Source organism: Halomonas elongata (genome assembly GCF_029081005.1).
GTDB classification, from domain to species: domain Bacteria; phylum Pseudomonadota; class Gammaproteobacteria; order Pseudomonadales; family Halomonadaceae; genus Halomonas; species Halomonas elongata_B.
This window is the reverse complement of the sequence record NZ_JAJQTQ010000023.1, coordinates 1-55,287: the sequence shown is the minus strand read 5'-3', so window position 1 is coordinate 55,287 and position 55,287 is coordinate 1. Positions and strand designations below refer to the sequence as shown.

Here is a 55,287-nt window from a genome sequence, read left to right as displayed (position 1 = left end):
GCTTCGAGCTTCGAGCTTCGAGCTTCGAGCTTCGAGCTTCGAGCTTCGAGCTTCGAGCTTCGAGCTTCGAGCTTAGAAGGGTATATGCACCGAGGCGGTGACGAGGTTGAGGTGCGAGAGCGTGGGGTCGTCGAAGCGTTCGTATTCGAGTTGGCTGATCAGGCGGGAGAACTGCCAGCGGGCGCCGAAGCCTTCGACGCGCGTGGTGCCACCGTCGGGGGCGGCGGCGTTGCCGGTGACCGCTTCGCCTTCCCAGCCCGCCAGGCCGGATTTGGCGTAGAGGCCGACATCGCCGAGGCGTATGCCGGCGATCAAGCTGCCGCCCAGGCTGGCGGTGTCGATGAGCATCTGCTGATCGCCGGTGAGGGGGACATCGTCGCTTTCGCGATAGCTGAGCTCGGCGCCGAGGTCCAGCGCGGGCAGGCCGGGGGGAGTGAAGCCGGCGGTGAGGCGGAAACCCGAAGTGTATCGGTCGGGGCTGTGAACGTCGCCACCCTGAATCAGCAGGCCATTGTCGAGCTGCGTGAGTTCGGTGGACTGGCCCGTATAGGAAGGCGCCGGGGAGTCGGACGCAACCGTCAATGAGGCATAGGCGCCGGCAATGAGCAATACCAGCGTTGTCGCTACCCCTCTGTCAGCGCGAAACGTCATGTCCCCTGATCCTGGTATGGCCGCGTTGCGACCGCGTTCTTGTCGAACTCTTTTCTCTTGTCAGTACAAACGTAGCACCTGGTGTCAGGCCTTGCCAGAGGGTTGCCGCGTGTCGAGCCGCCGATGAAGCGCCGACAGCTGCGGTGTCTCCAGTCCGTTCTCACGCGCCGCTCGCAGAAGGGGCAGCAGGATGGCGTCGTGTTCGGTGGGTCGACCGGCCAGGGTATCCTGCAGCATCGAGGCGCGGTTCTCGGCGGTGGCGGCGATGACCTCCCAGATCATCGTCGAGAACCCGTGTGGCGGTGGCGGGATGGCCTCGGCGGCCATGATGCTTGCCACCTCCTCGATGATGGCGTCGACCATGGGACGAAAACGCGGCTCGCGCAACTGGCCGTTTCGGAGGCGAAAGCGTGCCACCAGGGGGTTGATGGCCGCATTGACGGCCAGCTTGTGCCACAGGCGGACGCGAATGTCGTCGACCGCCAGGGCGGGGATGCCGGTGGCCGTCAGGGTGGCGGCGAGGCCGGCAGCCAGCTCGGGATGCCGGCCGTCGAGATGGCCGATCCAGGTCTGGCCGTGTCCGGCATGCACGACGCCTTCATCGCCGTAGGAATAGGCCCCCTCGGTCGTGGTGGCGCATAGGGTAGGGCCCTGCCGATGCCGGGTCAGGCGCGGTTGACTATCGAAGCCGTTCTGCCACAGGACCAGCGGGGTGTCGCTCGGCAGGCGCGGGGCGACCGTTGCCAGGGCCGCATCGGCGGCGTAGGCCTTGGTCACCAGGTGCACGGCGGCCAGGCGAGACGTATCGAGCCTCTCCAGTGAGTCTGGCGTCAGGCACTCGAGCGAGCGGTGACGACACTCGCCCTCGGGCGTCGTCAATGTCTGGCAGCGAGGCAGGGAACGGCGGCCGAGCAGTGTCACCGGGTGTCGCTCGGCCAGGTGAAGGGCCAACAGGCGGCCCATGGCGCCCGGTCCGACGATAAGGTGCTGCGTCATTGCCGCTTGCCTCCCGACGAGCGTCGCGTGCCCTTGCCTTGCCGACGCTGGCCGCCACGCTTCGTGCCTCGCCCTCGGGCGGGCTTGCGTGCCTTGGCCTCCGGCCCCCTGGCTTCGCCCAGGGCGTGTCGCATCCGCTCGGCGTCGGCGTGGCCCAGCAGGCCACGCAGGTCATCGATCAACCCGTCCAGGAAGGGGGCCGGCGCATCGTCCCGTTCGGCGATGTTCGCCAGACGCTGTTCCCATTGGGCGGTGCGTTCCGGCCGGCCCGCGGCGTCCGGCAGCGAGGCGATCAGGGCGCTGCCGAGCCGGGTGGCCTTGAGGCTCTTGCCTTCGCGCACCAGGTAGCCGCGTTCCAGCAGTGTCTCGATGATGCCGGCACGGGTCGCCTCGGTGCCGAGGCCATCGGAGTCACGCAGGGTGCGACGGATCGCCGGGTCATCCACGTAGCGAGCGATGTTCATCATCGCCTTGATCAGGCTGGCGTCGGTGAAGTGTTCGGGGGGCCGGGTTTCCTTGTCTTCCACGCCGGCCTGTTCGACACGACAGGATTCGCCCTCTGTGAGTGGCGGCAGGGGCGGTGCCTCGTCACGCGTGGTGAACAGGGGCTTCCAGCCGGGCTCGAGGATCTCCTGGCCCCGGGCGCGGAAACGTTCGCCGGCGATCAGGAACTCGGCCTTGACCTCTCGGGTCTGCAGGGCCGGATAGAACTGGGCCAGCACGTTTCGGGCGATCAGCCGGAAGACATCGGCTTCCTGGCGCGACAGCCGGCCGAGGTCGGCGGGTTTGCCGGTGGGGGCCAGGGCATGGTGGGCGCCGACCTTCTTGTCGTCCCAGGCCTTGGAGCGTCGGGAAAAATCGGCGCCGGCCAGCCAGCGGTTCAGGGTCTCGTCGCTGCGGCATGCACCGTTCAGGGTGCGTTGCGCGTTGGCGAAGTGTTCCTCGGGCAGGTAGCGGCAGTCCGATCGCGGGTAGGTGATCAACTGGTGGCGTTCGTAGAGGCGCTGGCAGACGTCCAGCACTGCCTTGGCCGAGAGGCCGTGGCGGCGCGCGGCATCGACCTGCAGGGCCGACAGCGAGTAGGGCAGCGGCGCCGCCTGGCGCTTGTCGCGACTGGCCAGGCTGTCCAGGCGGCCTTCGGCACCGGGCAGGCGGTCGGCCAGTTCGGCGGCGGGGGCACGGTCGAGCAGGCGCCCCTGGTCGTCCAGCCGGTGGGTCTCGCCCGGTACCCACCAGGCGCGCAGCTGCCCTCGGGATACCGCCAGGTCGGCCCAGAGCACGAAGAAGGGGCGTGGTTCGAAGTCACGGATCTCGGCATCGCGCCGGACCACCAGGCCGAGCACCGGCGTCTGCACCCGGCCCACCGACAGCACGCCGTCGTGGCCGGCCTGGCGTCCGATCAGCGTCCAGGCTCGAGTCAGGTTGATGCCATACAGCCAGTCCGCCCTGGCGCGCGCCTGGGCGGCACGATAGAGCGGCGCATAGCGGCGGTTGTCCTCGAGACGTTCCAGGGCCCGCTTGACTGCCGGCGGATTGAGGTCGCTGACCAGCAGGCGCGCCACGTCGCGCTTCCAGCCGAGGTGCTCGATCACCTCCTGGACCAGCAACTGTCCCTCGCGGTCCGGGTCGCCGGCATGAACCACCTGGTCGGCGCTCTTCAACAGGCGGCGGATCACCGCCAACTGGCCGCGTGCCTTGGGACGAGGCATGAGCTTCCAGTGATCCGGCAGGATCGGCAGGCTATCGAGCCGCCAGGTCTTGAGGGCCGGGTCGTAGGCATCCGGCGGCGCCTGCTCCAGCAGGTGGCCGAGGCACCAGGTGACGACGGTATCCCCGGCCACCAGGGCGCCTTCCTCCCGGCGCGGCGAGGTGGGCAGGGCGCTGGCGATGGCGCGGGCCAGGCTGGGCTTCTCGGCGATGATCAGGCGCATGGCATCTCGTGCGTCAATGAGAGAACATGGGGATTCTTACAGTATTTCTCGATATCCGCCAGAGGGCGGGCTGGTGGGCTTGTTATTAACCTGGCGATCAAATAGATCGTCCTGATCTATTTGATTGTCGCCCGCACCACACTGGCGCAGATGCGTGGCTCTTCTGGTGTGGCGCGGGCTCGCGCCGGCCTGACGGCCGGCGGCGGCACTTCCCTGTGCCGCGATTAACCCGACATAAAAGCTTGCCGGGTTAATACTAGGTATCGGGGGAAGCGCGAAAGGGGGATCATATGCGAGAACGGGGTCGCCGTCGGCGTCTGTTGGGGCTGGGATCGCGTACCGGCGGAGCGGTGCTCAAGCATCGGCTCGGGGGGCAGACCGACTGGCGGGCGCTCGGCGAGTCGCTGTTCGAGGGACTGTCGGAGCTCAAGGGGCCGGCCATGAAGCTGGCCCAGATCATGGCCCAGTGGGACGATCTGCTGCCCGCGGACCTGGCCGACGAGCTGGCCCGCTTGCAGCGCCAGGCCGAGCCCATGCCCTGGGAGGACATCCGGCGCACCCTGGACGCCTGCTACGGCGACACCTCGACGTACTTCACCTCCATCGAGCCCCGGCCCTTCGCCAGCGCCTCCATGGGGCAGGTGCACCGGGCCTGGACGCATACGGGCGAGACGGTGGTCCTCAAGGTGCAGTACCCGGGGCTTGCCGAGGTGCTCGAGGACGATCTGCGTCAGGTACGGCGCCTGATGCGCCTGGGCCGCTGGCTGCGCATGCCGCAGGCGCGTCTGGACGCGTTGTTCGAGGAACTGGCGGCCAGCCTGCGGGGAGAACTGGACTATCGCGCCGAAGCCGAGGCACTGGCTCGCTACCGGGCCCGTTACGCACAACGCGACGACCTGGTGATTCCCGAGCCCTTGCCGGCATTGTGCGGGCCCGGTGTGCTGGCCATGCGCCATGTGGCCGGTACGCCGCTGCGCGAGCTGGAAGGCGCCGATGACGCCACGCGACAGCGCCTCGGCACGACGCTGGCCGATTGGCTCACCGAGGAACTCTTCACTCACGGGGAGCTGCATGCCGACCCCCACGCCGGCAATTTCGCCGCCGATGCCGAGGGGCGGCTGGTGATCTACGACCTGGGCGCGGTGATCGAGGTGCCGGCGTCGCGGCTGAAAGCCATGATGCGCCTGCTCGAGGCGACACTCGCCGGCGACCCCATGGCCATGGACGAGGCCGTGATGGCGCTCGGCGGCCGGCAGGGGCAGGGAGCGCCCCTGGCGCTCTACCGCGAATCCGCCGAGGCGGTGGCGCCACTGTTCCAACCCGGCCCACAGGATTTCGGCGATGTTCGGGTGCACCGACGCCTGCGAGATCTGAGTCCCAGGGTATGGGCGGCCATGGATCGGCTCCAGCCACCGGCGGATACGCTGTTGCTGTCGCGTACCCTGAATGGCCACTACTGGAACCTGGTGCGTCTCGGCGCCCGCCTCGACATGGCGGAACGGGTACGGCCTCTTCTCTCGTGGGCATCACGGTGAGCGGCTGCCAGCCCGGCACTCTACTGATAGACTATGCGGTTTTCCGATAGCGGTGGAGACGTCGATGCTGGCGGTATGGGTGGAACAGTTGCTGGGGTTCGCGTCCGGAGCGCTCTCGGCGATTCGCGAGGATGAGCGCTATCCGACGCTGATGGCATGGGCGCGTCGCGAGGGACCCGAGCTGGTCGATGGCGACCTCTCGCTGGCCCAGGCGCTGGCGCCGGAACTATGGTCGCAGACGCCTCTGGAGCGGCTGGATTTCGCCTGTGAACCCTTGGCCCGTCCGGGGCGCAACGAACCCTGCTGGTGCGATTCGGGCCGCAAGACCAAGCATTGCTGTGGTGCCATCTCGCTGCCCGGCCATGTACCCACTCATCTGATGTGGATGCTCTCCCTGCGTGAATGGAAGGGCGATACCCTCAAGGCCGCCTTGGCCAGTGGTCGTGCGCCGGCCCAGTCATTGCTCGAGGCCGGCCTGATCGCCGCCGAGTCCGGCCAGCGAGGCCGCGCCCAGCAGATCCTCGAGTCCCTGTTCGAGAATGCCGACTGGTCGCGGTTGCCCGAGCAGGCCGAGCCAGCCTTCGAGATCCTCGTCGATCTCTACCAGGAACGCGGTTTCCACCGCAAGCGCGAAGCCCTGCTCGACGCGGTGCTCGATCGCGGCCCCTTGTTCCTGCGCGGCGTCGCTCTGGAGCGGTTGTGCCTGCTGCACCTCGACAACGACGATCTGGACAGCGCCCGGGCGGCCTTCGTGCGTGCCCAGCAGACCCTGCCCGATTCGCCGACCCTGGCCTATATCGAGGCCATGCTGCTGCTGCACGAAGGCCACGAGGAAGAGGCCGCCGAGCGTTCCCGCTTCTGGTACCGCCGCCTGGCCCGCCAGGGAGACCTCGAACCCGAGCAGCTACAGTTCCTCGCCGACCTGGCGGAGAATCCCGGCGCCACCCTGGCCGAGCAGTTGCTCAATGCCGAGGCGGACCTGGCCGAGCCCCTGGTGTCGCTGCAGGCGTTGCTCGAGGCGCTGCCCGAAGCGCCGCGACTGGATATTCGTCACGAGGGCGAGTCCCTGACCTATCACAGCAGTGCCCGTGAGGACACTCTGTTCGCCGCTTTCCAGGCCGTCTTTCAGTCCCAGGTCGAGGGCGAGACGCTGATGGGCTTCGACGCCGATCCCTGGCCCCAGGCGGGCGATTGGCTACCGGCTCTGTGCGCTCATCCCGAATGGCTGGATTCGCCGGCCGTCGTGCAATCCCTGGCGCTGGCGCTGACCAGTCGCTTCGGGAGCTTGCCGTGGATGGCGCCCAGCCTGTTCGAGCCCTTGGCACGTCGCCTGGAACGCTGGCTGGCGCAGGTCGCCGAGGCCGGCGAGGCTCCCCTGATCTGGGAAGCCGCCGACAACGCCGCTCTGCTGCGCGCCGGGCTGGCGCTGGTGGTAGGCATGGAGCGCGGCGCTCGCCAGCATTCGAGGGAACTCGCCGAGACGCTGTTGACGCTGGATGACCAGGACAGTCTGGGACTGCGCGAGCTGGTGCTCGATCAATTGCTGCGGGAAGGCCGTGACGACGAGGCCCTGGCATTGAGCGAACGCGCGGTGGAAGAGGATCAGGACGATACCAGCTCGCTGCTGGGCATGCTGATGGGGCGCGTTCTGGCGCTTTATCGGCTCGCTCGTCGCGACGAGGCAGGCCAGGCGCTGACCCAGGCCCACCGGCACAACCCCTTCGTGCTGAATCTACTGTGCACCGAATCGCCGCGGCCGGCCCCGTCCGCCAATGGCGAAGCGGCCCCCGGCTCGCGTGCCGAAGCCTGGCAGTACCGCACCCTGATGCGGGATCAATGGCGGGTCACCCCGGGAGCGCTGGAGTGGCTGTGTGCCCAGACCCCCGAGCGGAACGCCTCGCGAGGCAAATGAGGTCAGGTCTCGTTGCCGGCCGGGCGCAGCAGCGTACCGCGGCTGATCCATAGCGCCAGGAGAATCGCCGGCAGCCCCAGGGCCGAGGCCAGCAGGAAGAAGCCCGCGTAGCCCTGGACATCCACCACCAGTCCGCCGAAGCCGCTGAGGAACTTGCCTGGCAGGGTCATCAACGACGAGAAGAGCGCGTACTGGGTCGCCGTGTAGGCGCGCGAGGTCAGGCTCGACAGAAAGGCAATGAAGACTGCGCTGGCCAATCCGTTGGAGAGGTTGTCGCCGATGATGGTGGTGACCAGCATCGCCAGGTTGTCGCCGGTCGAGGCCAGGACCACGAACAACAGGTTGGTCAGCGCCGTGGCCGTCGCGCCGAGCACCAGCAGTGGACCGATGCCGTAGCGCGCCACCAGCAGGCCGCCGAGGATGCCGCCGAGAATGCTCATGGCAATGCCGAAGACATTGGTCACGTTGGCAATGGTGGCCAGCGAGAAGCCCAGGTCGATATACAGCGGGTGGGCCATGGACGCCATGGCCAGGTCGCTGATGCGAAAGACCGCCACGAACAGCAGCAGCCAGAGCGCCTGGCGCCGGTATCGGGTGAAGAAGTCGGTGAACGGGCAGACGATGGCCCCGATGACCCAGGCCCCCAGGCGCCGCAGCCAGTCGGGACGCCCGCGGCTGACGCGCAGGAAGGCACGCACCCGGGGCTCGTGGATCAGTTGCGTGGAGAGCGACAGCCGCTCCGGCTCCGGGCGCAGCAGGACCGTCACGACACCGACCAGCACCAGCGCCGACATGCACAGATAGGCGGCCTTCCAGGACACCAGCGACGCCACATAGAGCGCCCCCGCCCCGGCAGCGATCAACCCGCCGCGATAGCCGACGATATAGGTCGATGCCATGGCCGCCTGCATGTCGTCGGGCGCCGACTCGATGCGAAAGGCGTCGATGGCGATATCCTGGGTCGCCGAACCGAAGGCCACCAGCAGCGAGAACACCGCTACCATGGGCAGGTGTCCGACGGGATCGAGATGCGCCAGGCTCGCCAGGCCGAGGGCGATCATCGCCTGGGCCAGCAGCATCCAGCCCCGGCGCTGGCCGAACCACCGAGTCAGCCCCGGCAGTGCCAGGCGATCGACCACCGGCGCCCAGAAGAACTTGATCGAATAGAGGATGCCGATCCAGGCGAAGAAACCGATGGCCGCGACCTCGACGCCATCGCTGCGCAGCCAGGCGGTGAGGGTGGAGAACACCAGCAGGAAGGGCAGGCCCGCCGAGAAGCCGAGAAACAGCATGGTCAGCACCGGTGCCCTGAGATAGACCGCCAGGGCATCCCCCCAGCTACGGTGCGCGGTTGGTGTCGGCATGGCGCGTGCTCTCCTTGCGGCAGGCCTGGCCCGCCCCTCGCGGGGGAGGCCAACGATGTTAGAATGGCGGCCACGAACGTGGTCAGAGAAGGCCCGTCCGCGGTGCGTGCCCGATTGTTGCAGAGCACCGGAGGTGATACCAGCCAGAACCCCAGGAGCGACATGAACGACGACAGCATGTGCCCGACGGAGAGCGACGATGCCGTGCCTCGCTGGTACGTCATCCAGTGCAAGGGCGGCGAGTCCTTCCGCGCCGTCGAACACCTCGGCAACCAGGGCTACGAGATCTTCCATCCGGTGCTGCAGGTCCAGAAGAAGCGCCGCGGCAAGCTCGCCTGGGCCGTCGAACCGTTGTTCCCGTACTACCTGTTCATCCGCCTCGACCGGCTGGACAGCAACTGGCGGCCGATCCGCTCCACCCGCGGCGTATTGAAGATCGTGACCTTCGGCATCGAGAGCAGCCCGGTGCCCGTGGACGACGAACTGGTCGAGTCGCTGCGCGAACATGGCCGCCATGAGCCGGGCGAACCCGCCAACGTCTACTTCAGCGCGGGTGAACCGGTGGAGATCACCGAAGGGCCCTTCAAGGACCTCCAGGCGGTCTTCGATACCCACAAGGGCGAAGAGCGCGCCATCGTACTGCTCAACATGCTGCACCAGCGGCAGCGCCTGGAGATGCCCGTCAGTCAACTGCGGCGCTGCGAATAACCCCGGCGCCTGCCTGAAAGCCCTGGCGCTGCCATGCCACCTGATTCCCGATGACTTCCGACTTCCAGGAGACTGCGATGACCATCGCGCCACAACGGGTCGTGACCCTGCATTATGTCCTCAGCGACGCCGAAGGCCGAGTGCTCGACGACTCCCGCGCTCGATACAAGCCACTGGAATACCTGCATGGCCACGGCAACATCCTGGCCGGCCTCGAGGACGCCCTGGCGGAACGGGCAGTAGGCGACCAACCAAGCGTCACCCTGTCGCCGGCTCAGGCCTACGGCGAGCGCGACGAAGCCCTGGTGCGGGAAGTCGGCCGTGATGCCTTCCCGGTGAGCGACCTGGAACCCGGCATGCGCTTCCAGACCCCCGGCGACGACGGCCCCGAGATCGTCACCGTGCTGGAGACGCGTGACGACAGCGTGCTGATCGACACCAACCACCCGCTGGCAGGGCAATCGCTCACCTATCGGGTTGAAGTGCTCGATATCCGTGACGCCACCCGCGCCGAACTGGCCAAGGGGCACCCACTCCCGCCCGGTACCACCCCGGACGAAGTGGAAGATAAGAAAATGGTCTGAAGCCGCCGCCGTCCGCCGAGCAACGAGCCCTTATAAAACCACAAGGCGGGATGCCAGCAGCATCCCGCCTTGTTTATTTTGCACTCTCGCAAAGGGGCATTTAGTCTGAATCCAAGAACGAAAGGCAACCAGGATTGCCTGCATAACGACAACACAATACGCAGCGACTACCGCGGGGAGAAGGGCAAAGTGCCATCGCACCGTGCAGGGTAGGTGGCGGTAGCGTGCCTGAAAGCCCTTCGCCTTACCCAGCCTGCCCAAGAATGCTCTGTTTGAAACATGCCCTCAACAGGCCATTGCCCCTACCCATACCGCGACGCCATATTCAATTTTTTGAATATATACAGTATTATTGCACCAGCAAAACGCGCAGGCACGCGAATTCTGCATAGGTTGCAGGGATATCCTTGGATGTATTAGAAATCAATATGTTAGGTGCTAAGTAGGACGAAAAATAAGATTATTGAACGCGCACGCTCGTTCAAGTGAATAAACGCGCGTGCTAGCTAATACCTGTTACATTTCAAGAGTTTTATAGATGTTGCATAAATACTTCGAAGATATAAGCTCTGAGCTTGAAAGAAAATCTCAAGCGGTAAGAGAGTACTTCAGAACACACAAACCTTCTGCGGGCGCTAACCGGGAAGGAATGGTCGCGTCTTTTCTCGAAGAATACCTTCCAGATAAATACGCCATTAGCTCAGGACTTATTTTGTCTAAAGATGGTGATTTTTCAAACCAAGCCGACATTATCGTAGCGGACAGAATGTCAAATGCTCCGTTATTTGGAGAAGATAATGAAAAAATCTGGCTTGTCGAATCGGTGTACTCGTTAATTGAAGTCAAAACGCAGCTTACCCCCTCGACATTGCGTGATTCGTTGGAGAAGTGTCAAAAATTTAAATCACTGCCAAGAGAATATGCATCAGATTTCGGAAGGCAAAATATCAAAGAATCTCTATTCGTTCTGTGGGCATTTGAAGGGCCTAGCTCGGGAAAAATAAAGGAGAATTTGGAAGTCGAGCTTGCAGGTGTTCCTCATGATAAACGACCAGACTTTATAGTCGTCCCAGGTTCTACTTTGGTTAGAGCGGGACATTACTACGAACTTAGTAAGCTTGGCCAAGAAAGCAGTCCCCATAGAGCGCAAACATTGGCGGAATTCGGTGGCAATGTCGAGTTAGCTCTTGGGACAGGGTTTGAGGTAAATGAGTTGAAGGGAAACACGCTTCTAGCCTGGTTAGTTTGGTATTCCTCCTGGCTACATGCCGCTGGTGAGCGACGAGCTTCACTTAATAATTATGTACCTCAAGACCTAATATGGGGGCAAGTAGTGTAATGTAACAATCCAAGGCAGTGGGACATATTTTGCTTCGCTGCGCTCAAAACGCAAAATATGCCCCTGCTTGGGGCGTTAATCAAAGCCGAGTATAGGCACTCTAAATTATGGATGACTTCCTGCTACGCATATACCTGGAGCAAGCCAAAGAAGAATGTCAGCGTGCATTCTTAGCTATTGAGCAACTCAATGAGGCCATAGCGTCAAGCGGTAAAAGAGACCCTTTTGGTCCAGCACAGGCAATGGTGCACCATACCGCAGCAGTATCTAGGATATTTTGGCCCCCTGGTGGACGAAACAAAGCGGCACGCCAACGCTCACAAAGAAGGGGAGAAGCTCTGCGAAAAGCTATTGGTGTTGGGAACGGACATCCAGTTCAGAATAGAACGCTTCGAGATCACTTCGAGCATTTCGATGAGCGTTTGGATGATTGGGCCGAGAAAAGCAAGAACAGAAATATCGTAAAGCAGTTGGTTGGCCCAAGATCCGCAATAGGTGGTGACGCGATCACCGACGAGGACATCATTCACCACTATGATCCCGTTACGAAAGTATATGCATTTCGTGGTGAGCAATTTGATGTTCAGGAGCTAGCCTCTGGACTTGACGACATTCATCGACTGGTTGAGCAGAAACTGAGCGAGTTATGGCCTCACAACCAACCTGGTCGATGATTAACAAGGTGGTCAATGGGACGCCAACTACACTGCGCTCCGTTGGCGCCCATTACCACTGGCGTTAGGCGGTCCGTTTCGCGAGCACGAGAGCCTTTACATGACCGGAAATGATAAAACTAGCAAGACGGCCGAAGTGGTCGGTCGCATTGTAGAAGCTAAGGGTCTGGGGGATTTTGGCTTCGGCATAGGACTTGGGCTCGCTGGCGTAGCCTTTTGTCTCATGCTTCCATTGATGATTTTCGCCACGAGCTGGGATGGTCATCTCCATGAGCAAAAGCAATGCTACGAGATCAAAAAGATCGATGGAGAATTGTTTAAGTTGAACACTTGTACCGGTGAACTTGAAACGATCGATGAAAGATCGAGCGAGTAAGACTAGGCCGCCTAACCATGCGCTTCAGCCGACCACTCAACCGCTACGCGGTTTCGCGTCGGCTGAGCTTCATCGTTGGACGGAGATCCCGGGAAATGGCTAGCTCAACTACGGTGGCCCACAACTTCCTCGACACGCACGTTGTGCCGAACCACGAGGAGTGGCTCGTGCAGCCGACGGACTTGCGACTGGCTATGAATGCAGTATTGAGTCTGTATCACATGGCGGACCACTTTTGGCATGCGTATGGCCAAACTGATCCAGATCGCACGTTCCACACCGCGCGTGCAGGAGAGTTCCGCGCCGAAATGGCAAGGCGCGACAGCCGATTCGCGGTCTTACGTGACGTCGCAGAGGCGCACAAGCACATGAGATTGGATCGACCGGTGCGCACCGTAACCGAGTCAAGTCAAACCGCGGTGGGTTCAACGGGTTACGGTGAAGCCGGTTACGGCACAGGACCGTTCGGCGGTGGTCCCTCGATTGTTGTCGTTCTGGATGACGGTTCCAAACAGCATTTGAGCAATCTTGCCTATGAAGTCAGGCAATTATGGATATCAATGCTTACGTGAAATCCCCGTCCAACAATGCGCTTCAGCCGCCCCGAAACCGCTGCGCGGTTCCGGGGCGGCTGAGCTTCACCGTTAGCTCTTGTAATAAGGAGGTCGCATGAAAGGGAAAATCGAGAAAGTAATATTCAATAAGCTCAGAGAACTCCCATCGAATAAGGCGCTTCTCTGGACGGACCTTCAGGTAGCCTTTGATGTAGCAACAGGAGAGTCGATTGGCGACCACCTCGACAAGGTCCAAGCAGTGGCGGATGAACTTGAAGGATCGGATTATGCTCGCTTCGAAGAGCTTCCCAACGGAATGCCGCGCATTACCAGAGGCGTAGATTTTGACAAGTGGGAACAAAAAATGAACCCAGGCGACTCAGGCAGTCATCTCAACATCGAATCGCTGAACGCCCAAAATGTGCAGGTCGGCGATCAGAACACCATGAACGTCAATATTACTCCTGAAGAGTTCATTGATGCTCTTGAGCGCATGCAAAACGACCCGGAGAAGGCGAAGTCCGTACTTTCCCAATTAAACGACTTTGCTAAACAAGGGCTATCGTTTGGTCAGACCGTCGCAAAATTTGTAGGGTTGATGAGCTAACAAAACCATCCAGGCGACGCTCGTACCTCGCGCGCCTGATGGTTGGCGTTAGGGCAAGAGGAGCTCCCAGAAGATATGGTAGATACAGAGATACCAAATGAAGCGAAGCATGCGCAGTCAGTCGTTGAAGGTATGCTTGGTGATTCCATCATCGGCATTTATCTCTTCGGCTCTGCCGTCGTTGGTGGTTTAAAGCGCGACAGCGACGTAGATATCTTGGTTGCAGTCTCGAACCCGCCTACCTTTGAGCAAAGAAAGGCCTTGGTGTCTCAATTAATGAGCGTGTCCGGCGCGATTGGGAATCCACAAGCCATCAGGCCGATAGAGCTGACGGTGATAACAGTTTCTGATGTTGTTCCTTGGCAGTTTCCGCCTCGGGCGGAGTTTGTATACGGTGAGTGGTTGCGAGAGGAATTTGAGGCCGGAAGTGTCCCGGAACCAGTGCGCGATCCTGATCTTGCAGTTGTTTTGAAGAAAGTGATGGATAACAGCCTGCCGCTGTATGGGAGCTATGCTAAAAAGCTTTTCGATCCGGTGCCAATGACTGATATTCGACGGGCAATCCATGATTCTTTGCCCAGTCTTCTGGCTGAGGCAGCGGGAGATGAACGCAATGTCGTTCTGACCTTGTCACGTATGTGGCTGACCGCTGCTACCGGCGCTATTGCTCCAAAAGATGCGGCTGCAGAGTGGGCGGAAAAGCAAGCACCTCCTCACCACGGAATGCTATTGAAGTATGCTCGGGAAGGCTACCTGGGAATGCTTGAGGATCGGTGGGGAAAGCAGGAGGGTTTTGAAGCGCTTGTTTCCTATATGAAAAGTTCGATTGAGGACTGCCTTGATGACCTGTAGAGAGAAAAGTCCTGACAGTCACAGAGACGTCTACTTTATGCGGCTTCGCTTCAATTTCGCAGCCGCGTGTGCTGTTGGCGTTATGCATGCTGAGGAGGAACAGTGCTGCGTGGATTGAACCATATTACGATTGCAGTAAAAGATATTGAATGGTCCCTGAAATTCTATACGGATCTATTAGGAATGAAGGCACATGTTCGGTGGGACAATGGGGCCTACCTGAGCTTGGGAGATTTCTGGTTCTGTTTGTCTTGTGACGACGAAGTTCATCCGAGCCAAGATTACTCCCATATCGCGTTTGATATTTCCGAAGAGGATTTTGACGTAGTTGCTGAAAGTCTTCGCGAAGCAGGTGTGGTCGAATGGAAACAAAATAGAAGTGAAGGGCTTTCTATGTATTTTTTTGATCCTGATGGCCATAAATTAGAAATTCACAGCGGTAGCCTACAAAGCCGTTTGGAGTCGCTGACGTCTAAGCCCTATCGAGGTTTAGTGTGGCTGTAAATAGACATAATAGGTAATTTAACTACGTGCCTGCGGTGCTGGGTACGCTAAGATACGCCAACTATCTTGGGCGTTAGCAGATTGAAATGGATTGCTCTATGAACCCGTATAGTGATAAAAAAATTGTTGACTCGTGGGAGAAGAATGCATCTCAGTGGTCTGCTGCTGTCCGAGGTGGTCATATCGAGAGCCGCAATCTGATAACAAACAAAGCAATTACCGAGACTGTGTTGAGTCACTCTCCTGAATCTGTCCTCGATATTGGGTGCGGTGAGGGGTGGCTCATCCGTGAGCTCGCGTCTCGAGTGCCGCATTTAGTCGGGGTAGATGTAGTGCCTGATCTTATTGATCGGGCCGAAGACGCTGGCGGTGGCCATTTTCTGGTCGCGTCTTATGAAGACATCGCAAGAGGTGCAATTGAAGGCTCATTCGACGTTGTTGTTTGTAATTTTTCACTCCTTGGAAAGGATTCGGTTGAGACGTTATTTAAAGCCCTACCGGCAAGGCTAAAAATAGACGGAGTTTTTATTGTTCAAACACCTCACCCTGTTACCACGGGCGACCAACCTTATATCGACGGTTGGCGGGAAGGCTCTTGGGCTGGATTTGGCCCAGGCTTTATTGATCCGGCCCCTTGGTACTTCAGAACGCTAGAAAGCTGGGTTACCTTGTTCTCAGATAATGGGCTTGGACTGTTGGAGATTCGTGAGCCTATTCACCCCGAAACTTATAAGCCCGTGTCCGTCATTTTTACCAGTGCTAACATGTTTGACAGGCATCGCAAGGAAATCCATACGAAAAGCATGTGATTGCGGCATTAACCTTAAAAGAGGACGAGGTTGGATATCCAAATTAGCAACGAAAGCATCGGTGATGTGGCTCGAATACATGAAGTGATAGCGAAGGCGTTCTTGAATGCTCCCCATACAGATCATACGGAGCAGTTCATTGTTGATGCTCTCCGTCACGCGGGAGCGCTAACGATCTCTTGGGTTGCTAAAGTTGACGGAAAGATTATTGGTCATGTTGCAATTTCGCCTGTCACTCTATCAAGTGACACAATCGGCTGGTTTGGCCTTGGGCCAGTATCTGTTCTTCCGGAGTTTCAAGGGTGCGGCGTGGGGTCTAAGCTTGTGAAAAGCTCTCTTTCTGCTCTTGAAGCAATGGGTGCATCTGGCTGCGTAGTACTTGGTGATCCTGGTTATTATGGTCGTTTCGGGTTCAAGGCTGTAGATGGGCTTTTTTATCCCGGTGTACCTGCTGAGTATTTTCAGGCGTTGTCGTTTTCCGGCGAGCTCCCGAAAGGGAAAGTATCGTACCATGAGGCATTCTCAGCTCAGGGTTAATAGGGGCGAGCAAGCCGACAGCTTTTTTTCGCTGTGGCGTCGTCTTCGCAATAAAGCTGCGGGTTTTAGTAGTATTAGGAATACGTACATGAAAGCTGAGTTTCGCCAAGCCATAGATAAGGGCTTTGCCAGCCAACTGACCCGTAAGAATATGGAGCCTTACTATAGGGAGCTTGGGGTCGTCTGGGATCAGAGGTTATTCAACAGGAACTGGGGCGAGTTTGAGAACTACGAAATTCTCGTTAGTTCCGTTCCTGTTGGCGTGCTTCGGCTAAGTCATGACCATCTGTCTTACTATATTCGAGACCTCCAGGTTGATCGCAGCTGGCAGTGTAAGGGGTTGGGTAAAAAGGCGATCGAATATTCAGTTGAAATTGCCCGTCACGCGGAGATTGAGCTCCTTAGACTTCGTGTTTTCTGTAAAAATCCGGCGGTATCATTATACGAGCGTATGGGGTTTAAAATTCGCAAAACTGAAGACGATATGCACTACATGGAAAGAGAGGTTCTCTTGAAATGAGCTCTATGCGAATGACATTCCTCGGCTTCGCCGCAGTAAATTCATCGGTGCCGTTTCGGCGTTATATCTTTGGGTAATATGCGATGCCTGATTTGAACTTGATTGTGATAAGAGTTTCTGACCTGGAAAGGTCGCGGCTTTGGTACGAACGTCTCGGTCTGGAGTTTTCTGAAGAGCAGCATGGCGAAGGACCCGTTCATTACGCAGCGGTGGAGACCAATTTTGTTTTCGAGCTATATCCAGAATCGACATCCAGCCCTGTATCATCGTCTGTAAGGCTGGGGTTCTGCGTGAAAAATGTGCGCGAGACTGTCGATATCCAGGTTTCGTCTGACTCGGTAGTGGTAGAACCTGCTATGAGGTCTGGCCGATTCAGTGCAGTTCTGGTTGATCCGGACGGCATCAAGGTGGAGATCAGCGAAGTCCAGGCATGACTCAAAGCACTCAGTTGATTCGTGAAGAGCCGCTCAAGCATGTTTCCGGTCTACCGGACGTATCTTGCGGACCTTCGTATTGGCTGGGTTTGATGGATGCCCTCAGTCTTGAAAGGAGTCATCGGTGTTTAAGGTAAAAGCAACTCAACATGTTCTGGCGGTCAAGAATCTTGAAAAGACCGAGAGCTACTTTCTCGACAAGCTTGGGTTTTCCGTCCGCTTCCGGGTGGATGGCTGGTCGTTTCTGAGCCTCGGTGACTTTCATGTCATGGTAGGCCATTGTCCGGATGAATTGATGGCTCGTGATACGCATGAGCACTCTTACTTTGCCTATGTGAACTGTGAGGGCATTGACGAACTGTACCGTGACTATCAGGAACGTGGCGTAGAGATCTTTCAGGCAATATCTGATAAACCTTGGGGGTTGCGTGAGTTTGGTGTGTCGACTCCAGAGGGTCACCGCATCATGTTCGGTGAAGAGATTGATCCATCAGTTAACTCATGACCAGATCATGTGTTGGATGTCCAAGGCATCTTCTCATTACTTTTTTGGTAGTGCATGCACCATGCAGCCATCAAATTATAAGGAAATAAATTCATGTCGCTGACGAAATTGCTTGTTCCAACCTATACGCAAATGCTTGGGGCCCTCTCGAGCTGGCTGAAGAAGGCACAGGAACAAATACCGGAAGCAGATGCGGAAGCGCTGTTATCTGCACGCCTTGCGCCAGACATGTTTCCTCTCTCGACGCAGGTTCGGTTTGCTTGCGTACAGGCCCAAGAGGGGATATTTCGGCTTCAGGGAAAGCCGTTCCCAAAGACGGTTGATGAGCTTCTTGCAGAAGGACGAAATGCCGATGAGAAGCCCGGCTCGATTGCAGATGCTCAGGCCCGGATTGATGAAACGCTCGCGTTACTGGATGGTCTTGCTCCCGATGCTCTGGATGAAGAGGCGGATAAGCCTATTGAGCATAAGCTTCCGAACGGTATGATTCTGGACCTGACCGCCGAGCAGTATGCCCGCGATTGGTCATTGGCCCAGTTTTATTTTCACATCATGACCGCCTATTCAATATTGCGCAGCGAGAAGGTAACGCTTGGCAAGGCTGACTATGTGGCGCACATGTTCCCGTATATTCGGCCTGAAACCTTGCCTAAGGGTTAACAGAAAACCAGTCGTAACTGCCAGCCTTGTGCAGTGAGGAGCCGATATGAGTATAAGTGTTGATCCGGCGCAGGCATACCTACGGCTCGCATGCTCACGTCGCCGATCACATGGTCTGGGAACTGTTCCAGGCCCTTCGGCGGCTTTGCGTTCGCATTGCAGAGGATGCTAGCCAGGAAGCTGCTCTTCTCGACTGTCACCTTGGTCTCGGGTCTTCGGTAGTCTCTGAGCTCTAACATGGCAACGTTTTCAGCCGGCGGCAGGCTTGTCTATCCGGAAAGCGGTCGACGATATGTCGTAAGGGCATTGGGTGACAATGCGTGTGAGGCATGTCGGCCTCGCCAATGCCATGAAGGCGCAGTATCCTGTGCGGTCGATTACACCAGAGATGTCGCCATGTCGTTACCGCCTTGCCCTCAGTGTCAGTCCGAGTTCGTGTACCAGGATCAGAGCCATCTCGTGTGCCCCGAGTGTGCACACGAGTGGAACCCCGCGGAGGTGGAGGTCGAAGACGTCGTGGCAGTCAAGGATGCCAATGGGACGCTCCTGTCCGAAGGTGACAAGGTCACGCTGGTCAAGGACCTCAAGGTCAAGAGCAGCTCGCAGGTCATGAAGATTGGCACCCGGGCCTTTATCCGGCGTATCAAGGACAGCAAGGATCACCAGTTGGACTGCAAGGTCGATGGGGCAGGTGACATGATGGTGACCGCCAGTTTCGTCAAGAAGGCCTGAATAGCGGTCAATAAAAACCCCGACAGGCTCGAGTGTTGCTCGAAGCCTGGCGGGGTTTCTTATGGCGCATCGAAGGTTTGCGCGCGATGCGCTGGATCAGCCGTTGATCTTCTCGCGCAGGAAGGCGATGACGTCGTCGATGGGGATCATGGTGACGTCGCTGTCGCGGCGGCCCTTGTACTCGAGTTCGCCCTTGTCGAGGCTGCGGTCGCCGATGACGATGCGGTGGGGGATGCCCATCAGTTCCTGGTCGGCGAAGCGCACGCCGGGGCGCAGGTCGCGGTCGTCGATCAGGACGTCGAGGCCGGCGTCGGAGAGGGCCTGGTAGAGGCGTTCGCTCTCGTCGCGCACGCGCTGGGACTTGTGGGCGTTCATCGGCACCAGGGCGACGTTGAAGGGCGCGATGGCGTCTGGCCAGATGATGCCGGCGTCGTCGTGGTTCTGCTCGATGGCGGCGGCGACGACCCGGGTCACGCCGATGCCGTAGCAGCCCATCAGCAGGGGCACGGCCTGGCCGTTGTCGTCGAGCACGGTGGCGTTCATCGCCGTGGAGTACTTGGTGCCGAGCTGGAAGACGTGGCCGACCTCGATGCCGCGGGCGATGGAAAGCGTGCCCTGGCCGTCCGGCGAGGGGTCGCCCTCGACCACGTTGCGCAGGTCGGCGACCTTGGGCAGGGCGACGTCGCGCTCCCAGTTGATGCCGAAGTAGTGCTTGCCGTCGACGTTGGCGCCGGCGCCGAAGTCGCTCATCAGCGCCACGCTGCGGTCGATGATCAGCGGCATCTCCAGGTTCACCGGGCCGAGCGAGCCGGGGCCGGCGCCTACCGCCGCGCGAATCTCTTCCTCGCTGGCCATGGTCAGGGGAGCGGCGACCTCGGGGAGGTTCTCGGCCTTGACCTCGTTGAGCTCGTGATCGCCGCGTACCAGCAGGGCGACCAATCCGCCTTCGGTGCCGTGCACCATCAGCGTCTTGATGGTCTTCTCGATGGGCAGGCCGTGCTGCTCGACCAGGGTGGCGATGGTGCGCGCATTCGGAGTGTCGACCAGGCGCAGTTCTTCCTGGGGGGCCGCACGCTCGGGTGTCTCGCCCAGGGGAGCGGGCAGTGCCTCGGCCTTCTCGATGTTGGCGGCGTAGTCGGAGGAGGTGGAGAAGATGACCGCATCCTCGCCGGAGTCCGCCAGCACCTGGAATTCGTGGGAGCCGCTGCCGCCGATATCGCCGTTGTCGGCCTCCACGGCACGGAAGTCCAGCCCAAGGCGCGTGAAGATACGCACATAGGCGTCGTACATGGCGTCATAGGAACGCTGCAGGCCGGCCTGGTCGACATCGAAGGAGTAGGCGTCCTTCATGATGAACTCGCGGGCACGCATCACCCCGAAGCGCGGGCGGGTCTCATCGCGGAACTTGGTCTGGATCTGGTAGAAGTTGGACGGCACCTGCTTGTAGGACCGTAACTCGTTGCGCACCAGGTCGGTGATGACTTCCTCGTGGGTCGGGCCGTAGCAGAAGTCGCGGTCGTGGCGGTCGCGGATTCGCAGCAGCAGGTCGCCGTACTGGTCCCAGCGGCCGGATTCCTGCCAGAGCTCCGCCGGTTGGATCGCGGGCATCAGGACTTCCTGGGCGCCGGCGCGGTCCATCTCTTCGCGGACGATGTTCTCGACCTTGCGGAGCGTGCGCAGCCCCAGAGGCAGCCAGGTATAGAGTCCCGAGTTGAGGCGGCGGATCATGCCGGCGCGCAGCATCAGCTGATGGCTGACGATGTCGGCGTCGGCGGGGGTTTCCTTCAGGGTGGCTATCAGAAGTTGACTGGCGCGCATGGGTCCTGGGTCACCTCGAGTCTGGGGCTTGTCGTGAGCATGAATGTAGCCGCGCAAGGCGGGATATCATGGCATTGTACGGTGTGGCGGGTTAAGCGGCAAAAGCTCGGACTTAGCTCAACCGGCGCTCGTCGACTTTTTAGATAATGATAAGTGTACGCCTGACTCGAGTCGCTCGAGCTGACGCGTCCAGTCGGCGTGGTTGTCGACCTGGCCGCGCTCGCGCAGGGCGGCGATGGCGCCGAGGTCGAGCGTGGCGAATTGCCAGCCCGGGGTGGCGTCGGTGCTCTTCACCAGGATGCCGTCCGGTGGGAAGCCCCGGTCGCAAGGTGTGTAGACGGCGGCATGGCCGATGTTGATATCCACCGCCGGTGACCACAATGCCTCGCCCACGGTGGGCGAGTGGATCACCGCCACCTGCTGTTCGATGGCCCGGGCCTGGGCGCTGAGCCTGACACGCTGGTAGCCGGCCTGGGTGTCGGTGCAACTGGGCACCAGCAGCAGGTCGGCCCCGGCCTCGATCTGCGCCCGCGCGAGCAGCGGGAACTCGCTGTCGTAGCAGATCAGGATACCGAGACGCCCCGCCGGGGTGTCGAATACGCGCAGGCCTTCGCCCGGCGAGATACCCCATTCATTGGCTTCGAACCGCGTCATCAACTGCTTGTCCTGACAGTCGGCGCCGCCGTCGGGAGTGAACAGCCAGGCGCGATTGACGAAACGGCCGTCCTCGCGCTGCCAGGGCAGGGAGGGTGCAAGCAGGGTCACGCCATGGGCGAGGGCGAGTTGCCGCCAGGTGTCGTGGAAGGCCTCGCGCCAGGGCTGCAGACCGTGCAGCTGGGCCTGGAGGTCGTCGCGCTCGGCGTCGGGCAGCAAGGAGGTCAGCTCCATGCCGCCGTATTCCGGAAACACCAGCAGCTCGGCGCCCCGGCTCGTGGCGTCATGCACCCAGCGGGCGGCCTTGGCGCGGAAGGCCTCGATATCATCGAAGGCCTCGATGGGGTACTGGGCCGTGGCCACGCGGAGGATGGCATCGCTCATGTCGGGGTCTCCCGCAGCCAGAAGACCATGGGCTTGTCGGTCTCCTCGGTGTTGTCGAGGTCCTTCCAGGCGAAGGTCGTGGCGAGTTCGGGCATCCGTCGGTAGCCTCGACCCTGCCAGAAGTCGTGCAGAGGGCGATAATCGGCCGGACGACGCGGGTGGTCGTCCGGTCGCTCCACGGCGCAGAAGGCGACTAGAGCGAAGCCGGCCGCGGCGGCGTGTCGCTCCCGGGCATCCATGAAGGCGTGGCCGAGCCCGGTGCCGCGATAGTCGGGCAGCAGGACCGACTCGCCATAGTAGAAGACGTCCTCGACCCGGTAGCCGGCCCGCTTGAAGGGCGCGCGGAATTCCTCCAGCTCGTCGGCCAGGGGCTGGGCGGTGGAGGCGCCGACCAGGCGTTCGCCGTCCAGGGCCAGCACGAAGAGACTGCGCGGGTTGTCGGCGTAGCGCTTGAGATAGTCGGCTTCGTAGGTCGGGTCGCCGTCATACAGATAGGGATAGTCGCGGAAGACGCGGATGCGCAGGCTCGCGAGATCTTCCAGGTAAGGGACGATGTCCGTCCCTTGGCATGTCGTCAGTCGTGGTGTCGGCATGGCATTTCTCGTCGACGATGTCGGGGATCGCTCGGACGGCGCGTCAGCGCTGCAGTTCTGTCATGACCCTATCAGGCCGGCGCCGGGCTGCCCATCGCCGCGACGACGTCTCTTGCCGAGTCGGCGACATTCGTCAGGCTCGGCGGCGCAGTACCCAGAGGGTGACGAGGCCGCCCACCAGGCCCCAGAAGGCGGCGCCGATGCCGGCCAGCGCGATGCCCGAGGCGGTGATGAGGAAGGTGACCAGGGCGGCATCGCGATGCTCGGGGTCCCCCAGGGCGTCGGCCAGGCCCCCGCCGAGAGTCGGCAGCAGGGCGAGTCCGGCCACGGCCATCACCAGTTCGGCCGGGAAGGCGGCGAACAGCGAGGTGACGGTGGCGCCGAACAGGCCGAGCAACAGATAGAAGCCGCCGGCGGCGATCCCGGCAGTATAACGGCGCGCGGGATCGGCGTGGGCCTCGGGCCCCTGGCAGACCGCCGCGCTGATCGCCGCCAGGTTGAGCGCGAAGCCGCCGAACGGGGCCAGTGCCAGGGTGGTGACACCGGTGCCGCCGATCAACGGCGAGATCGGCGGGGCATAGCCGGCGGCGCGGATGGCGGCGATGCCGGGCAGGTTCTGGGAGGCCATAGTGACCACGAACAGCGGCACGCCCACGCCGATTATCGCGGAGAGCGAAAAGCTCGGCATGATGAAGTCCGGGCTGGCCAGGGCGGGCGTGACCTCGCCCAGATGCAGCGAGCCCTCGAACAGTGCCATGGCGATGCCGACGGCCAGCACCATCGGGATGGCGTAGCGCGGCCAGAAGCGCTTGCCCGCGAGATAGGCGAGACACATTGCCAGAGGCAGAATCAGGTCGTGCTCCATGGCCATGAACAGGTCGAGCCCGAAGCGCAACAGCACGCCGGCCAGCAGTGCCGAGGCCAGGGCGCGGGGCAGGCGATGCATCAGGCGCTCGAACAGGCCGGTCACGCCGCACAGGGTGATCAACAGTGCCGAGAACAGGAAGGCGCCGATGGCGTCGCTCATGGCCACGCCGGGCAGGCTGGTGGCCAGCAGGGCCGCGCCGGGCGTCGACCAGGCGGTGAGCAGCGGCATGCGGTAGCGCCACGAGAAGACGATGGTGGTCAGCCCCGAGCCGATCCCCAGTGCCCACATCCAGGAGCCGATCTGCGCCTGGCTGGCCCCGGCCGCCTCGGCGGCCTGGAAGATGATCACCGCCGAGCTGGTATAGCCGATCAGCACGGCGATGAACCCCGCCGTCAGGGTGGAAAGCGTGATGTCGCCGAGCGGTGCAAGCCGGCTTGTCGAGTGAGGGCTGGGCATGGTTCGAGGCTCTCATGGATGGATGTGCGTTATAGCGCACGTCCTGGACGAGTTCGGCAAGATAGCATCGTGCGTTATCGCGTACAATCCGAGCTACGAGCTACGAGCTACGAGCTACGAGCTACGAGCTACGAGCTACGAGCTACGAGCTACGAGCTACGAGCTACGAGCTTCGAGCTTCGAGCTTCGAGCTTCGAGCTTCGAGCTTCGAGCTTCGAGCTTCGAGCTTCGAGTTGCGGGCCGAGACGTGTGAGGGGTGGAACCGAATGGACGATATTGGCCGACATATTGCGGCGACGCTGCGGTTGCTGCGTCAGCAGCAGGGCTGGAGCCTGGATCGTACCGCGCGGGAGACCGGCGTCAGCAAGGCCATGCTGGGACAGATCGAGCGCGGTGAATCCAGCCCCACGGTGGCCACGCTGTGGAAGCTCGCCAGCGGGTTTCGGGTGTCCTTTTCCAGCCTGCTGGTCGGTGGCGCGGCGGCCTCGGAAAGGGTGCGTCATGGCGCCGAGGCGGCCTGGGGGGAAGACGCCGCCGGCATGCAGGTGGAGCCGCTGTTTCCCTTCGATCCGTTACTGAGCTTCGAGCTGTTCGTGATCACCCTGGCGCGGGGGGCGGTCAGCGAGTCGGCCCCCCATGCGCCGGGGGTGGTGGAACACCTGGTGGTGATCGAAGGCGAGCTCGATATGCGCCTGGACGACGACTGGCAGCGGCTGGCGCCGGGCGAAGGGTTGCGCTTCGCCGCCGACCGGCCCCACGCCTATCGCAATGCCGCCGCGACACCGACCCGCTTTCACAACGTGATTCACTATCCGCGCGACAGCGACCCTCTCACGGATTGACGTCGTTCATCCGTGTCGGCGTGTCCAGTCGCTCAAGGGCCACGGGGCGATAGGTCGCCAGCAGCGCCCAGAGTCGCGCGGCGCTCTCGACGTCCGGCAGCCCCCGGTAATCGGCCGGACGAAAGTGCATCTGGAAGGCGCGCAACACGGCGCGGGTGCGCTCGTCGAGCCTTCCGCTCGGGGCGAGCGCATAACCCCATTCGGCCAGCGCCGCCTGCAGGGTCGCCAGGTCGGGCGGTCGCTCGGCGAAACGGCGACGATAATGCGCCACCTTGTCGGCATCGGGCCAGGCGCCGATACCCGCCTCGTGCAGCCGCTGCCAGGGAAAGGCCGGGCCCGGGTCGATCTTGCGTTCGGGGGCGATGTCGGCATGGCCGAGGATATTCTCGGGCGCGATGTCGTGTCGCTCGACGACGTCACGAAGCAGGGCGATCAGTGTCTCGACCTGGGCGTCGGGATAGGGCGCCCAGCGTGGCGGCTCGGCGTCCTTGTCTGCCAACCGGCGGGACAGGGTGGCGGCATCGAGTTCGGGGCCGTCATTGACGATCTCGATGCCGATGGAGGTGGCGTTGAGGCCGCTCTGCCCGCGCCAGCGACTGGCACCGGCATGCCAGGCTCGGCGCGACTCGTCGACCAGTCGATAGACACGACGCTCGCCGCGTGGTGACGGCACCGGCAGCAGGTAGTGGCTGCTGACCCTGGGGCCGGTCAGAATGGCCAGCGAGTTGGGTTCGTTCTCGTCGGTATAGTGCAGAATAAGCTGCTGCACCCGGCTGTCATGGGCGCGGGCCGGGTAGTCGTGATCGAGCCGGTAGCCGGGATCCGACGTGCCGGACCCGCTGCAGGCCGTCAGCAGAGCGGTCGACAGCAGAACGGTCGGTACCAACAGGGCACACCGCAGGAGGCCGGAGAGGCGTTGCAGACCCATGGGTCAGCCGCCCCACAGCAGCGAGCGCACCAGCAACCCGAGGATCAGGGTCGTGGCGATGCTCAGCAGGGTGCCCAGCAGCACGTATTCGGTGAGCTTGCGGTCCTTGCGCTCGCGCAGGTCGCCATAACGAAGCACCGACTTGGCGGTGAGCAGAAAGCCCACGGCGGCGAGTTCGTCCTGCAGCACCAGGGTCAGTACCAGCAAGCGTTCGAGCATGCCGATGCGGGCACCGGCGGCCACCAGGGTGCCGGGGTCGATGACGTCCTGGCTCCAGGGACGCAGGGCCAGCGCGATGGCCAGCGACATGGGGCGGGTGACCAGCAGGTAGGACACGGCCAGGCCCAGGGTCTCGGGTCGGGTGAGCCACGCCAGCGCCACCGTCAGCGGGGCCGCGCCATCGACCCAGGCGAGCCACAGGCCGAGCAGCACCAGCAGGTGAAGGGCCTGGTCGAGCAGGAACCAGTGCAGCTTGCCGGGGTCCAGGTGCGACTTGCCCAGGTCGATCAGCCAGTGACTCACCGTGACCAGCAGGGCGCCGGCCAGGGTGAAGGCGATGCTGGCCCCGGCCAGCAGCAGGACCAGCAGAACCAGTACGCCATGCAGGCCGGCATGCAGGTAGAGCGCCGCCGAGCGTGCCTTGCGATCCTGGCGCGATTCCACCCAGCGGCGAGGCTGGAGCAGGAAGTCGCCGGCCAGATGCACCAGCACCAGGCCGAGCAGGGTAGCGACGGTCGCGGCAGTCATGATGACGGGCCCTCCTTGGCCAGGCGTGAACGAAAGAAGGCCAGGGTATCGGCCAGCAGCGCCCAGCGCGCGGTGCGCAGACGCTTGTGGACGCTGGGCTGGCGGATGCCCAGGCGCTCGGCCAGCGCCTGCTGGGACTCATCGTGCCAGAGTCGCAGGTGGGCGATCTCGGCGGCGTGCCGGGACCAGCCATCGATCAGCTCGTCGACGTAGCGGATCAGCAGGGCGAGGCCGGCATCCTCGGGCGCGTCGACCAGCGCCAGGGCGAGATGGGCCTCGTCGTCGAGGGCGTCGAGGCCCTGGCCCGAGGCCACGAAGACCGGCCCGTCGGCGGCGGCCAGGGGCGTGTCGGGCCGCCAGGCATCGGCGCCGACCGCGACGGCCACGCGGGCGTCCCAGCGTTGCGCCTCGCCGTGCATGACCAGGGCCGCGCGCAGTGCCACGGCGACGTCCAGGGCCGCTTCGGCGGTCGGCATGGCAAGCTGGAAACCGTCGCCGCGAAAGCGCTCGTAGCGGCCGTCGTGATGCGAGGCCAGGTGCTCGAGGGTATCGTCGAGCACGTCATGCAGGCGCCGACTGTCGGCGATGCGGCGTGAGTCGATGATGTCGCCCGTGAGGACGGCGATGCGTTGGGGCATAAACCTGTTTCCCTGGCGATCAAGTCGATCATCGTGCCGCGATTGACCCGGCATGAAAGCTTGCCGGGCTGATGTCATGCCCGCAGTATAGCCGAAAAACGTTATTTTTCCATTTTATAGCCATTAAGGGCTATATTATGGTTTTATAGCTTCCAGGGGCTATGGGTCAGCGGGCCAGTTCCGTCATGGCGTCTTCCAGCCCTCCCAGCGTCATGGGGTACATGCGGTCGTCGATGGCTTCGCGGATCAACTGGGTGGAGTGGGTGAACTCCCAGAAGCGCCGGGGCATGGGGTTGAGCCAGACGAGCCTGGGAAAGGCGCGGGTCAGCCGCGAGAGCCATACCGCGCCGGCCTCGTCGTTGAAATGCTCGACACTGCCGCCCGGATGGGTGATCTCGTAGGGCGACATGGCGGCGTCACCGACGACCACTACCTGGTAGTCGGCGCCATAGGTGTTGAGGACGTCACGGGTGGGCGTGCGTTCGCGCAGGCGCCGGGCGTTGTCTCGCCACAGGCCCTCGTAGGGGCAGTTGTGGAAATAGAAGTGCTCGAGGTGCTTGAACTCGGCGCGCGCTGCGGAGAAGAGGGTCTCGCAGGTACGAATGTGGTCGTCCATGGAGCCGCCGACGTCGAGCAACAGCAGGACCTTCACGGCGTTGCGGCGCTCGGGGCGCATCCGGACGTTGAGCAGGCCGGCGTCCCGGGCGGTGTCGCGGATGGTGGCATCGACGTCGAATTCCTCCGCCGCGCCCTGGCGGGCGAAGCGCCGCAGTCGGCGCAAGGCCATCTTGATGTTGCGCGTGCCCAGCTCGCGGTCGTTGTCGTAGTCGCGAAAGTGCCGCTCGTCCCAGACCTTCGTCGCTCGGCGATGACGCGAGCCATCCTGGCCGATGCGGATGCCCTCGGGGTTGTAGCCGTAGGCGCCGAAGGGGCTGGTGCCGCCGGTGCCGATCCACTTGTTGCCGCCTGCGTGTCGCTCCTGCTGCTCCTCCAGGCGTTTCTTGAAGGTGTCGATCAGCGCTTCCAGGCCACCCAGGGACTCGATCTTCGCTTTCTCCTCGTCGGAGAGCTGCTTTTCGAACTCGCGGCGCAACCAGTCATCGGGAATCAGTGCCTCGATGCCCGACGCCAGGTCCTCAATGCCTTCGTACCAGGCGGAAAACGCCCGATCGAAGCGATCGAAATGGCGCTCGTCCTTGATCAGCACGGTGCGGGCGAGATGATAGAAGTCCTGAAGGTCGGCGAAGACCACGCCTTGCTCGACCGCCGCATGCAGGTCGAGTAGCTCGCGCAGCGATACCGGCACCTCGAAGCGCCGCAGGGTCTCGAACAGGCCGATGAACATGGCGGATCAGCGTCCTTGCCGGCGCATCATGAAGGCCAGCCGTTCCAGCAGCTGGGTATCCTGCTCGTTCTTGACCAGGGCGCCGGCCAGCGGGGGAAGGGCGCGTGCAGGATCGCGCTGATAGAGCGCTTCCTGGGCCAGTTCGTCGGCCATAAGCAGCTTCAGCCAGTCGACCAGTTCGGAGGTGGAGGGCCGCTTCTTGAGGCCCGGCGCCTCGCGCAGCTCGAAGAAGACCTCGAGGGCCTGGCCGACGAGCCGAGGGGCGATCTCGGGGAAGTGCACATCGACGATGGACTGCATCGTCTGCTTGTCGGGAAAGTCGATGTAATGGAAGAAGCAGCGACGCAGGAAGGCATCGGGCAGCTCCTTCTCGTTGTTGGAGGTGATCACCACCACCGGGCGATGACGGGCGCGAATGGTCTCGCCGGTCTCATAGACGTGGAATTCCATGCGGTCGAGTTCCTGGAGCAGATCGTTGGGGAACTCGATATCGGCCTTGTCGATCTCGTCGATCAGCAGGACGACGCGCTGGTCGCTGGTGAAGGCTTCCCACAGCTTGCCGGGATGCAGGTAGTTGGCCACGTTCTCCACGCCTTCGATGCCCAGTTGCGAATCCCTCAGCCGGCTGACGGCATCGTATTCGTAGAGCCCCTGGGCGGCCTTGGTGGTCGACTTGATGTGCCAGGTGATCAGTCGCGTATCCAGCGACGCCGCCAGCTCTTCGGCCAGCAGCGTTTTGCCGGTGCCAGGTTCGCCCTTGATCAGCAGGGGCCGCTGCAGGGTAACGGCGGCGTTGACCGCCTGTTTCAAGGTCTCGGTGGCCACATAGGTTGAGCTACTGTCGAACGCCATGAATCGCCTCGAATGAAGGGGTGTCGAAATTCAAACGAGTGTACGTAAGGCTGCTGGCGCCGACAATCGCCGCGTGTCGATATCAGGTCTTGTACGAAAAGTCGGCGAGCGAAGGTGAGACAAGGCGAAATCGGTCGAGAAAGCGCAGTTTACAAGGAGTAAATGAGCATTTTGAGATCGAATTCAACACCGTATCACCGAGTGCAGCCACTTTTCGGACAGACCCTAGGGGCGGCGGTAGGTCTCGACCAGCGTGGCCGGGTCCTCCTCGCCATGGCCCTGTGCGGCATGGGCTCGCATCAACTGGGCGGCCAGGCCGCTCATGGGGGTGGCGCTGAGGGTCCGGCCACCCTGGGCCACGGCCATGTCGAGGTCCTTGAGCAGGGTGCGCAGGTGCCAGGCGGGAGACGTGAAGTCGCTGGCGGCCATGCGTGGGGCGAGGATGCGCAGCGGCGTGGAGTCGGCGAAACCGCCGGCCAGCGCTTCGGTAAGGCGCGAGGCATCGACGCCGCTGGTCTCGGCCAGGGCGACCGCCTCGGCGATCACCGCCGCCTGGCAGCCGACGATCATCTGGTTGCAGACCTTGGTCACCTGGCCGCTGCCCACCGGTCCCATATGCGTGATGCGCGCGGCGAGCGGCTCGAGCAGGGGGCGGGCGGCGTCGATGTCTTCGTTGTCGCCGCCGCACATGATGGCGAGCTCGCCGGCCTCGGCGCCGACCACGCCACCGGAGACCGGGGCGTCCACCCAGCGCATCCCCCGACGGTCGGCCAGCGCATCGGCCATGTGCCGGGTGGCATCGGGGTCGCTGCTGGAAAGGTCGATCACGAGCTGCCCGTGGTGGCCATGCTCGGCCAGGCCGCCGGGGCCGAACACCAGCTCCTGCACGATCTCGGTGTTGGCCAGGCAGAGCATGATCACATCGACCTGGTCGACCAGGGAGGCGACATCGTCGGCGAGCCGTGCGCCGCTTTCGGCAGCCACGGCGGCCGCCTTCTCGGGCGAACGGTTCCAGAGGGTGACATCGAAGCCGGCGCCGCTCAGGCGCCGTGACATGGGATCGCCCATCAGGCCGATACCGATGAAACCGAGGCGAGGGTGGGGCATGGGACAGACTCCATTATGGCGATGTCGGCGTCATAGCATGCGTCATGGAATCCTTTTCCATCAAATCGTGTCGTCACCGGCTGTCGGGCATGTGCCACCAAGGTCGGATTGTCGCCTCGGCGCGAATGACGTTTCATGAGCGCAAACAACGAGATCATAGCGGGTACGCCGGGTCGCCGGTGGCCTGACAAAAAAAATGTCCCCCGAAGGGGACAAGAGGAGCACGCCAGCTCACGCTTTTACTATCCGAAAATCATGCCTGGATAGAAAAAATAAAACAAAAACAATAAATTGAAGACTTGATCATGCGGCGGTCCATGCCTTGGGCCGCCGTTTTCATGTTGTGACGCACCAATTCGCCACTGTCGCCGGTCTCTGTGCATCATTCCGGGGCAGTCTGCCCGACATGTCGCGGCCATTGCCGGTATCGGTCGAGGGCCGTCTCCGGCGTCCTTCGTCGGACGCGACGACAGAGCCCTGTTATGCTTTCTTCATGGATGTCTCAGAGGGTGTTTACAAATTACTGCGCTCGACCATACCGCGTTGAAATTCGGCTCGAAGTGCTCATTTAGTACGGATAAACTCCGCATTCTCGCCGAATTTCGCCTTGTCTGACCGTCGCTCGTGACTTTTGTAAACACCCTCTCAGGGAAAGGAGCCACGTCATCATGCTGACCTATTCACTGGCCCACTGGATGGCCTTTCTCTCCACCGCGGTGCTGCTGAATCTGTCGCCGGGGCCCGATATGGCGTTCATCCTCGGACAGACCGCCAGGCATGGACGACGCGGCGGCGTCGCCGCCATGTTCGGCGTCTGGAGCGGTGCCGCGATGCACGTGGCCATGGCGGCGCTGGGGCTCTCGGCGGTACTGGCCACCTCGGCGCTGGCGTTCTCGCTGGTGAAATGGGTCGGGGCGGCCTACCTGGTGTGGCTGGGGCTGCAGATCCTGTGGCGTCGCGGAGGCGATGAGGGGGCGCCCGACGTCACCGTGCCGAACACGCCACGTCCGGGCGCCATTTTCCGTCAGGGCATGCTGGTGTCGGTGCTGAACCCCAAGGTGGCGGTGTTCTTCCTGGCCTTTCTGCCACAGTTCGTGGTGCCCGGGGCAGGGCCGGCCGCCTTGCAGCTGGCCCTGCACGGCGGCCTGATCATCCTGGTCGCAGCGCTGGTCGAGCCGCCGCTCGTGTTCATCGGCGCCCGGCTGGCGAATGCCCTGAGCGATCATCGTCGCCTCGGCACCTGGCTCGAGAAGGGGCTGGGTGGCCTGTTCGTTACCCTGGGGGTGAAGCTGGCATTTAGCGAACGCTAGACTCTGCCTTCGAGCTTCGAGCTTCGAGCTTCGAGCTTCGAGTTCACTCCTCTCGCTTCAATTGCTTGCGCAGCCCCTGGGGCACCTGCTTGATGATCAGCCGGTCGTTTTCCTCGTCGTATTCCACGGCGGCACCCAGCAGGTGCGAGTCGAAGCTGATCGAGACGCCGGCGGCGCGGCCCGTGAAGCGCTTGAAGGCCTTGAGCGTCCGCTTGTCCGGGGGAATCTCCGGGGCCAGGCCGTAGTCGCTGTTGCGGATGTGTTCGTAAAAGGCCTTCGGCTGCTGCTCGTCGACCAGCTCGGAGAGTTCCTCCAGCGTCATCGGTTCGCCGCGGCTGGCCTGGTCGCTGGCGTAGTCGATCAGGGCGTCGGTCTTTTCGCGGCTGGTTTCCTCCGGCAGGTCCTCGTTTTCCACGTAATCGCTGAAGGCCTTGAGCAGGGTACGCGTTTCCTGGGTGGCATCGAGTGGCTCGCTGGCGCCCAGCACCTCGGCGAAGGCATCGGCGAGCTTGCGACCACCACGGTCCCGGGTATAGGACAGATAGGGATGAGAGGCGCTGCCGTCGCGCCACTGACCGATATCGAGCCGCGCACCGAGGGTCATCTGGGAAAGGTTGAGCTGACGGCTGGGCAGAATCTCCAGGTGCTCGCCGATACCGAAGCCCTCGCGATGGTGGAGCAGAGCCATGATCAGGTAGCGTGCCTCGCCCTGGCGATGATCGACGACGAGCAGGTGGCCGCCCAGCGGCAGGTGATCGTCGACCAGGGGCGCGATGGCATTGGCCAGCTGTTGTGTCAGCTCGGTGAATGCGAGCTCGCCTTCCAGATAGCGCGCCAGGGCGCCGGGGAGGCTGGCTTCGGTGTCGTCGCCGAAGCGTCCCCACCCCTTGGCCTTGGCATGATAGGCATCGTTGAGGCTGGCCAGCAGGTCGTCGAGGGCGGCGGATGCCTCGAGTTCTCCCGAGGCGGGCACGACCCGGGCGGGGCTCTCGCCGTCTCGCTTGTCGATGCGGTGGATGATGCTGTGCAGGATCGGCATGGGGACCTCGCGGCTCGCGGATGAGGGGCGGCGATGGTATCGCATTCGGCCGCCCCGTTGGAGGTACGCCTACGCTTTGTCCGAAAACTGACTGCGCTTGCCCATCCAGCGTTAGAAATCGACTCAAAATACTCATTTACACGGCGTAAACTCCGTCTTTTCGTCGATTTTTGCCTTGTCTGACCATCGCTCGTCGACTTTTCAGACAAAGCTTAGGGCTTGAGCCGGTAGCCGCTGCGAAAGATCCAGTTCACCACGGCGAGCGAGACTGCCAGGAACAAGGCGATCATTCCGAGGCTGGCCCAGATGCTGACATCCCCCATGCCATAGAAGCTCCAGCGGAAGCCGCTGACCAGGTACACCACCGGATTGGCCAGGGTGACGACCTGCCAGACGGGAGGCAGCATGTCGATGGAGTAGAAGGTTCCACCGAGAAACGTCAGGGGCGTGATCACCAGCAGTGGCACCAGCTGGAGCTTCTCGAAGCCGTCGGCCCAGATGCCGATGATGAAGCCCAGCAGGCTGAAGGTCAGGGAGGTGAGCACCAGAAACAGCAGCATCATCAACGGATGGGCGATGGTGAAGGGCACGAACAGGCTGGCCGTGGCCAGCACGATCAACCCCAGGATCACCGATTTGGTGGCCGCCGCGCCGACGAAGCCGAGCACTACCTCGAAATAGGAGATCGGTGCCGAGAGGATCTCGTAGATGGTACCGGTGAAGCGCGGGAAGAAGATGCCGAAGGAGGCATTGGAGACGCTCTGGGTAAGCAGCATCAGCATGATCAGGCCGGGCACGATGAAGGCGCCGTAGCTGACGCCGTCGACTTCGCTGATGCGGGTGCCGATGGCGGCGCCGAACACCACGAAGTAGAGCGACGTCGAGATGACCGGCGAGACGATGCTCTGCAGGACGGTGCGCAGGCTGCGGGCCATCTCGGCGACGTAGATGGTCTTAACGGATCTCCAGTTCATGCACCCTCCCGAACCAGGCTGACGAAGATCTCCTCCAGGGAACTCTGCCGAGTGTGGAGATCCTTGAAGTGAATGCCGGCCGCTTCCAGATCGGCCAGCAGCTCGGCGATGCCCGCGGGCTCCTCTTCCCCTTCGCCCTGACGGGCGGCGTCGTAGGTGTAGACCAGAGCGTGGCCGTCTTCCTCGAGGGTCAGATCATGCCCGGCGAGGGCCTCGGGGATGCGTGTCAGCGGCTCGCTGAGGTGAAGCGTCAGCGCCTTGCTGCCGAGCTTGCGCATCAGCTCGCGCTTCTCTTCCACCAGCACCAGTTCGCCGGCACGGATTACGCCGATGCGGTCGGCCATCTCCTCGGCTTCCTCGATGTAATGCGTGGTGAGAATGATGGTCACGCCATTTTCGCGCAGGCTCCGCACGACCTCCCACATGTCGCGTCGCAGCTCGACGTCGACGCCGGCGGTGGGCTCGTCGAGGAAGAGGATCTGCGGCTCGTGGGCCAGCGCCTTGGCGATCAGCACGCGGCGCTTCATGCCGCCGGAGAGCGTGATCAGCTTGCTGCGGCGTTTCTCCCAGAGACTCAGTGAGCGCAGGATCTTCTCGATGTGAACGGGCGAGGCCGGCTTGCCGAACAGGCCGCGGCTGAAGCTCACCGTATCCCAGACCGTGGAGAAGGCCTCGCCGGTCAACTCCTGCGGCACCAGGCCGATCCGCGAGCGGGCCTCGCGGTAGTCATGGACATTGTCGTGGCCATCCACCAGAACCTTGCCGCCACTGGCATTGACCAGCCCGCAGATCACGCTGATCAGGGTGGTCTTGCCGGCGCCGTTGGGGCCGAGCAGGGCGAAGATCTCGCCGCGCCGAATCTCGAGGTCGATGCCCTTGAGCGCCTGGAAGCCGCTGTCATAGACCTTCGACAGGCCCTCGACGTGGATCACCGTGGCGTCGCTCACCGGACACCTCCCGCACCCCTGGTGCCATGCATGGGCGCCAAGGAGACTTTCGGCGATGAGCTGGCATTCCTGTGCATCGGTATTACCTCATGAAGTGAATGGCGACCGATCATGTCTCGCCGCGAAGCGCGTCCGTGACCGGTGTCGGGAAGGCTTCGGCAATCGTTCAGAAGCGGGGGGCGTCGAACTCGGCCGGCTCGTCAGTGTAGACGCAGACGTTGGCATCCTCGATCAGGCCGTCCGGCGATTCGACCTGGGTCTCGAAGAAGGCCTGAATCTCGCGGCGCTGGCAGTGAGCCTCGAAGGCTTCGCGGTTGGCCCAGGTTTCATGGAAGACGATGGGGTAGCTGTCACCCTGGGCGAAGGGGCTGTCGATCTTCCGCGTCACGGTATAGCGCAGGCAGCCATCCTCGCGATGCGTGTTGGGCTCCAGTGCCTGCAAGGCCTCGAAGGCGGCCGCCTCATGGCCGGGCTTGGGCTTGAAACCGGCGATGCAGTAGATCTTGCGGGACATGCTACCTCCTGATGGATGAATGAACTGCTCGACCATAACACGGCGCCATTCGGCTCGGGAGTTCGTCTGGCCAGAATGCGCCTGCCTTTCTAGGCTTTGCCTGAAACTGCCTGTGCTCGACGACTTTTCAGGCCGACCCTGGGCTGACGCCGGCCAGGCGAGATACGCCGTGTTTCCATCTTCAGGGAGAATCACCATGTTGCTCGAAGGTTCCTGCCACTGCGGCGCGGTACGCTTTCGCGTCATGTCGCCGCATCCCTATCCCTTCAACCGTTGCTACTGCTCGATCTGTCGCAAGACGGCCGGCGGGGGCGGTTATGCGGTCAACCTGAGTGGCGAGGCGGATTCCCTGGTGGTCCATGGCGCCGAACACACGTCGATCTATCAAGCCGAGATCGATGGCCGGACGAGCCCCGGGGAGCGGCATTTCTGCGCCCGGTGTGCCAGTGCGCTCTGGGTCTTCGACCCTCGCTGGCCGGAGCTGGTGCATCCCTTCGCTTCGGCCATCGACAGCGAATTGCCGATACCGCCCGAACGGGTGCATCTCATGCTGGAAAGCAAGCCGGACTGGGTGGAGATCGAGTCGCGGGAGAGGGATCGCTGCTTCGCCGGCTATCCGGACGAGAGCATTGCCGAATGGCATGCGCGTCTCGGGCTCGACGAGGAATGAGGCAGGAAGCGTGAGAAACAGAACCCCGCCCGGCGGGGTGCCGGACGGGATCAAGGGATGGATCAGTGAAAGACGGCGAAGCTGTCCGCATTGATCAACATGTGCACCACCACGCTGGCCGCATACCCCAGGGCGATGACCGGGGCCCAGCGCATGTGGCCGGCGAAGGTGTAGATGCCGCGCGCCTGGCCCATCAAGGCCACGCCGGCGGCGGAGCCCACCGACAGCAGGCTGCCGCCCACGCCGGCGGTCAGGGTGATCAGCAACCAGTTGCCCATGGACATGTCGGGTTCCATGGAGATGACGGCGAACATCACCGGGATGTTGTCGACCACCGCCGAGACCATGCCCAGCACGATGTTCGCCCAGACGGGGTCCCAACCGGCGTACAGGGTCTCGGAGAGCAGGCTCAGGTAGCCCATGAAGCCCAGGCCGCCCACGGACATTACCACGCCGTAGAAGAACAGCAGGGTATCCCACTCGGAGCGAGCGACCCGGGTGAAGACATCGAAGGGCACCACGCTGCCCAGGGCCTCCAGCTTGCGCCAGTCGCCACGCTGGCTGTAGCGGGTGCGCTTGCGCTCCAGCGAGCGCGGCAGGCTGCGGCGCAGGTAATAGCCGAAGAATTGCAGAAAGCCGAGGCCCGTCATCATGCCGAGCGCCGGAGGCAGGTGCAGCATGGTATGGCAGAGCACCGAGATGACGATCGTCAGCAGGAACAGGCAGACGATGCGTCGTGCACCGCGCTTGAGCCAGATGCCTTCCTCGAGGGCGGCCGGCTTGCGGTTCTTGATGAACAGGCTCATCACGACTGCCGGCACCAGATAGTTCACCAGCGAGGGGCCGAGCAGCTCGAAGAATTCCTGGAACTCGACCAGCTTGGCCTGCCAGACCATCAGGGTCGTGATGTCGCCGAAGGGGCTGAAGGCGCCGCCGGCGTTGGAGGCCACGACCACATTGATACAGCAGAGATTGATGAAGCGCTTGTCGCCCTCGGCAACCTTGAGTACCACGGCGCACATCAGCATGGCGGTGGTGAGGTTGTTGGCGATGGTCGAGATCCAGAAGGCGAGAATGCCGGTGATCCAGAACAGCGAACGGTAGCTGAAGCCCTTTTCCACCAGCCAGGCGCGCAGCTTGTCGAAGACGCGGCGCTCTTCCATGGCGTTGATGTAGGTCATGGCCACCAGCAGGAAGAGCAACAGCTCGCTGTATTCCAGCAGGGTGTCGCTGAAGGCCTCTTCGGCGGCATCGGGCAGGCCGGAATGGACATAGACCCAGCCGATCAACCCCCAGATCAAGCCGGCGGCGACCAGTACCGGCTTGGACTTGCGCATGTGCAGTTTCTCTTCGGCCATCACCAGGGCATAGGCGGCCAGGAAGAGGGTGACGGCGATGAAGCCGGGCAGGGTATAGGTCAGGTCCAGCTCGCCGGCGGAAGCGGCCTGGGCGAAGGGGCTGAACAGCAGGATCGACAGCGCGAGCACGAGAAAGCCTGGCCACCGGGCGCTGTGCCGGAGCCAGTGTGGGGAACGATGGCTTGTCAGCATGACGGAAGCATCCTGAGGTAGGAGGGGGGAAAGGGTCGAAAAACGAGGCGCATTTTACACCAAAGAAACAGTGTTCGCCATTTGTTGAGTCGGCTAATCAACCCCTTTCGGCGATTTTTTTGCTGCACTGCATCCAAGCTTCGCCCAGCGAGGACTGGTGGTATCTGGGCTACACTGTCCTGTCGTCGAGACACCGATATCGCGGAGTCCGAATGTCTTCCCGAGAATCCGTTGAGCCCCTGCAGCCAGTTTTCAGGCAAGGCGTGGCACCGCTGGTGTTGCCGCGTCTCGTCATCCAGCGCCTGTTGCCGGCCCCGCCACTGCGCCCCTGGGTCGACCACTACTGGTTCGTGCAGGGGCCGCCGCCGGATGCGCCGACCCGGGACAAGCTCTACCCCGATGGTGGGGTCACCCTGACCTTCAGGCGCCTCGATACCACGGCACCGTCCGCCGGCTGGGACATCGCCCGGCGGACGGTGGCGGCCTATACCACCACCGTGGGGGCCACCCTCGGCATCCGGTTCCGTCCCGGGGGCGCCTTCCAGTTGTTCGGCATGTCGCTGGAGGCACTGGACGATGCTGATCAATGGGAAAGATGGGCGCCCGATGACTGGAAGGCATTGCGAGATAGCCTGCCGGATCTATCGCTGGAAGCGCGGCTGGCGCGTCTCGATGCCTGGTTGCTGGCCAGGGCGGAGGCGAATGGACCCCGAATCGGTCATGTGCAGCGACTCCTGCCGCTGATCGACAACGGGCACTTCAGGATCGACCGGGTGGTGGCCAACCATGGGCTGAGCCGCCGTACTCTCGAGCGGACCTTTCGGCACCAGGTGGGATTGGCACCCGCGCAGATGGACCTGCTGCAACGCCTCAAGCACGCCAGGGCCCTGTTGTCGGGAGCCGAGGAGTCATCGATCAGCCAGGTCGCCCTGGCATGCGGCTTTCATGACCAGGCTCACTTTACCCATCGCTTTCGCCGCCATGTCGGGGAGACGCCGGGTGAGTATCGTCGGCGCAAGAGAAGCACTACATAAATGCCTGCGCCTGCAAATCGCGTCGTTACGCGGTGCTCGAAAGCTCGCCTAACCCCTCGTTATGTCTCGCTTTCTGTGCTCCGTGCGCCTTGCGCTTCACTATGCTCGGCTGATTTATTCAGCGCTTCCCAAGTTGGCGCAAATCTACAAGGCGTGATATCGGTTCGCGCGCATGCTGGGCACTCCATTTCCCGATCAGGAGTGCATCATGCAAGAGCATGTTTCCCGTGCCGACTTCTATCGCCTGCAGCCCGCCCTGGTGCAAGGGCTCCAGTCGACCCAGGAGGCCGTGCAAGCGGCGGGCATCGAACCGGGCTTGATCCATCTGGTCTTCCTGCGTGCTTCCCAACTCAATGGCTGTGCCTTCTGCCAGCGGATGCATTCCGAGGAGGCGCGTGGCGATGGCGAACGGCAGGCACGTCTCGACGTGCTGCCGGCCTGGCGAGAGTCACCCGGTTTCAGCGAGCGTGAGCGAGCGGCGCTGGCCTGGACGGAAGCACTGACCCTGCTGGCCGAGAGCGACGTCGACCAGTCGCTTCGCGACCGGGTGAGGGCGAGCTTCAGTCTTGAGGAGCAACTGAGCCTCACCTCCCTGGTGGTGGTTATCAACGGCTGGAATCGGATCGTGCTGTCCTGCGGGTTCCGGCCCGAGATAGACGAAGGGTAGTGGCCCGTATCAGGGATTCTCTTCCCACCGCTCGTCGAGGATGAAAAAGCCATCCGCCCGTCCGGCGGGCGGTGGCCGACAGGCATCATCGGGTCGCCGCGGCAGAAGGCTGCGGTGCTCGGTGATGCCCAGGTCGTCGAGTTGATGGGGCACTCCGTGCCCATCGCTGAGGTGGCGAAGCCCCATCAGCCCGACCACCAGTCTGTCGTTCGCCGTGGCCTCGGCCAGGCCACTGGCCATGGCGCGGTCCCAGACCAGTTGCGCGTCGATGAAGCGCTCGAGCCCCTTTTCGCCGGCGTCGGCAGCGTGATCGTGAGCGGCGAAGACGTCCGCGAGATCGGCGCGATAGGCGGGTGACGCCGGTGCCGGGGCGGTCATGCCGAATCTGCCTTCCGGCGGGACGGCGTGCCAGCCACCTTCCACCAGACGTCGCTGCAGGTCGGTGCTGACATTCAGGGCCTTCAGGGGCACGCCCTGCATGCGGGCGAAGTGCAGGATCGGCCAATACAGCTCGGGGTCGTAGCCCCAGGCGTCGGACCAGTCACTCGCCTCGAGGAACGCTGCTTCGCTCAATCCTCCCTCGACCCAGTCGTCCAGGGCCGGCTGCGCCTTGCGCGGCAGCATCTCCAGGCCGATCACCATGTCGGGGCGGAGAGCGTGAAGCCCCGCCAATGTCTGCAACTGCCAGCGATGGTGGGCGGTCTCATCATGCCGTTCACCGAGCATCACCACCGTCTGTTCGGCCAGGTCGTGCATCATGACATCGGTCGCGATGGGCGCTCCCGCGTCGTCCAGCCACTGCCCGGGGGCATGGCAGGGGGCCGCCTGGGCGTCGGATAACAGGGGGAAACCGACGAGCAGCGGAGCGACGCAGCGGGCAAGGCAGACGGTAGGGCGACGAGGTGGCATGCATGATTCCTGAAGCGAGGAGGACCATGACAGCCTATCGAGCCAGCCGGTCGGGGCAAAGCGGCAAGAGCAGGATCGCTGAACGATGGTGCTCGGCGACCAGGCGGGAATCGCGATATACAGGGCTCGGCGTTATCCTGTAACCAAGAGGAGCACCGGCACAGGAGCGCCATATGGCAACACACACCTCTGCAGCGAATACCGGCATCCCGGTCGGCATCAGTGCCTGCCTGACCGGCGAGGAGGTGCGTTACAACGGCGGTCACAAGCGGTCTCGCTATTGCCTGAATGTGCTGGCGGATTGTCTGCGTTTCGAGACCTTCTGTCCCGAGCTGGCGGCGGGGCTTGGCGTTCCGCGCGAACCGATCCGCCTGGTAGGGCGGCCTGGGGAAACGCCTCGTGCGCGGGGCACGAAAACGCCCGACCGGGATGTGACCGAGCGCATCGAGCGGGTCGGTGAGTCCTTCGTCGAGGCGCATCGTCACCTGCGCGGCTTTATCCTGATGAAGGGGTCGCCCAGCTGCGGGCTCGAACGGGTCAAGGTCTACCATGAGAACGGCATGCCCAGCCATGCCGATTCCGGCGTCTTCGTGCGCGTCCTTCGCCATCATTTTCCCGAGCTCCCGCTGGAAGAGGAGGCAAGGCTCAATGACCCGGCCTTGCGCGAGAACTTCATGACGCGCATCTATGCCCTCGACGACTGGAAGCGGAATGTCGAGGAGACGCCCAGCCATCATGCCCTGCTGCAGTTCCATAGCCGTCAGAAGCTCCTGTTGATGGCGCATCGGGTGGAGGCTTACCGCGAGCTGGGGCGTTATCTGGCCGAGGCCCATCGACGCCCACTGGACGAGACGCTGGCGTATTACCTGCCGGCCTTCATGGAGGCGTTGTCGAAACCCGCGTCGCGCAAGACCCATGTCAACGCCCTGTTGCACGTACTCGGCTATCTCAAACGCTCCCTGGATGGCGAGACGCGTCGCGATCTGCTCCAGTCGGTGGAAGAATATCGTTTGAAGCAGGTGCCCCTGGCGGTGCCGATGCGCTTGCTCAACCATTACCTGAAACGTCACGGCTCGGACTATATTTGCGGTCAGTCCTATCTCGATCCCCACCCCTATGAGCTCGGGCTGCGCAATGCCATCTGAGAGGCCATGATGACGCCGAGTCATGAACATCGCTTTCGGCATCTGGGGGCCTTGCTGGCCGAGTGGCAATCGGTGTGGCAACCCTTGCCTTTCCAGCATCGTCGGTTGCCCTGGGCGTCGCGGTATCCGGCGATGGCCGAGGCGTTGAGAGGGCTGTCCGACTACGAGACGGCTCGGTTGCAGGCCAGGCCCTTCGCGACGTCTCCCTTGTCATCGTGGCTACCCGTGGACGAACTGGCCTCGCTGGCGAGCCTGCCCGATCTGGCGACGCAGGGGCCGACACTGCCCGACGCCTGGGGCACCTTCGTCGGTGGCCGCAAGTGGCGCCAGATCCAGGCCTTCGCCCCTCTGGTGACGCCGGACGCCGATCTGGTGGAGTGGTGCGCTGGCAAGGGCCACCTGGCGCGCGGGGTGGGGCGCTGGCATGGCATCGGTGTCGAGGCCCTGGAGTGGCAGTCCGAACTGTGTCGCGCCGGAGGCGAGCTGGCGCGGCGTCAGGAGGTGGCGGTGCAGCTTCACCAGCAGGACGTGCTGGCCGAGGAGGCCAGCCGCTGGCTGACGCCGAAGACCCGGGTGATGGCGCTGCACGCCTGCGGCGACCTGCATGGTCGCCTGCTCGAACGGGCGGCCCGGCGCGGTACTGCGGTGATCCTGGCACCTTGCTGTTACCAGCGCACCGAGGCGGAGCACTACCGCCCCTTGTCCGAACAGGGGCGCCGCGAGATGGCCGAGCAGGGCTGGCGAATGCATCGCGATGACCTGGCGATGGCGGTTCAGGAAACCGTCACCGCGCCGGCGGGGGTTCGTCGCCAGCGCCAGCGTGCCAATGCCTGGCGCCTGGGATTCGATGCGCTGCAGCGGGATGTCTCGGGCCGGGACGCCTACCTGCCGGTGCCGAGCCTGTCCTACGGGCGAATGCCCGATGACTTTGCCGGTTTCTGCCGCTGGGCGGCCGAACGCAAGCGTCTGGCGCTGCCTGCCCGTCTCGACTGGGCGCATTATGAAACCGAAGGGTTCCGGCGCCTGGGTGAGGTCACCCGGCTCGAACTCGTGCGTCACTTGTTTCGACGTCCGCTGGAAGTCTGGCTGGCGCTGGATCGCGTCAGGTTGATGGAGGAAGCCGGCTTCCGGGTTCGCCTGGGTACCTTCTGCGAACGTCAACTGACACCGCGAAACCTGGTGATCGAGGCAACGCCGGCTCGTTGAAGCAAGGCCGGGGCGGGCGCCCCGGCCTCCGGCGCGTCAGAGGGTGTTTACAAATTACTGCGCTCGACCATACTTCGTTGAAATTCGGCTCGAAGTGCTCATTTAGTAGGGCTAAACTCCGCGCTTTGACTCGTGACATCCTTGTCACTCGCTCTTCGAGCAGCAGAACTGCCCAAATCGTCAGTCCTGACGATTTGTCGCCGAATTTCGCCTTGTCTGGCCGTCGCTCGTGACTTTTGTAAACACCCTCTCAGCGGGAACGGCTGAAAGCGCCGTGCTGGCTGCCGGTCATCAGTCGGTCGAACTCGCCGCCGCTCATGTGCACCAGGGTTTCGTGGTCGCCGGCCTCGAAATAGACATCCGGCTGATGGCGCAGGTGGTCGTCGAGGTAGACCTGCAGGCCATAGGCCTGCCCCACGGGAATGGCCGCTCCGGGGTCGCAGTCATCGAACTCGTGGCGCACCTCTTCCTCCGTGGCCAGCTCCAGATCTTCATGGAAGAGCTGCTCGAGTCGTTCCAGATCGGCATCGCGGTCGCTGGGCAACACGGCGACCCGATAGCCGGCATCGCCGTGCAGCATGACGGCCTTGGCCAACTGGTCGCCTTCGACGTGCGAGACGCGGGCGATACGGCTGGTCGAGACCGCGCGTGGATGGGGGACCTCCTCGTAATCGATATCGCAGGCGTGGAGATACTCCCGGATCGTCATCGGCATGGCCATGATGTCACCTCCTCGGCGCTGGGGCTGAACGATCATGCCTGGGGTCCTTGTGTGGCGTGGGTGGCGTCCATATCCGTCAGCATAGCGTTTCCTCGGGAGGTCCGCGCGATCTCTGGGCCTTTGCCGTCGTCCTGTTACAATGCTGCCACGTCGTACCGCCTGTGGCGGTGACGCAAGCGCGGCGGCCGGTGTTTCATGCGGTCGCGATGAGTCATGACATTGTGTTTCCTGGGCAGTTTTCAGGTAATGCCCAGGGGTTCTGGCGGGGTAACAGGGAATGAAGATCACCATTTTCGGCACCGGGTATGTGGGGCTCGTCACGGGCGCTTGTCTGGCCGATGTCGGCCACGATGTGTTGTGCATGGATGTGGATGCCGACAAGATCGCCCGGCTTGAGTCCGGTGAAATCCCCATTTTCGAGCCGGGGCTGGAGGAATTGGTGACCACCAATGCCGCGGCAGGGCGGCTGCGATTCACCACCGATGCCGCCACGGCGGTCGATTTCGGTATTCTGCAGTTCATCGCCGTCGGCACGCCGCCCGACGAGGACGGCAGCGCCGATCTGCAGTATGTGCTGGCGGTCGCCGAGACCATCGGTCGTCACATGAACGAGTTCAAGGTGGTCATCGACAAGTCCACGGTGCCGGTGGGAACGGCCGACCGGGTGAAGGGCGCCATCGCCGGCGTACTCGAGGAACGTGGCGAGACGATCGACTTCGAGGTCTGCTCGAATCCGGAGTTTCTCAAGGAAGGGGCGGCGATCGAGGACTTTACGCATGGCGCGCGCTTCGTGGTCGGCACCGGCTCCGAGCGGGTCCGCGAGTTGATGCGTGAATGCTACGCCCCCTACATCCGCTTGCAGGAAAAGCTGATGTTCATGGACGTGCGTGCCGCCGAGCTTACCAAGTATGCGGCCAACGCCATGCTCGCCACCAAGATCAGTTTCATGAACGAGATCGCCAACCTGGCGGAGCGCCTGGGCGCCGACGTGGAACAGGTGCGGCGTGGTATCGGCTCGGATCCCCGCATCGGCTACCACTTCATCTACCCGGGCTGCGGTTATGGCGGCTCCTGCTTTCCCAAGGACGTGCGTGCTCTGACGCGCACCGCCGGCGAGGTGCAGTACGAAGCACAGCTGTTGGATGCGGTGGAAGGCGTCAACCGCCGACAGAAACAGACCCTGTTCGACAAGCTGGAGCGCGCCTTCGATGGCGACCTGGCCGGCCGTACCATCGCTCTCTGGGGACTGGCCTTCAAGCCGAACACCGATGACATGCGTGATGCGCCGAGTCGTACCTTGATGGAAGCGCTGTGGCGTGCCGGCGCCAGGGTCCGGGCCTATGATCCCGAGGCCATGAATGAGTGCCGCCGCCTCTACGGCGAACGGGACGACCTGACACTGTCGGCATCACGGGAAGTGGCGATCCAGGGCGCCGACGCCCTGGTGATCTGTACCGAGTGGAAGGTCTTCCGCATGGTGGATTTCGACTGGCTGAAGCAACAGCTCGGCATGCCGGTGGTCGTCGACGGGCGCAATCTCTATGATCCCGAGACGGTGCGCAAGGCGGGGTTGATGTACTTTGCCGTGGGGCGCGGCGAGTCCCTGCAACGCTCCTGACCCTCCACCTTTCTTCGGTGACAAGCCTGCGCGAGGCTCTCAGTTAATTGCGGCACATGGATGTGCCGCCGCCGGGCGCGAGCCCGCGCCACGCCAGCAGGTCCACGTATCTGCGCCAGCGTGGGGTGGGCGACAATCGAAGAGATCAGGATGATCTATTTGATTGCCATGTTAATAGAAGGACCTCGCTTCGCCTTGTCCTCCTGGAAACTACCGACCGCCCTTGGGGATTCCCTGGCTAAGCGTTTTCCTGAAGTGCCCGTTCCAGCGTCTCCAGGCGTCCGGGCACCATCGCATCCTCCACCGCGGTGATGCGCAGGACATGGCCCAGGTCTGGATGAGCGGGGCGAGCGACCAGTTTGCCTTCTTCGAGCAGTTCCGCATGCACGCGTTTGGCGAGTTCGGCGCTGGCCAGGCGAATGCCGATGAAATTGGTGGCGCTCGGCAGGACATCGGCGCCCCGTTGCCGGAAATGGTCACCGAGGCGCTGTCGACGCTCGAGAACCTCGGCGATGTGCTGCCGGGTCTCGTCGGGGTGATCGAGCACCACCTCGGCGGCGGCCAGGGTCAGGGTCGAGACGGCATAGTGGATGCGTACCTTCATCAGCATGGCCAGGGTCTCGGGCTCGGCGATGGCGTAGCCGATGCGCAGCCCGGCCATGCCGTGTGCCTTGGAAAGGGTTCGGCAACGGATCACGCCCGGCGGCACCTCCGAGGCGAAGGGGGTATCGGCATCGTCGCGGAAATCGTGGTAGGCCTCGTCGAGCAGCAGCCAGCAATCATCGGGCAGGGCGTCGCGCAAGCGGCGGACGGCATCGTCGTCGTGCAGATGCCCGGTGGGATTGTCGGGGTTGGCCAGGTACACCAGGCGAGCCTTTTCCTCGTGCGCGGTGCGAGCCAGGGCGTCCAGGTCGGGGGCGAGCCGGTCGTGGCCCTCGTCGTAGGCGACCTCGATCAGGCGACATCCCTGCCCCCGGGCGAAATAGCCAAAGGTCGGATAGGTGCCCGCCGAGGCGATCACGCTGGTGTCGGGCGGGGCCACGGCCCGCAGCGCCAGAGCCAGCAGACTGTCGGCACCGGCATCCACCAGTAACGCCTCCACGGGAATGTCCTGCTGACGTGAAAGGCGTTCGCGGACCCCGAGCGCCTCGGCGTCGCCATAACAGTAGGCATGCTCGACCATGGCATCGCCGAAATGTCGGCGCAGTGCCGAGTGCGGCATGTCCAGGCCCTCGTTGGATCCCAGGCGATGGGGGATCTGGCGACCGATGCGGCGCTGGAGCACCCAGATGCCGGGGAAGGGGTTGTCCGGGCCGGGGGTATAGAGGTGGTCGGCGAATCGGGGCATGACATCTCCCTTGGATAACGGTGAAGGGCGAAGGTGAAGAGGGTCAGTGGTCGTCCCGGGCAGCGACGGTGACGACCTTGTGACGATTGAGCAGGCCGTGGGGGTCCAGGGCCTGCTTGAGGGTCGCCATCAGGGCGAGCTCGTCCGGCGAGCGCGAAACCGGTAGCCAGCCACGTTTCTCCAGGCCGATGCCGTGTTCCGCCGAGATCGAGCCCCCGAGCTTGGCCAGGGGCTCGTAGATGCAGCGTTCCACCCGGTGTCGGGTGTCGGCGTCGTCGCTGCTGACGCCGACCGAGAGATGCAGGTTGCCATCGCCCAGGTGGCCGAATACCACCAGGCGTCCGTCCGGCCAGCGCTCGCGAAGCGTCATCTCCACGTGTTCGACATAGGCGTCCATGTCACCGATCGGCAGGCTGACGTCGAAGGTCATCATGGGGGCCAGGAGACTGACCAGCCCCTCGATGTCCTCGCGAATGGCCCACAGGCCGTCGCGTTGGGCATCGGACTGGGCGATGGCGGCATCCGCCAAGAGGCCCGCCTCGAAGGCCGATTCGAAGGCCCGGTCGAAACGTTCCCCATGACGATCGGCATCGACGGCCTGAGATTCGATGATGACATAGAAGGGGGATTCGGTGCTCACGGGGGGAGCGTGACGGCCGCTGATCTCGGTGAGCAGGCGATAGTGGTTGCGCCACATGGCCTCGAAGGCGCTGAGCTCGCCACCGAGCGTCTGGCGCATGTGGCCGAGCAGCCCGGTCAGGGCGTCGAAGGACGGGCAGGCGACCAGGGCGGCTCGGGTGTCCGGCATGGCGGGCTGCAGGCGAAGCACGGCTCGGGTGACGATGCCCAGGGTGCCTTCGCTGCCGATGAACAGTTGCTTGAGATCATAGCCGGCGTTGTTCTTGAGCATCGGGCTCATGGAGCTGATGATGCGGCCATCGGCCAGCACCGCTTCCAGCCCCAGCACCTGCTGACGCATCATGCCGTAGCGGATCACCCGGTTACCGCCGGCATTGGTGGCGATGTTGCCGCCGATGGTGCAGCTGCCTCGCGCCCCTAGATCGAGGGCAAACTGCAGGCCGGCTTCCTCGGCGGCCTCCTGGACCTTCTGCAGCGGTGCACCGGCCTGGACGGTGAGGGTGGCGCCGACCGGGTCGATGGCCTCGATGGCGTCGAGGCGCTCCAGCGAGATCACCAGTTCCTCGGATGACGCCTCGGCACCGTGCACCAGGCCGGTCAGGCCACCGTGGGTCACCACCGGTTGGCGAGCCGCATGGCAGAGGCGCAATGTCTCGGCCAGTTCGTCCGGTGTGCCGGGGCGAACGATGGCGGCGGCGAGGCAGGGCGCACCGGTCAACCAGTCGACGGAGCGGGCAGTGACGTCGTCGCCGGTGAGCACTGCGTTGTCGCCGAGGCGCTCGCGCAGTCGGTCGAGCAGGGCGGAGAGGGAGGTCGATGGCTGGTGTTCCATAGTGTCCATATCGGTTCCGTGTCGTGCCCATCGGGGGATCAGGATTGAGAGACCGCGAGCGTGTCATGGTCTCGGGATTGGCGTGAGCGTCCGGGGATGGCATCGAGCAGGCTTCGTGTATAGGCCTCGCGGGGCTGCCGGAAGATGTCTTCGGCGCGCCCCTGCTCGACGATGCGTCCGTGTTGCATGACGATCAAGCGATCGCATACCTGGGCGGCGACCCGCAGGTCATGGGTGATGAACAGCAGCGACAGCGAAAACCGCCGTTGCAGATCTCCCAACAGCTCGAGTACCTGGGCCTGGATCGAGACATCGAGGGCCGAGACGGCTTCATCGGCGACGATCAGTTCCGGCTCCAGGGCGAGGGCTCGGGCGATGCCGATGCGCTGCCGCTGTCCGCCGGAGAACTCATGGGGAAAGCGTTCGGCGGCATCGCCGAGTCCCACCATCTCGAGCAGTTCACGGGCGCGCTTCAGAGCTTGATGACGTGGTACGCCACTGGCGATAGGACCCTGGGCAATGGCCAGGCCGACACGCGTGCGTGGGTTGAGCGAGGCGAAGGGATCCTGAAAGACCATCTGGATGCGGTGCCGCTGACGGCGCAGGGCGTCGCCCTTGAGGTCGCTCAAGTTGGTACCATCCAGCAGCAGTTCGCCGCTGTCGGGGCGTTCGAGTCGTACGACGCAGCGCCCGAGCGTCGACTTTCCGGACCCCGATTCGCCGACGATGCCGATGGTCTCGCCGCGTGACAGTGAAAAGGACACATCGTCCAGGGCGTGTACCTCGCGGGTCGGCTTGAACAGCCCACCTCGCGAGCGGAAGGTGCGGCTGAGGCGGCGGACCTCGAGCAGCGGGTCGCCGGTTCGAGCCTCCCGCCGGGCGGGTGCCGCATCGCTGGGGATGGCATCGATGAGCGCTCGGGTGTAGGCATGGCGTGGGTGGTCGAGCACCTCGGAGGCGGTGCCCATCTCGACGATGCGCCCATCGCGCATGACACAGACGCGATCGGCGATCTCGGCGACCACACCGAAGTCGTGCGTGATGAACATGACGGCCATGCCGTGCTTGACCTGCAGGTCGCGAATCAAGTCGAGAATCTGGGCCTGGGTCGTGACGTCCAGGGCCGTGGTTGGTTCGTCGGCAATCAGCAAGGTGGGTTCGAGTGCCAGGGCCATGGCGATCACCACGCGTTGACGCTGACCGCCCGAGAGTTCGAAGGGATAGGCACGCAGGGCCTTCTCGGGCTGTGGAAGGCCGACCTCGGTCAACAATGCCAAGGCCCTGTCTCGGCGTTCAGTGGCCTTGAGGCGGCCGTGGGCTTCGAATACCTCGGAAATCTGAGCGCCGACGCGCATCAAGGGGTTGAGCGCTGTCATGGGCTCCTGAAAGATCATGCCGATGCGCAGGCCGCGTAGTTGCCGGTGTCGCGACTCGTCGAGTTCCAGCAGGTTCTCGCCTTCGAACAAGGCCTGACCGGCCACAGGACGGACACCTTCGGGCAAGAGCCCCATGACGGTATTGGCGGCCATCGACTTGCCCGAGCCGGATTCCCCCACTACGCAGAGGATCTCGCCCGCGGCGACGTCGTAGCCGATTCCCTCTACCGCGTATCGGCGTTCGGCACCTTCGGGCAGAGTCACGCTCAAGTCCCGCAGGCTCAGTACGGCATCGCTCATGTCGCGCTCTCCTGATGGCGTTTTCGGGTGAGCCGGGGGTTGAGCGCATCGTCCAGCCCCTCCCCGACCAGGTTGAGCGCCAGTACGGTCAGCAGAATGGCGAGCCCGGGGAAAAAACTCAGCCACCAGGCCTGACGAATCACGGTACGTGCGGCGCCAATCATGTAGCCCCAGGACATCACGTTGGGATCGCCGAGTCCGAGGAACGACAGGGCCGACTCGAGCAGGATGGCGGTGGCGACCATCAACGAGGCCAGTACGATGATTGGCGACAGGGTGTTGGGCAGGATCTGTCGCAGAATGATGGTGGTGTTCGACTGGCCGATCAGACGGGCTGCCTCGACGTATTCGCGATGTCGCAACGAGAGGAATTCGGCGCGCACGAGTCGAGCCACCGGCGGCCAGCTGACCAGCGCGATGGCGACCACGATCGAGGTCACGCTGGGTTGCATGATCGCTACCAGCACGATGGCCAGGGCGAAGTTGGGGATGGTCTGGAAGAATTCGGTGAAGCGCATCAGCGCGTCGTCGATCAGCCCGCCGTGGTAACCCGCCACGGCGCCCAGCGGCACGCCGATGACCAATGCCACGGCGGTCGAGACCAGGCCGATCAACAAGGAGACCCAGGCACCGTGCATCAAGCCGGCGGCGACGTTGCGCCCCATGGTGTCGGTGCCCAGCCAGAATCCATCGACCTCGAAGGGTGCCAGGAAGGGGCGCTGGACCATGCGCCAGGGAGATTCGGGGAACAGGATGGGCGCCAGCGCTGCCATCAACATGATCAGACCGAGGATGATCAGGCCTGCCAGGGCGCCGCGGTTGCGGGCGAAACGGGCGAAGAAGCTCATGTTGCCTCCTTGATCCGTGGGTCCGCCAGGCGGTAGACGAGGTCGGTGACGATGTTGAACAGGATCACCAGGGCCGCCGAGAAGAAGAAGATGCCCAGCAGCAGGTTGTAGTCACGCTGCATCAGTGCCTCGTACATCAGGCGGCCAATGCCGGGCCAGGCGAATACCGTCTCGGTGAGGATGGCACCACCGACCATCTGGCCGGCCTGCAGACCGGCCAGGGTGATGATCGGCAGCAGGGCATTGCGCAGGATATGACGACGCTGGATCACCCCCGATTTCAGCCCCTTGGCCCTGGCCGTCTTGACGAAGTCCTGCTGGGCGGCATCGAGCATCGGTGCCCGCGTCATGCGGGTATAGATGGCCATGAAGAATAGGCCGAGGGTGGTGGCGGGCAGGATGAGGTGCTTGGCCACGTCCAGCACATGGGCCCAGCCGGTCAGTTCAGCCCCGACGGTGAACATGCCGTAGGCAGGCAACCAGTCGAGATAGACCGAGAACAGTACGACGGCCATCAGTGCCACCCAGAACAATGGCGTGGCGTAGAAGAGCAGGGCAATGGCCATGATCACGGACCCCGACACCCGTTTGGCGCGTTTGGCCGCCATGGCACCGGCCAGGATGCCGAGACCGAGGGACAGGACGAAGGCGGTACCGGTCAGCAGCAGGGTTGCCGGCAGACGCTCGAGTATCAGGTCGAGTACCGGCATCTGCTGGCGGTAGGAATAGCCGAAGTCCAGGGTGGCGATGCCGGAAACGTACTCCCACAACTGTACGTACAAGGGTTGATCGAGGCCGAAGCGTTCTCTCAACTGTTGCAGGAACTGCTCGTCGCTGGCACCGGCTTCGCCGGCGAGGATGGCGGCGGGGTCGCCCGGTGCCAGTTGGATGAGCACGAAGTTGAAAACGATGATCAGCAACAGTACGACAATGGCCTTGAGCAGCCGCATCAGTATCAGACGGGCATAGAGCATGCGAGTGCCTCATGACGAAACAGGGTGGCGGGGCGGTGAACCGCCCCGGCATGTCACTGGTCGATCCAGGCGTCCTTGAAACCGTCGTTGACGCCGACACCCGAGGTAATCAGGTTCTTGACGTTGCAGCGGTAAATGGTCGGGAAACCGAGCTCCAGCAGCCAACCTACCGGTACGTCTTCCTGCAGGATCTCCTGAACATCGTGATAAAGCGCTTCGCGCTCGCTGTCCGGGTGAGCCGTGGCGGCTCGTGCGAACAGGTCGTCGACCTCGGCATTCTCGTAACCCTCGACATTGTTCCAGGGCGAGCCTTTCTCTATGTTGTCCGAGAGGTAGGTCCGAGAAATGCCTAGTGCGGGATCGCCGTACTGATAGAGGTAGGTGAAGGCCAGGTCGAAGTCCCAGTCACCGAGACGCTGATTCCAACCCCCCACGTCGGTAGCCTCGGTGCGAACGTTGATGCCGACTTCCTTGAGATTCTGCTGCACGGCTTCAGCCCAGCGATTCCAGGTCTCGCCGTAGGGCAGAGGCAGCAGTGTGACTTCTTCACCGTCATAGCCCATATCATCTAACAGTTCACGGGCACGATCGGGATTGTGGTCGTAGGGAGAAAGCGACTCGTTCTGGAAACGGGCATTGGAGCCGAAGGCGCCGAGGGGTACCTTGCCCATGCCGTTCCACAGCACGTCACGGGCGAACTCGCGATCCATGGCGTACATCACGGCCTGCCGGAACCGCTTGTCGGCCGTGGGACCCTCGCGGTTGTTCATCCACAGCATGGCGAAAGGGCTGAAATATTCGTGTCCCTTGTCGCTGACGCAGGTATTGTCCATGGCGGTCAATCGCGGGATGTCGAAATTCTCCACGGTGCCGTAGGGCAAGACGTCGACGGTGCCGTTTTCGTAAGCGATTGCCCGGGACGCACCGTCGGGGATGATGTGCCAGTTGATGCCATCCAGATAGGGCAAGTCGTCCTGGTAGTAATCTTCGTTGCGGGTCAGTTTGATGACGGTGCCGCGATCCCAGCTCTCGAACTCGAAGGGGCCGGTACCGATGGGATGGTTGTTGGCCTCATTTTCGCGGAAATCGGTGCCCGCATAGATGTGTTCGGGCACCATCGTGAAAGTGCCGGCTTCGAAGGAGAGCAGGAAAGGACCGAAGGGCTGTTTCAGGGTAAAGACCACGGTGTGATCGTCGGCTGCCTCGATAGTCTCGACATGCTGTAGCACGGCGCGAGCACTGGGGTTGAGTTCGCGATGGAAGACATCGGCCGAGAACACCACATCTTCGGCGGTGAAGGGCTCGCCATCATGCCAGGTCACGTCGTCACGAAGGTGGAAGGTGTAGGTCAGGCCATCGTCACTGACATCCCAGGATTCGGCCAGTTGGGGAGTCGGTTCCAGGTCGGTCGTGTAGCGCAACAGGCCTTCGTAGATGTTGCCGGCCACGGTACGTGTCGGCGCGTTCTGAATCATGCCGAGCACCAGGCCGGGGGGCTCCGGCTGGATGATGGTATCGATCACGCCACCATGCTGAGGTGTCTGGTCGTTGCCTTCCTGGGCGGAGATGACGCTCGAATTGAGCAGCGACAAGCCGGCCAGGGCGGCGATGAAAGGCATCTTCATGCGGTTCACCTTGATTTGTTGACGTTGTTATCGGAGTCGCGATGGTATCCGGGTGCCTCCCGGGGAACGCTATTGAACATAGCAGCGAGAAGAAAAACTGTCGACAGTCGGCAATCGACTATCGACACAAAGGCATTCTTCGCCATACTGGGTAATATTCAACGCCTTTCCGGAATGCCCAAATGTCCGAGCCTTCAGACACCAAGCCATTCATCCAGCAACGCAATCTGGTGGATCAGGTGGCCGATTACCTGACTCAGGCGATTATTCAACGGCGCTATGTGCCCGGTGAACGTCTCTCCGAAGTCAGCCTGGCTGGAGATCTCGGCATCAGTCGTGCGCCGGTGCGCGAGGCAGCGCGGCTGCTCGAGAGCCGTGGCTTGCTGGTATCGCGGCCACGTCGAGGGTTCTTCGTGCGCGCCCTCGAGGCTCGTGAACTGGGGGACATCTTTGACCTGCGTCTGGCTCTCGAGCGACATGCTATCGAGCACCTGGTGAAGCATTACGATACGGAAGTGGAAAAGCGCTTGAGTCGGCAGGTCGAGCGGATGTGCGAGATTGCTGATAGCGGTGCCGATGAAGGTGCTCGGATCGAGGAAGATCTAAGGTTTCATCGACTCATGTTCGAGGCAACGGGCAACCATCGTCTGCTCCGGGCGTTCGAGGATCTATCCCATGAACTTCGGCTGTGCATTGCCTTGATCGGCAAGACTCACGAGGCGCCGGACAGTATCGCCGGCTCTCACTGGTGGTTGCTGGAGGCCCTGAAGAGTGGTGATGCTCGGTCATGCCGGAAAGCCATCGATTACCATATCGGCGTGGCGCGAGACTATGTGATCCAGGGAGTGCACGAAGCGCAGGTTCGCTGAGCCTGTTCAGTCTGGGCGGGTCAGGCTGTCCCAGGCGCTCATGGCGCAGTCCGCGACGCCGAGCAGCTCCTCCCGCGAGGCGCCGTCCCGGGCCTGGATCGACATGCCGTGCTGCACGGTCGCGTAGAAAGTGGCGATGGCGTGGCAGTTCGTGCCCTCGGGGAGTTCTCCCTCGTCGACGGCGCGCCGCAGACGCGTCTCCAGGTAATCCCGGTTGCCGCGCCGGTGTCGCTCCAGTTCGCGGCTGATCGACGGATTGGAGCCCCGGGGCTGGGGGGAGGCGAGCACGATCATGCAACCCCGTGACGGGTCGCGGCAGGTAAAGGCCCTGGCCGTGGCATCCAGGACATGGGCGATGGCGTCCCGAGCGGTTGCCAGGCTGTCGACTGGCTCCCAGATGCCACTTCCGGCGGTCTTCACGTAGAACGCCATTGCCTCCTGGAACAGGGCCTCCTTGCTGCCGAAGGCCGCATACAGGCTGGGGGAATTGATGCCCATGGCGTGCGTCAATTCGCCCAGGGAGGCGTTGTCGAAGCCTCGTTCCCAGAACACTTCCATGGCCCGTGCCAGAGCCGTTTCCCTGTCGAAGCCGCGTGGCCTGCCGCGTGCTGCCATACCGGCCTCCCTTTATGTGTCGTTCAATACAAAAATATCTTGACAGGGTCGAGGATGTCCAGCCATCGTTATTTTTGTATTGATCAATACATAAATGATTCGATCCTTTTGAGCGCAAGAGATGATGGGAGAGGAAGCATGACCCAACTGACAGGCAAGGTAGCGTTGGTGACGGGAGGCAGCCGGGGCATCGGCGCCGCGGTGGCGAAGCGGTTGGCCGGTGATGGCGCCACGGTCGCCCTGACCTATGTCGGCAGCGAGGACAAGGCGCGAGCCGTGGTGGCGGATATCGAGCAGGAGGGCGGTCGCGCCATGGCGATTCAGGCCGACAGTCGTGACGATCGTTCCATCGAGAATGCAGTGGAGCGTGTGGCATCGAGCTTCGGCGGACTCGATATCCTGGTCAACAATGCCGGGGTATTTCTGATCGGGGATATCGGCGAGCTGGAGCGTGATGACCTGGACCGCACTCTGGAGACCAACCTGCGTGCTCCCTTCGTGGCCATTCAGGCGGCGGCGCGTCACATGCGTGACGAAGGGCGCATCGTGTCGATCGGCAGCAATCTCGGGCCGCGCGTCCCCTGGCCGGGGCTCAGCCTTTACGCGATGAGCAAGACCGGCCTGATCGGGCTCACCAAGGGAGCCGCCCGGGATCTGGGGCCGCGCGGGATCACCGTCAATGTCGTGCATCCGGGGTCGACGAATACCGACATGAATCCCGCCGATGGCGACTTGTCGGATCTGCAGCGTGGCGTCATGGCGATTCCTCGCTATAACGAGGCCGACGATGTGGCGAACCTGGTGGGCTGGCTGGCAGGGCCCGAGGGGCGCTCGGTGACCGGAGCGGAATTCACCGTCGATGGAGGGGCCAATGCATGACCTCGCGTCTTGATACCGTGAAGGCCTATTTCCGGCGGGTGGATGCCGATGATCCCTCGGTGACGGTGTTGTTCTCCGAGGATGTCAGCTTCTATTTCCCCAAGTTCGGCCCGGCGTCGGGGAAGGCGGCACTGGTCGAGTTCGGGAAACGCATTCGCCGGGAGGTGCCCGAACTGGTCCACGATATCGATGCTTTTCACTATATCGTCGACGACGACCATGTCGTGGTGGAGGGGACCGAGTCCGGGCGACTGCGGGATGGCACGGCATGGCCCGATGGCGAGATCTCTCAGGGACGCTTCTGTAGTGTCTTCGCCTTCGAAGGCGACTTGATCTGTCGCATGCACATCTATGTCGATCCCGATTTCGGCAATGCCGATCAGGCTCGGCTGGACGTCCTGCGAGCCTGAGCGTTGTCGGAAAAGTCGACATCGCTTCCAGCCGGAGGGCCGGGCGTCTCGAGGCGCCCGGCCCTCCGGCTGTTCTCGTCACGGTATCTCCCCCGGGAACATCCGTCCGGGGCTGTGGTCGACCCCAGCATGAAGCTCCCAGGCGGTATGAAGGGAGCAGCCGACATACATCAAGGGAAACACTGCACAAATGCCTGCGCGGGCAAATCACTGCGCTATAGCCGCCATCCATGGCGGCTACCCTGCGGGCCC

Annotated in this window: 57 protein-coding genes; 29 read left to right on the top strand and 28 right to left on the bottom strand. The window is 62.8% G+C overall.

The window, feature by feature from the left end; all coding sequences use genetic code 11:
- Nucleotides 1-72: 72 nt before the first annotated feature.
- The 3 genes from LU493_RS15210 to LU493_RS15200 all read right to left on the bottom strand — a co-directional run bounded on the left by LU493_RS15210 (nt 73) and on the right by LU493_RS15200 (nt 3,578).
- Nucleotides 73-651: a hypothetical protein gene (locus tag LU493_RS15210; protein WP_275288644.1), complete on the bottom strand. Its 579-nt coding sequence runs from the start codon at nt 649-651 to the stop codon at nt 73-75.
- A gap of 84 nt (nt 652-735) precedes the next feature.
- Complete coding sequence (locus LU493_RS15205) at nt 736-1,647, bottom strand: ketopantoate reductase family protein (RefSeq protein ID WP_275288643.1); 912 nt, start codon at nt 1,645-1,647, stop codon at nt 736-738.
- Nucleotides 1,644-3,578, bottom strand: a complete 1,935-nt coding sequence (locus tag LU493_RS15200; protein WP_275288642.1) for a DNA topoisomerase III — start codon at nt 3,576-3,578, stop codon at nt 1,644-1,646. The genes LU493_RS15205 and LU493_RS15200 overlap by 4 nt, the downstream gene beginning before the upstream one ends.
- A 290-nt stretch (nt 3,579-3,868) precedes the next feature.
- On the opposite strand from LU493_RS15200, the gene LU493_RS15195 reads away from it, so the two are divergent.
- Nucleotides 3,869-5,113: an ABC1 kinase family protein gene (locus LU493_RS15195; protein WP_275288641.1), complete on the top strand. Its 1,245-nt coding sequence runs from the start codon at nt 3,869-3,871 to the stop codon at nt 5,111-5,113.
- Between the two features lie 64 nt (nt 5,114-5,177).
- Nucleotides 5,178-7,025 (top strand): YecA family protein, encoded by a 1,848-nt coding sequence (locus LU493_RS15190; protein WP_275288640.1) that lies wholly within the window; start codon nt 5,178-5,180, stop codon nt 7,023-7,025.
- 2 nt (nt 7,026-7,027) lie between these two features.
- Here the strand turns inward: LU493_RS15190 and LU493_RS15185 are convergent, their stop codons facing one another.
- Entirely contained in the window at nt 7,028-8,389 is a 1,362-nt protein-coding gene (locus LU493_RS15185) for an AmpG family muropeptide MFS transporter (protein WP_275288639.1), read from the bottom strand.
- Between the two features lie 162 nt (nt 8,390-8,551).
- Between LU493_RS15185 and rfaH the strand changes: the two genes are divergently transcribed.
- From rfaH to LU493_RS15105, 16 genes are all read left to right on the top strand, one after another.
- Nucleotides 8,552-9,097 (top strand): transcription/translation regulatory transformer protein RfaH, encoded by a 546-nt coding sequence (rfaH, locus tag LU493_RS15180; protein ID WP_275288645.1) that lies wholly within the window; start codon nt 8,552-8,554, stop codon nt 9,095-9,097.
- 77 nt (nt 9,098-9,174) lie between these two features.
- Nucleotides 9,175-9,681, top strand: a complete 507-nt coding sequence (locus LU493_RS15175; RefSeq protein WP_275288638.1) for an FKBP-type peptidyl-prolyl cis-trans isomerase — start codon at nt 9,175-9,177, stop codon at nt 9,679-9,681.
- Between the two features lie 538 nt (nt 9,682-10,219).
- A complete protein-coding gene (locus LU493_RS15170) occupies nt 10,220-11,020 on the top strand; it encodes a DUF6602 domain-containing protein (protein WP_275288637.1) in 801 nt (266 codons plus the stop codon).
- Nucleotides 11,021-11,127: 107 nt separating this feature from the next.
- Complete coding sequence (locus LU493_RS15165; protein ID WP_275288636.1) at nt 11,128-11,694, top strand: hypothetical protein; 567 nt, start codon at nt 11,128-11,130, stop codon at nt 11,692-11,694.
- A gap of 100 nt (nt 11,695-11,794) precedes the next feature.
- Nucleotides 11,795-12,070: a hypothetical protein gene (locus LU493_RS15160; RefSeq protein ID WP_275288635.1), complete on the top strand. Its 276-nt coding sequence runs from the start codon at nt 11,795-11,797 to the stop codon at nt 12,068-12,070.
- A 95-nt stretch (nt 12,071-12,165) separates the two neighbouring features.
- Nucleotides 12,166-12,642, top strand: coding sequence for a hypothetical protein (locus LU493_RS15155; protein WP_275288634.1), 477 nt, complete (start codon nt 12,166-12,168; stop codon nt 12,640-12,642).
- 97 nt (nt 12,643-12,739) lie between these two features.
- Nucleotides 12,740-13,231 carry an RIP homotypic interaction motif-containing protein gene (locus LU493_RS15150; RefSeq protein WP_275288633.1) on the top strand — a complete coding sequence of 164 codons (492 nt, stop codon included), beginning with the start codon at nt 12,740-12,742 and terminating at the stop codon, nt 13,229-13,231.
- Nucleotides 13,232-13,306: 75 nt separating this feature from the next.
- A complete protein-coding gene (locus tag LU493_RS15145; RefSeq protein WP_275288632.1) occupies nt 13,307-14,083 on the top strand; it encodes an aminoglycoside adenylyltransferase family protein in 777 nt (258 codons plus the stop codon).
- 102 nt (nt 14,084-14,185) lie between these two features.
- Complete coding sequence (gene fos / locus LU493_RS15140) at nt 14,186-14,587, top strand: fosfomycin resistance glutathione transferase (RefSeq protein WP_275288631.1); 402 nt, start codon at nt 14,186-14,188, stop codon at nt 14,585-14,587.
- Nucleotides 14,588-14,685: 98 nt separating this feature from the next.
- A complete protein-coding gene (locus LU493_RS15135) occupies nt 14,686-15,396 on the top strand; it encodes a class I SAM-dependent methyltransferase (protein ID WP_275288630.1) in 711 nt (236 codons plus the stop codon).
- Between the two features lie 30 nt (nt 15,397-15,426).
- On the top strand, nt 15,427-15,933 hold the full coding sequence (locus tag LU493_RS15130) for a GNAT family N-acetyltransferase (protein WP_275288629.1): 507 nt from the start codon (nt 15,427-15,429) through the stop codon (nt 15,931-15,933).
- An 88-nt stretch (nt 15,934-16,021) separates the two neighbouring features.
- The gene (locus LU493_RS15125; protein ID WP_275288628.1) at nt 16,022-16,453 is read left to right on the top strand and encodes a GNAT family N-acetyltransferase; all 432 of its coding nucleotides are present in this window, start codon (nt 16,022-16,024) and stop codon (nt 16,451-16,453) included.
- Between the two features lie 83 nt (nt 16,454-16,536).
- Complete coding sequence (locus tag LU493_RS15120) at nt 16,537-16,887, top strand: VOC family protein (RefSeq protein WP_275288627.1); 351 nt, start codon at nt 16,537-16,539, stop codon at nt 16,885-16,887.
- Nucleotides 16,888-17,011: 124 nt separating this feature from the next.
- Nucleotides 17,012-17,392 (top strand): VOC family protein, encoded by a 381-nt coding sequence (locus LU493_RS15115; protein ID WP_275288626.1) that lies wholly within the window; start codon nt 17,012-17,014, stop codon nt 17,390-17,392.
- A gap of 93 nt (nt 17,393-17,485) precedes the next feature.
- Nucleotides 17,486-18,052: a DUF1993 domain-containing protein gene (locus tag LU493_RS15110; RefSeq protein WP_275288625.1), complete on the top strand. Its 567-nt coding sequence runs from the start codon at nt 17,486-17,488 to the stop codon at nt 18,050-18,052.
- Nucleotides 18,053-18,448: 396 nt separating this feature from the next.
- A complete protein-coding gene (locus LU493_RS15105) occupies nt 18,449-18,784 on the top strand; it encodes a zinc ribbon domain-containing protein YjdM (protein WP_275288624.1) in 336 nt (111 codons plus the stop codon).
- 96 nt (nt 18,785-18,880) lie between these two features.
- Here LU493_RS15105 and LU493_RS15100 read toward each other — a convergent pair whose 3' ends face one another.
- The 4 genes from LU493_RS15100 to LU493_RS15085 all read right to left on the bottom strand — a co-directional run bounded on the left by LU493_RS15100 (nt 18,881) and on the right by LU493_RS15085 (nt 23,557).
- Nucleotides 18,881-20,602 carry a proline--tRNA ligase gene (locus LU493_RS15100; protein WP_275288623.1) on the bottom strand — a complete coding sequence of 574 codons (1,722 nt, stop codon included), beginning with the start codon at nt 20,600-20,602 and terminating at the stop codon, nt 18,881-18,883.
- Between the two features lie 117 nt (nt 20,603-20,719).
- A complete protein-coding gene (locus LU493_RS15095) occupies nt 20,720-21,640 on the bottom strand; it encodes a carbon-nitrogen hydrolase family protein (RefSeq protein WP_275288622.1) in 921 nt (306 codons plus the stop codon).
- A complete protein-coding gene (locus tag LU493_RS15090) occupies nt 21,637-22,233 on the bottom strand; it encodes a GNAT family N-acetyltransferase (RefSeq protein WP_275288621.1) in 597 nt (198 codons plus the stop codon). Before LU493_RS15090 ends, LU493_RS15095 begins: the two co-directional genes overlap by 4 nt.
- Before the next feature lie 133 nt (nt 22,234-22,366).
- Entirely contained in the window at nt 22,367-23,557 is a 1,191-nt protein-coding gene (locus LU493_RS15085) for a benzoate/H(+) symporter BenE family transporter (protein ID WP_275288620.1), read from the bottom strand.
- A gap of 266 nt (nt 23,558-23,823) precedes the next feature.
- Here LU493_RS15085 and LU493_RS15080 point away from each other — a divergent pair, with 266 nt between their 5' ends.
- Complete coding sequence (locus LU493_RS15080) at nt 23,824-24,399, top strand: helix-turn-helix domain-containing protein (protein WP_275288619.1); 576 nt, start codon at nt 23,824-23,826, stop codon at nt 24,397-24,399.
- On the opposite strand, the gene LU493_RS15075 is transcribed toward LU493_RS15080, so the two are convergent.
- From LU493_RS15075 to LU493_RS15050, 6 genes are all read right to left on the bottom strand, one after another.
- Nucleotides 24,389-25,327 carry an N-acetylmuramoyl-L-alanine amidase gene (locus LU493_RS15075; protein WP_275288618.1) on the bottom strand — a complete coding sequence of 313 codons (939 nt, stop codon included), beginning with the start codon at nt 25,325-25,327 and terminating at the stop codon, nt 24,389-24,391. The two genes, LU493_RS15080 and LU493_RS15075, sit on opposite strands and share 11 nt — an antisense overlap.
- 3 nt (nt 25,328-25,330) lie before the next feature.
- Nucleotides 25,331-26,074 (bottom strand): DUF3307 domain-containing protein, encoded by a 744-nt coding sequence (locus LU493_RS15070; protein ID WP_275288617.1) that lies wholly within the window; start codon nt 26,072-26,074, stop codon nt 25,331-25,333.
- Nucleotides 26,071-26,712: a hypothetical protein gene (locus LU493_RS15065; RefSeq protein WP_275288616.1), complete on the bottom strand. Its 642-nt coding sequence runs from the start codon at nt 26,710-26,712 to the stop codon at nt 26,071-26,073. The genes LU493_RS15070 and LU493_RS15065 overlap by 4 nt, the downstream gene beginning before the upstream one ends.
- Nucleotides 26,713-26,878: 166 nt before the next feature.
- On the bottom strand, nt 26,879-28,057 hold the full coding sequence (locus LU493_RS15060) for a vWA domain-containing protein (RefSeq protein WP_275288615.1): 1,179 nt from the start codon (nt 28,055-28,057) through the stop codon (nt 26,879-26,881).
- A 6-nt stretch (nt 28,058-28,063) separates the two neighbouring features.
- The gene (locus LU493_RS15055) at nt 28,064-28,909 is read right to left on the bottom strand and encodes an AAA family ATPase (protein WP_275288614.1); all 846 of its coding nucleotides are present in this window, start codon (nt 28,907-28,909) and stop codon (nt 28,064-28,066) included.
- Nucleotides 28,910-29,134: 225 nt separating this feature from the next.
- Nucleotides 29,135-30,016, bottom strand: coding sequence for an NAD(P)-dependent oxidoreductase (locus LU493_RS15050; RefSeq protein WP_275288613.1), 882 nt, complete (start codon nt 30,014-30,016; stop codon nt 29,135-29,137).
- Nucleotides 30,017-30,684: 668 nt separating this feature from the next.
- On the opposite strand from LU493_RS15050, the gene LU493_RS15045 reads away from it, so the two are divergent.
- A complete protein-coding gene (locus LU493_RS15045; RefSeq protein ID WP_275288612.1) occupies nt 30,685-31,326 on the top strand; it encodes a LysE family translocator in 642 nt (213 codons plus the stop codon).
- A 43-nt stretch (nt 31,327-31,369) separates the two neighbouring features.
- On the opposite strand, the gene yejK is transcribed toward LU493_RS15045, so the two are convergent.
- From yejK to LU493_RS15025, 4 genes are all read right to left on the bottom strand, one after another.
- Complete coding sequence (gene yejK, locus LU493_RS15040; protein ID WP_275288611.1) at nt 31,370-32,365, bottom strand: nucleoid-associated protein YejK; 996 nt, start codon at nt 32,363-32,365, stop codon at nt 31,370-31,372.
- Nucleotides 32,366-32,577: 212 nt separating this feature from the next.
- Entirely contained in the window at nt 32,578-33,339 is a 762-nt protein-coding gene (locus LU493_RS15035; RefSeq protein ID WP_275288610.1) for an ABC transporter permease, read from the bottom strand.
- Entirely contained in the window at nt 33,336-34,286 is a 951-nt protein-coding gene (locus tag LU493_RS15030; RefSeq protein ID WP_275288609.1) for an ABC transporter ATP-binding protein, read from the bottom strand. Before LU493_RS15030 ends, LU493_RS15035 begins: the two co-directional genes overlap by 4 nt.
- Before the next feature lie 166 nt (nt 34,287-34,452).
- A complete protein-coding gene (locus LU493_RS15025) occupies nt 34,453-34,800 on the bottom strand; it encodes a putative quinol monooxygenase (RefSeq protein WP_275288608.1) in 348 nt (115 codons plus the stop codon).
- A 196-nt stretch (nt 34,801-34,996) separates the two neighbouring features.
- Between LU493_RS15025 and LU493_RS15020 the strand changes: the two genes are divergently transcribed.
- Nucleotides 34,997-35,470: a GFA family protein gene (locus LU493_RS15020; RefSeq protein WP_275288607.1), complete on the top strand. Its 474-nt coding sequence runs from the start codon at nt 34,997-34,999 to the stop codon at nt 35,468-35,470.
- Between the two features lie 62 nt (nt 35,471-35,532).
- On the opposite strand, the gene nhaD is transcribed toward LU493_RS15020, so the two are convergent.
- Nucleotides 35,533-37,020, bottom strand: coding sequence for a sodium:proton antiporter NhaD (gene nhaD / locus LU493_RS15015; RefSeq protein ID WP_275288606.1), 1,488 nt, complete (start codon nt 37,018-37,020; stop codon nt 35,533-35,535).
- Between the two features lie 212 nt (nt 37,021-37,232).
- Between nhaD and LU493_RS15010 the strand changes: the two genes are divergently transcribed.
- Nucleotides 37,233-38,054: an AraC family transcriptional regulator gene (locus LU493_RS15010; protein ID WP_275288605.1), complete on the top strand. Its 822-nt coding sequence runs from the start codon at nt 37,233-37,235 to the stop codon at nt 38,052-38,054.
- Nucleotides 38,055-38,262: 208 nt separating this feature from the next.
- Nucleotides 38,263-38,721, top strand: coding sequence for a carboxymuconolactone decarboxylase family protein (locus tag LU493_RS15005; RefSeq protein WP_275288604.1), 459 nt, complete (start codon nt 38,263-38,265; stop codon nt 38,719-38,721).
- A 9-nt stretch (nt 38,722-38,730) separates the two neighbouring features.
- Here the strand turns inward: LU493_RS15005 and LU493_RS15000 are convergent, their stop codons facing one another.
- Nucleotides 38,731-39,630, bottom strand: coding sequence for a ChaN family lipoprotein (locus LU493_RS15000; protein ID WP_275288603.1), 900 nt, complete (start codon nt 39,628-39,630; stop codon nt 38,731-38,733).
- 173 nt (nt 39,631-39,803) lie between these two features.
- Here LU493_RS15000 and LU493_RS14995 point away from each other — a divergent pair, with 173 nt between their 5' ends.
- Entirely contained in the window at nt 39,804-40,775 is a 972-nt protein-coding gene (locus LU493_RS14995) for a YbgA family protein (RefSeq protein ID WP_275288602.1), read from the top strand.
- Between the two features lie 6 nt (nt 40,776-40,781).
- The gene (locus LU493_RS14990; protein WP_275288601.1) at nt 40,782-41,981 is read left to right on the top strand and encodes a methyltransferase; all 1,200 of its coding nucleotides are present in this window, start codon (nt 40,782-40,784) and stop codon (nt 41,979-41,981) included.
- A 250-nt stretch (nt 41,982-42,231) separates the two neighbouring features.
- On the opposite strand, the gene LU493_RS14985 is transcribed toward LU493_RS14990, so the two are convergent.
- A complete protein-coding gene (locus LU493_RS14985; protein ID WP_275288600.1) occupies nt 42,232-42,738 on the bottom strand; it encodes an aminoacyl-tRNA deacylase in 507 nt (168 codons plus the stop codon).
- A 241-nt stretch (nt 42,739-42,979) separates the two neighbouring features.
- On the opposite strand from LU493_RS14985, the gene LU493_RS14980 reads away from it, so the two are divergent.
- Nucleotides 42,980-44,320, top strand: a complete 1,341-nt coding sequence (locus tag LU493_RS14980) for a UDP-glucose dehydrogenase family protein (protein WP_275288599.1) — start codon at nt 42,980-42,982, stop codon at nt 44,318-44,320.
- A gap of 238 nt (nt 44,321-44,558) precedes the next feature.
- Here LU493_RS14980 and LU493_RS14975 read toward each other — a convergent pair whose 3' ends face one another.
- The 6 genes from LU493_RS14975 to LU493_RS14950 are packed head-to-tail and all read right to left on the bottom strand — an operon-like array spanning nt 44,559 to nt 52,262.
- Nucleotides 44,559-45,668, bottom strand: a complete 1,110-nt coding sequence (locus LU493_RS14975; protein ID WP_275288598.1) for a pyridoxal phosphate-dependent aminotransferase — start codon at nt 45,666-45,668, stop codon at nt 44,559-44,561.
- A 43-nt stretch (nt 45,669-45,711) separates the two neighbouring features.
- A complete protein-coding gene (locus LU493_RS14970; protein ID WP_275288597.1) occupies nt 45,712-47,148 on the bottom strand; it encodes an FAD-binding oxidoreductase in 1,437 nt (478 codons plus the stop codon).
- A gap of 29 nt (nt 47,149-47,177) precedes the next feature.
- Nucleotides 47,178-48,815 (bottom strand): ABC transporter ATP-binding protein, encoded by a 1,638-nt coding sequence (locus tag LU493_RS14965; protein ID WP_275288596.1) that lies wholly within the window; start codon nt 48,813-48,815, stop codon nt 47,178-47,180.
- A complete protein-coding gene (locus LU493_RS14960; RefSeq protein ID WP_275288595.1) occupies nt 48,812-49,663 on the bottom strand; it encodes an ABC transporter permease in 852 nt (283 codons plus the stop codon). Before LU493_RS14960 ends, LU493_RS14965 begins: the two co-directional genes overlap by 4 nt.
- Nucleotides 49,660-50,637, bottom strand: a complete 978-nt coding sequence (locus LU493_RS14955; protein WP_275288594.1) for an ABC transporter permease — start codon at nt 50,635-50,637, stop codon at nt 49,660-49,662. Before LU493_RS14955 ends, LU493_RS14960 begins: the two co-directional genes overlap by 4 nt.
- A gap of 53 nt (nt 50,638-50,690) precedes the next feature.
- Nucleotides 50,691-52,262, bottom strand: coding sequence for an ABC transporter substrate-binding protein (locus tag LU493_RS14950; protein WP_275288593.1), 1,572 nt, complete (start codon nt 52,260-52,262; stop codon nt 50,691-50,693).
- A 182-nt stretch (nt 52,263-52,444) separates the two neighbouring features.
- On the opposite strand from LU493_RS14950, the gene LU493_RS14945 reads away from it, so the two are divergent.
- Complete coding sequence (locus tag LU493_RS14945; protein WP_275288592.1) at nt 52,445-53,131, top strand: GntR family transcriptional regulator; 687 nt, start codon at nt 52,445-52,447, stop codon at nt 53,129-53,131.
- A gap of 6 nt (nt 53,132-53,137) precedes the next feature.
- Here LU493_RS14945 and LU493_RS14940 read toward each other — a convergent pair whose 3' ends face one another.
- The gene (locus tag LU493_RS14940) at nt 53,138-53,746 is read right to left on the bottom strand and encodes a TetR/AcrR family transcriptional regulator (protein ID WP_275288591.1); all 609 of its coding nucleotides are present in this window, start codon (nt 53,744-53,746) and stop codon (nt 53,138-53,140) included.
- Nucleotides 53,747-53,884: 138 nt separating this feature from the next.
- Here LU493_RS14940 and LU493_RS14935 point away from each other — a divergent pair, with 138 nt between their 5' ends.
- Nucleotides 53,885-54,625, top strand: a complete 741-nt coding sequence (locus LU493_RS14935) for an SDR family NAD(P)-dependent oxidoreductase (protein ID WP_275288590.1) — start codon at nt 53,885-53,887, stop codon at nt 54,623-54,625.
- Complete coding sequence (locus tag LU493_RS14930; protein WP_275288589.1) at nt 54,622-55,035, top strand: nuclear transport factor 2 family protein; 414 nt, start codon at nt 54,622-54,624, stop codon at nt 55,033-55,035. The genes LU493_RS14935 and LU493_RS14930 overlap by 4 nt, the downstream gene beginning before the upstream one ends.
- The last annotated feature ends 252 nt before the right edge of the window (nt 55,036-55,287 follow it).

Coding starts and splice junctions, on each gene's coding strand:
- LU493_RS15210 (WP_275288644.1), bottom strand. CDS start 651: ATGACGTTTCGCGCTGACAGAGGGGTAGCGACAACGCTGGTATTGCTC.
- LU493_RS15205 (WP_275288643.1), bottom strand. CDS start 1,647: ATGACGCAGCACCTTATCGTCGGACCGGGCGCCATGGGCCGCCTGTTG.
- LU493_RS15200 (WP_275288642.1), bottom strand. CDS start 3,578: ATGCGCCTGATCATCGCCGAGAAGCCCAGCCTGGCCCGCGCCATCGCC.
- LU493_RS15195 (WP_275288641.1), top strand. CDS start 3,869: ATGCGAGAACGGGGTCGCCGTCGGCGTCTGTTGGGGCTGGGATCGCGT.
- LU493_RS15190 (WP_275288640.1), top strand. CDS start 5,178: ATGCTGGCGGTATGGGTGGAACAGTTGCTGGGGTTCGCGTCCGGAGCG.
- LU493_RS15185 (WP_275288639.1), bottom strand. CDS start 8,389: ATGCCGACACCAACCGCGCACCGTAGCTGGGGGGATGCCCTGGCGGTC.
- rfaH (WP_275288645.1), top strand. CDS start 8,552: ATGAACGACGACAGCATGTGCCCGACGGAGAGCGACGATGCCGTGCCT.
- LU493_RS15175 (WP_275288638.1), top strand. CDS start 9,175: ATGACCATCGCGCCACAACGGGTCGTGACCCTGCATTATGTCCTCAGC.
- LU493_RS15170 (WP_275288637.1), top strand. CDS start 10,220: ATGTTGCATAAATACTTCGAAGATATAAGCTCTGAGCTTGAAAGAAAA.
- LU493_RS15165 (WP_275288636.1), top strand. CDS start 11,128: ATGGATGACTTCCTGCTACGCATATACCTGGAGCAAGCCAAAGAAGAA.
- LU493_RS15160 (WP_275288635.1), top strand. CDS start 11,795: ATGACCGGAAATGATAAAACTAGCAAGACGGCCGAAGTGGTCGGTCGC.
- LU493_RS15155 (WP_275288634.1), top strand. CDS start 12,166: ATGGCTAGCTCAACTACGGTGGCCCACAACTTCCTCGACACGCACGTT.
- LU493_RS15150 (WP_275288633.1), top strand. CDS start 12,740: ATGAAAGGGAAAATCGAGAAAGTAATATTCAATAAGCTCAGAGAACTC.
- LU493_RS15145 (WP_275288632.1), top strand. CDS start 13,307: ATGGTAGATACAGAGATACCAAATGAAGCGAAGCATGCGCAGTCAGTC.
- LU493_RS15135 (WP_275288630.1), top strand. CDS start 14,686: ATGAACCCGTATAGTGATAAAAAAATTGTTGACTCGTGGGAGAAGAAT.
- LU493_RS15125 (WP_275288628.1), top strand. CDS start 16,022: ATGAAAGCTGAGTTTCGCCAAGCCATAGATAAGGGCTTTGCCAGCCAA.
- LU493_RS15120 (WP_275288627.1), top strand. CDS start 16,537: ATGCCTGATTTGAACTTGATTGTGATAAGAGTTTCTGACCTGGAAAGG.
- LU493_RS15110 (WP_275288625.1), top strand. CDS start 17,486: ATGTCGCTGACGAAATTGCTTGTTCCAACCTATACGCAAATGCTTGGG.
- LU493_RS15105 (WP_275288624.1), top strand. CDS start 18,449: ATGTCGTTACCGCCTTGCCCTCAGTGTCAGTCCGAGTTCGTGTACCAG.
- LU493_RS15100 (WP_275288623.1), bottom strand. CDS start 20,602: ATGCGCGCCAGTCAACTTCTGATAGCCACCCTGAAGGAAACCCCCGCC.
- LU493_RS15095 (WP_275288622.1), bottom strand. CDS start 21,640: ATGAGCGATGCCATCCTCCGCGTGGCCACGGCCCAGTACCCCATCGAG.
- LU493_RS15090 (WP_275288621.1), bottom strand. CDS start 22,233: ATGCCGACACCACGACTGACGACATGCCAAGGGACGGACATCGTCCCT.
- LU493_RS15085 (WP_275288620.1), bottom strand. CDS start 23,557: ATGCCCAGCCCTCACTCGACAAGCCGGCTTGCACCGCTCGGCGACATC.
- LU493_RS15080 (WP_275288619.1), top strand. CDS start 23,824: ATGGACGATATTGGCCGACATATTGCGGCGACGCTGCGGTTGCTGCGT.
- LU493_RS15075 (WP_275288618.1), bottom strand. CDS start 25,327: ATGGGTCTGCAACGCCTCTCCGGCCTCCTGCGGTGTGCCCTGTTGGTA.
- LU493_RS15070 (WP_275288617.1), bottom strand. CDS start 26,074: ATGACTGCCGCGACCGTCGCTACCCTGCTCGGCCTGGTGCTGGTGCAT.
- LU493_RS15065 (WP_275288616.1), bottom strand. CDS start 26,712: ATGCCCCAACGCATCGCCGTCCTCACGGGCGACATCATCGACTCACGC.
- LU493_RS15060 (WP_275288615.1), bottom strand. CDS start 28,057: ATGTTCATCGGCCTGTTCGAGACCCTGCGGCGCTTCGAGGTGCCGGTA.
- LU493_RS15055 (WP_275288614.1), bottom strand. CDS start 28,909: ATGGCGTTCGACAGTAGCTCAACCTATGTGGCCACCGAGACCTTGAAA.
- LU493_RS15050 (WP_275288613.1), bottom strand. CDS start 30,016: ATGCCCCACCCTCGCCTCGGTTTCATCGGTATCGGCCTGATGGGCGAT.
- LU493_RS15045 (WP_275288612.1), top strand. CDS start 30,685: ATGCTGACCTATTCACTGGCCCACTGGATGGCCTTTCTCTCCACCGCG.
- yejK (WP_275288611.1), bottom strand. CDS start 32,365: ATGCCGATCCTGCACAGCATCATCCACCGCATCGACAAGCGAGACGGC.
- LU493_RS15035 (WP_275288610.1), bottom strand. CDS start 33,339: ATGAACTGGAGATCCGTTAAGACCATCTACGTCGCCGAGATGGCCCGC.
- LU493_RS15025 (WP_275288608.1), bottom strand. CDS start 34,800: ATGTCCCGCAAGATCTACTGCATCGCCGGTTTCAAGCCCAAGCCCGGC.
- LU493_RS15020 (WP_275288607.1), top strand. CDS start 34,997: ATGTTGCTCGAAGGTTCCTGCCACTGCGGCGCGGTACGCTTTCGCGTC.
- nhaD (WP_275288606.1), bottom strand. CDS start 37,020: ATGCTGACAAGCCATCGTTCCCCACACTGGCTCCGGCACAGCGCCCGG.
- LU493_RS15010 (WP_275288605.1), top strand. CDS start 37,233: ATGTCTTCCCGAGAATCCGTTGAGCCCCTGCAGCCAGTTTTCAGGCAA.
- LU493_RS15005 (WP_275288604.1), top strand. CDS start 38,263: ATGCAAGAGCATGTTTCCCGTGCCGACTTCTATCGCCTGCAGCCCGCC.
- LU493_RS15000 (WP_275288603.1), bottom strand. CDS start 39,630: ATGCCACCTCGTCGCCCTACCGTCTGCCTTGCCCGCTGCGTCGCTCCG.
- LU493_RS14995 (WP_275288602.1), top strand. CDS start 39,804: ATGGCAACACACACCTCTGCAGCGAATACCGGCATCCCGGTCGGCATC.
- LU493_RS14990 (WP_275288601.1), top strand. CDS start 40,782: ATGATGACGCCGAGTCATGAACATCGCTTTCGGCATCTGGGGGCCTTG.
- LU493_RS14985 (WP_275288600.1), bottom strand. CDS start 42,738: ATGATCGTTCAGCCCCAGCGCCGAGGAGGTGACATCATGGCCATGCCG.
- LU493_RS14980 (WP_275288599.1), top strand. CDS start 42,980: ATGAAGATCACCATTTTCGGCACCGGGTATGTGGGGCTCGTCACGGGC.
- LU493_RS14975 (WP_275288598.1), bottom strand. CDS start 45,668: ATGCCCCGATTCGCCGACCACCTCTATACCCCCGGCCCGGACAACCCC.
- LU493_RS14970 (WP_275288597.1), bottom strand. CDS start 47,148: ATGGACACTATGGAACACCAGCCATCGACCTCCCTCTCCGCCCTGCTC.
- LU493_RS14965 (WP_275288596.1), bottom strand. CDS start 48,815: ATGAGCGATGCCGTACTGAGCCTGCGGGACTTGAGCGTGACTCTGCCC.
- LU493_RS14960 (WP_275288595.1), bottom strand. CDS start 49,663: ATGAGCTTCTTCGCCCGTTTCGCCCGCAACCGCGGCGCCCTGGCAGGC.
- LU493_RS14955 (WP_275288594.1), bottom strand. CDS start 50,637: ATGCTCTATGCCCGTCTGATACTGATGCGGCTGCTCAAGGCCATTGTC.
- LU493_RS14950 (WP_275288593.1), bottom strand. CDS start 52,262: ATGAAGATGCCTTTCATCGCCGCCCTGGCCGGCTTGTCGCTGCTCAAT.
- LU493_RS14945 (WP_275288592.1), top strand. CDS start 52,445: ATGTCCGAGCCTTCAGACACCAAGCCATTCATCCAGCAACGCAATCTG.
- LU493_RS14940 (WP_275288591.1), bottom strand. CDS start 53,746: ATGGCAGCACGCGGCAGGCCACGCGGCTTCGACAGGGAAACGGCTCTG.
- LU493_RS14935 (WP_275288590.1), top strand. CDS start 53,885: ATGACCCAACTGACAGGCAAGGTAGCGTTGGTGACGGGAGGCAGCCGG.
- LU493_RS14930 (WP_275288589.1), top strand. CDS start 54,622: ATGACCTCGCGTCTTGATACCGTGAAGGCCTATTTCCGGCGGGTGGAT.